This is a genomic window from Acidovorax benzenivorans (genome assembly GCF_028680575.1).
GTDB lineage: Bacteria > Pseudomonadota > Gammaproteobacteria > Burkholderiales > Burkholderiaceae_C > Acidovorax > Acidovorax benzenivorans.
In genome coordinates this window covers 57,206-100,697 of sequence record NZ_JAPCKI010000020.1, presented here as the reverse complement: position 1 = coordinate 100,697, position 43,492 = coordinate 57,206, and the positions used below count along the sequence as shown (strand labels likewise).

The following is a 43,492-nucleotide window of genomic DNA, read 5'->3' as shown; positions in this document are numbered from 1 at the left end:
CGAACGACGCGGCGATCGTGCGGACGATCCTGGCACTGGCCAAGAGCCTGGACCTGGAGGTGGTGGCGGAGGGGGTGGAGACGACGGGGCAGTTATCGTTCCTGAGGCTGCATGGGTGCGAGGGGTTCCAGGGGTATCTGTTTGGAAGGCCCGGACCGGCGGAGGCTATCGATGCATTGCTGTATCCCGCAGGCTGACGTTGCGTTCATGGGCTCCTGGGCCTGCGTGGCAAGGGCATAGGCATGTGGTTTGACAAGCTTCTGGACCGCAAGACACCCGGCGTCCGTGGCCTGCTGCTGGTTGCAGCATTGGCACTGCTTGGCGCCGTGCTGGCGGTGCAGGGCGTACAGCACTGGCGTGCCAGCGAGCGAGCGACCGAGCGCTCACGCTTGTTGCTCCAGACGGCAGACACCCTGCAGGCACAGATCACGGGCGGCACCATGCTGGGGGCGGTGTCGCTGATGGGCCTGAGCGAGCCACTGCTCAAAGACATGGCCCTGGGCCGGTTGCCCCCCGACCATCCAGAGGCGCTGTCCCGCTTGGCCGTGGCCCGTGGGCGCTTTCTGGTGCAAGGCGTGTATGTGATGTCCGCAGACGGCACCGTGGTGGCGCACGAGACCCCTGGCGAGCGGTCCACGGGACTGAACCTTGCCTTCCGCCCCTATTTTCAGCAGGCCATTCGGGGGGCCACCAGCGTGTACGCTGCCATCGGCAGCAACACCCAGGAGCGCGGGCTGTACTACGCGGCCCCGCTGTACGAAAGCGACACACCATCGAGCACCATCATTGGTGTGGTGATGTTCAAGGTGGGTTTTGAGCCGGTGGACCTGCTCCTCAAGCGTGTGGGCCTGCCCATGGTGCTGCTGTCCCCGCAGGGCGTGGCATTTGCCGCCACCCGGACCGATTGGCAGTTTGCGGTGGCGCCGCCGCTTACGCAGGCGCGCATCGATGCCATCCGCGCCACACGCCAATTCGGCCGCCACTTTGACAATGGTGTGGCTTCGGCATTGCCCTTTGCCGCCGATGCCGGCGAGGTCCAGATCAACGGTGTGACCCATGCGGTCGAACGCCGGACCGTTGACTGGCCCGACCCGGGCGGCCAGTGGCAGCTGGTGGCGCTGGACGACATCAGCGCCTTGATGCCGTCGGCGCAGCGCGTGCGCATCGGAGCCGTGACTTTTGTGCTGCTGTGTCTGCTGGGCCTGCTGCTGCTGGACTTGCTGCGCAGCCGGGCCCGAGTGGCCAGTGCGCTGGAGCGTTTTCGGGTGCTGGGCACGGCGTTGGAGAGCAGCCCCGTGGCGGTGGTGATCACCGACGGCGATGGCCGTATTGACTGGGTCAATCCCCAGTACGAGCGCAACACCGGGTATTCGCTGGACGAGGTGCGTGGCAAAAAGCCCTCGGTGGTGGCCAGCGGGCAGACGCCCGCGCAGACTTACCAGCTCATGTGGTCGGCCCTGCTGTCGGGCAAGTCCTGGCAAGGCCAGTTCATCAACCTGCGCAAGGACGGGAGCACTTACCACGACGAGGCCACGCTGTCGCCTGTGTTTGACGAGCGGGGCAAGCGCATCGGCATCGTGGGCCTGCACGAGGACGTTTCCGAGCGCATCCAGTCGCAAAAAGAGCTGGAGCGCCGCGAGCGCCTGCTCAACGAACTGCTGGAGCAGCAGACCGCCATTTTTGACAACGCGCCGCCTATCGTGCTGGTGTGCGACGGGCAGTTCCGCCAGTTCAACCCGGCGTTTGTAGACCTCATGGGCGGCACGGCCTCGCAGCTGCTGGGCCTGGGGGTGTCGGTGCTGTTCGGTGGGGCGGGCCGGGCCGACTTGTTCACCGCCCGCGTCACGCCCGCACTGGCCTCGGGCCAGGCCTTGCGCGAGACCGCTACCCTGTACCGGCTTGATGGCAGCCAGTTTGAGGCGCGCCTGGCGGGCCGCAGCGTCAAGATGGACGACTTTGGCTCCGCCTCGATCTGGGTCATTGAAGATGCCAGCGAGCAGCGGCGCGCCGAGCGTGTGATCCAGCAAGCCCAGGAGCGCCTGGAGCTGGCGCAGGAGGCGGGCAAGATCGGGGTGTTTGACTTGAGCCTGGTCACGGGCGAGATTCTCTGGTCGGACAAGCTGGCGCTGATGATGGGCCTGCCGTCCGGAACCCAGCCCGATGGCCGCGACTTCTGGCTCAACTGCTTGCATCCAGAAGATCGCGACCAGGCGAGCGCCTATTTCGACAGTTGCCTTGCAGGCCCCGAAGACTACTTGCGTGATTCCTGGCGCATCGTGCGTCCTGATGGCGAGGTGCGCTGGTTTCTGGAGGCGGCGCGCATTTTCCGTGATGCCCAAGGCCAGCCTGTGCGGGTGGTGGGCGTCAATGTGGATATCCACGACCAGAAGCTCCTGGAGGAGCAGGTGGCCGGGCAGCTCGATTTTCAGCAGGCGTTGATTGACGCCATTCCGGTACCCCTGTTCTACAAGGGCGCGGACGGGCGTTACATCGGCGTGAACCGCGCCTACGAGCAGGCCTTTGGCGTGTCGCGCGAAGCGCTGATCGGCAAGACGGTGATGGACCTGGACTATCTGCCGCAGGAGACCCGCACGCGCTTTGAGCAGGACGCGGTGCAAGCCATGGAGGGCGAGCGCAAGGTCCACCGCGAGGTCGATCTGCCCTATGCCGACGGCGAGCTGCACCACACGTTGTTCTGGTTGCACGGCTTTGCGCGCCCTGACGGCACGGCGGGTGGCTCCATCGGCACGTTTGTGGACATCACCGACCGCCAGCGCGCGGAGGAGGAACTGCGCCGCGCGAAGGAGCTGGCCGAGGAGTCCACCGCGCTCAAGTCCAACTTTCTGGCCAACATGAGCCACGAGATCCGCACGCCCATGAACGCGATCATCGGCATGTCTCACCTGGCGCTCAAGTCGGGCCTTTCTCCGCGCCAGCACGACTATGTGAGCAAGATCCAGCAGGCAGGCCAGCACCTGCTGGGGGTCATCAACGACATCCTGGACTTCTCCAAGATCGAGGCGGGCAAGCTGGTGGTGGAGCGCCAGCCATTCTTGCTGGACCGCATGCTGGAGAGCGTATCTGACGTGGTGGGCTATAAGGCCGGTGCCAAGGGCCTGGAGCTGGTCTGCGATGTGGCCAGCGACGTGCCCCCCAACCTCGTGGGCGATGCGCTGCGCCTGGGCCAGATTCTCATCAACTACGCCAACAACGCCATCAAGTTCACCGAATCCGGCGAGATCAGCATTGCCGTGCGGCTGCTGGAGGCTGCGGGGAGCCAGGTCCGGCTGCGTTTTGAGGTGCGTGACACCGGCATAGGGCTGACCGAGGAGCAAATGGGGCGCCTGTTCCAGAGCTTTCAGCAGGCGGACACCTCGACCACACGCCGCTACGGTGGTACGGGCCTGGGCCTGGCGATCTGCAAGAGCTTGGCGGAGCTGATGGGCGGAGAAGTGGGGGTGGAGAGCCGCTTTGGCCAAGGTTCCACCTTCTGGGTGTCGGTGCCGCTGGAGCGTGGCGCTCCGGCACGGGTTCTGCTGCCTCCACCCGATCTGCGGGGCACCAGAGTGCTGGTGGTGGACGACAACCATACTGCGGCCACCGTGCTGTCCGACATGCTGCTGGCGATGGGTTTTGTGGTGGAGCAGGCGCATTCTGGCCTGGAGGCGCTGGACCGGCTGCGCGAATCCATGGCCCAGCACCAGCCGTTTGGCCTGTTGCTGCTGGACTGGCATATGCCGGGCATGGACGGCGTGGAGCTGGCGGGCCATATCCGCAGCCTGGGCATGCCCAAGGTGCCGCAGATGCTCATGGTCACGGCCTATGGCCGCGAGGACGTGATGCGGGCTGCCCGTGCGCAGGGCATCGAAGCCGTGCTCATCAAGCCCGTCAATGCCTCGTTGCTGTTCGACACCCTGATGCAGCCGCTGGAGGCATCGGGCACGGAGGGGCACCGCACGGTCACTCCCGCGCCCGCAGCCGATGAGCTGCCCTTGGACATCCGTGGCGCCAGCGTGCTGCTGGTGGAGGACAACGAACTCAACCAGATGGTCGCCATGGAGCTGCTGCTGGATGCGGGCTTTGCCGTGGATGTGGCCGAGAACGGGCAGATCGCCATCGACCGCATTGAGCGCAAGCACTACGACGCCGTTCTCATGGACATGCAGATGCCCGTCATGGATGGCGAGACCGCCACCCGCCTGCTGCGCAGCAACCCGCGCCATGTGCAGCTGCCCATCATCGCCATGACGGCCAATGCCATGGAGGCTGATCGCCAGCGCTGCTTTGGGGCCGGCATGAACGACCACGTCGCCAAGCCCATTGAGCCTGCGGCCCTGTGGGCGGCGTTGTCCCGCTGGATCCGCCCGCGCCAGGGGGTGGGCGCTGCGGCAGTGCCCGCGCGCAGCAGCGCCTTCCCTGTGGAGGCATCTGTGGCACCCGCCAGCGCTCCTGCGGTTGGGGGGGCATCGGTGAGTGTCCCTGATCTGCCGGGGCTGGACACCCAACTGGGTCTTCAGCGTGCACTGGGCAAGCCGGGGTTGTACGCGGAGATGCTGCGCCGATTTGCGCAGGGGCAGGCCCCGGTGCTCGCAGAGCTGCAGCAGGCGCTGGCGGTGCACGATGTGGCGCTGGCCGAGCGCCTGGCCCACACGCTGCGTTCGGTGGCGGCCAACATTGGCGCGCAGGCCGTGTCGGACCACGCCCAGGCGCTGGAGCATGCCCTGCGCTTTCACCATGGCAACGAGGCCATCGTGCCGTTGTTGGCCGAACTGCGGGGGGCGCTGCAGCCCCTGTTGCTGGGCCTGCAGGATTGGGCGCTGCAGGCGGCGCAGGCGAGCGTGACACCTGTACCAGGGCCAGCGGCGGCTGCAGCGGCACCGGGGCCAGGCTCTACGCCGACCCAGGCGGAGCAGCATTTGCGCCACCTGCTGGAGCAGGACGACCCAGCAGCCACTGAATTTTTCCAACACAATGGGGTGGTGCTCAAGGCGGCGCTGGGCAGCGCCTTCCAGGCCGTTGAGAAGCACACCCTGAATTTTGATTTCGAGCAGGCGCTGGAGGCCATGGCTGCGGTGCCAGGCCCAGAATCCCCAGCCCTCGAAACCCCCTGAACGGCACTTACCAGGACATTGCATGGACAACGCGCCTTTTGCCTCCAGCCCCGCGACCCTGGTTGACAAGCCGATTGCCACGGTGCTCGTGGTGGACGACACGCCCGAGAACCTCACTCTCATGGGTAGCCTGTTGCGCGAGCACTACCTGGTCAAGGTGGCCAACCATGGCGAGAAGGCGCTCAAGATTGCGCAGTCAGCCGCGCCGCCCGACCTGATCCTTCTGGACATCATGATGCCCGAGGTGGATGGCTACGAGGTCTGTCGCCGCCTCAAGGATGTGCCGGCCACGCGCGACATCCCGGTGATTTTTCTCACGGCGCGTTCCGACACCGACGACGAGCGCATGGGCCTGGCTCTGGGGGCCGTGGACTACATCACCAAGCCCATCAGCCCGCCCATCCTGCTGGCGCGGGTGAATACGCACCTGGCGCTCAAGGCCACGGCCGACTTCCTGCGTGACAAAAGCGCCTACCTGGAGCGCGAGGTCGCCATGCGCACGCTGGAGGTGCAGGCCATCCAGGACGTGACCATCATGGCCATGACCTCATTGGCTGAAACGCGCGACAACGAAACCGGCAACCACATCCGCCGCACCCAGCTGTATGTGAAGACGCTGGCCGAGCGGCTGCGCCACAACCCGCGTTTTGAGCCTGTGCTGAATGACCGGATGATCGAGTTGCTGTACAAGTCGGCCCCGTTGCACGACATCGGCAAGATCGGCATCCCCGACCGCATCCTGCTCAAGCCCGGCAAGCTCACGGTGGAAGAGTTCGAGGTCATGAAGACCCACACCACGCTGGGCCGCAACGCCATTGACGAGGCCGAGCGACGGCTGGGCATGCGCGTGGCGTTTTTGAGCGTGTCCAAGGAGATCGCTTACAGCCACCAGGAAAAGTGGGACGGCTCGGGCTACCCGCAGGGTCTGGCGGGCGATGCCATTCCGGTGTCGGCGCGCCTGATGGCGGTGGCCGATGTGTACGACGCATTGATCAGCAAACGCGTGTACAAGCCCGCGTTTTCGCACGACCAGGCCTGCAGCACCATCGTGCGGGGCAAGGGCACGCACTTTGACCCCGACATGGTGGATGCGTTTGTAGACATTGCGGAAGACTTCCGCCGCATCGCCCAGAAGTACCCCGACCCGGCCTGAATGCCTCGCCCCATGGGGCGAGGTCATGGAAAATTAGAACGGCGCGTCTTCGCCCTTGGCGGCGTCGGCCTGCGGGTTGGTTGGTTCCGCTGCGTCCGTGCCTTCGTCAGTGTCGTCCTGGCTGCCGGTGGCAGGTGCGTCTGTCGCAGCCGCCTGGCGCACTGCCGCCTTGTCGCCAGCGCTCGCAAACTTGCTGTATTTGCTCAGGATCGGCACCAGCTGGCCATAGATGCGGGGGCTGCCGGCAAGGCACTCGCGCTGCTCCAGAAAGTCGGCCTCGCCCGTGAAGTTGCCCACCAGGCCACCGGCCTCGGTCACCAGCAGCGAGCCAGCGGCCACGTCCCAGATCGACAGACCGGTTTCGAAGAAACCATCGGTAAAGCCCGCAGCCACATAGGCCAGGTCCAGCGCGGCAGCGCCGGGGCGGCGCAGGCCGGCGGTGCGCTGCATCACGTCGGCCATCATGTTCAGGTAGCTCTTGAAGTTGTCGCCTGGGCGGAAGGGGAAGCCCGTGGAGATCAGGCAGTCCTTGAGCTGGGTGCGCTTGCTCACGCGGATGCGGCGCTCGTTCAGGTAGGCGCCGCGGCCCTTGGTGGCGGTGAACAGGTCGTTGCGCGAGGGGTCATAGATGACGGCCTGCTCGACCTTGCCGCGCACGGCCAGCGCAATGCTGACGCAATAAACGGGAAATCCGTGGATGAAGTTGGTGGTGCCGTCCAGCGGGTCAATGATCCAGACGAACTCCGAATCCTTGGCGCCGTATTCGCTGCCCGACTCTTCGGCCAGGATGCCGTGGCCGGGGTAGGCCGTCAGCAGCGTCTCGATGATGATCTTCTCGGACGCGTGGTCCACTTCGGTCACAAAGTCGTTGATCTGCTTTTGCGAGATCCGCACCGATTCCACGTCCAGGGCCGCGCGGTTGATGATGGCGCCGGCGGCGCGTGCGGCCTTGATGGCCACGTTGAGCATGGGGTGCAGATTGGACGACATAAATTGTGGTGGTTGGCAGGGCGCGGCCATGGTGGCACGGGCGTCTGCGTATCAGGATGAGCGAGGAGGTCGGGCCCGTCCCGGCGATGCGGGCGGCGACAATAGAGGGCGGGATTTTACCCGCAGTGCCCCTTTTTCGCCTAACCGGCCGTTTTTCCCCTCCCGTTCATCCCGTCCATGAAGACCCGTTTTGTCCTGATCAACACCAGCCACGCCGGTAACGTGGGCGCCGCCGCCCGCGCCATGAAAACCATGGGGTTTGACGACCTGGTGCTGGTTGCCCCGCGCTGGGCCAATGTGCTGCGGCGCGAGGAAACCATCCAGCGCTCCAGCGGTGCCCTCGATGTGCTGAACAACGCGCGCATCGTCGCCACGCTGGACGAAGCACTGGACGGCATGAGCCACCTGTGCGCCACTGCCATGACGCCGCGCGACTTTGGGCCCCCCACGGCCGCGCCGCGTGCACACTTTGAAGCGCTATTAAAAAGTGAGCTACTCACGCATGATTCACTGGCGCTAGAGGCCAAAAATGCTCAAAACCCAGGTGAAGCCCCCCTCGCAGACCCTGGCGCAGCACCGCAGGCCGGTGTGGCCTTTCTCTTCGGCTCCGAGCGGTTTGGCATGACCAACGAGGACGTGTACCGCTGCCACGTGGCGCTGTCGATTCCCACCAATCCAGGCTTTGGCTCGCTCAACCTGGGTGCGGCCATCCAGGTGGTCGCCTACGAATGGCGCATGGCGCTGGGTGGCTTTGCGGTGCAGGATGCCACCCCGGCGCGCGCGGTGGCCGATGCGGCCCAGGTGGCGGGCATGCTGGGCCACTGGGAGCAGGCGCTCACGTCCATCGGCTTTCTGGACCCCGCCGCGCCCAAAAAGCTCATGCCCCGCCTTAACCAGCTTTTCAACCGCGCGCAGCTCAGCCCTGAAGAAATCCACATCCTTCGAGGTGTCGCCAAAGCCATGATCGAGGCGAGCCAGTCAAAACGATAGACTGTGCAGCCCATAAACACATAACCATAACAACGATGTTCGCCCGCCTGCGCTCCGATATCCAGTGCATCCTCGACCGCGATCCTGCCGCGCGCAGCACGTGGGAGGTGATCACCTGTTATCCGGGCCTGCACGCGATCTGGCTGCACCGGCCCGCGCATTGGTGCTGGCACCACGGCCTGAAGTGGCTCGGGCGCTTCATCTCGCACTTCGCGCGCTGGTTCACGGGCATCGAGATCCACCCTGGCGCCAAGATTGGCGAGCGCGTGTTCTTCGACCATGCCATGGGCGTGGTGGTGGGCGAGACGGCTGAGATCGGCGACGGCTGCACCATCTACCAGGGCGTGACCCTGGGCGGCACCTCGCTCTACAAGGGCACCAAGCGCCACCCCACGCTGGGCAAAGATGTGGTCGTGAGCGCGGGCGCCAAGGTGCTGGGTGGTTTTGAAGTGGGCGATGGTGCCAAGATTGGCTCCAACGCGGTGGTCATCAAACCCGTGCCCGCTGGCGCCACGGCCGTGGGCATTCCGGCGCGCATCATCCCGTCCAAAGAAGGCCAGAGCGCCGACGTGACCGAGCCCCAGCCGTCGCGCAAGTTCACGGCCTATGGCATCACGCAGGAGGATGATCCGCTCTCCCAGGCCATGCGGGGGTTGATCGACAACGCCTCGTCGCAAGAGCACCAGATTGCACTGCTGTGGCAGGCGATCGAAAAGCTCTCGGCCGCCAACCAGCAGGCCAAGGACTGCGTGCCGTGTGATGCGGCACTCAAGGAGCAGTTCGAGGCGGGCAAGTTCAACGAACTGGTGGGCAAGTAGGCTTCCCAGCCGTTGCTCCCGGGCACTGCGGGCTCAGCGTTTGGGCTCAGCGCTTTCCGGGCTTGCCGCTGTTCTTTTCGTAGAACGCCACGATGGGTGGGTCAAACTTTGCGTGGTCCAGTTGCCACAACCCCAGCGGCCCGTGCATCAACGGAATGCGGTGTTCGCTGCCATCGGGCCATTGCTGCCAATAGTCCTGCATGCGCGGAAACTTCAGTGGCGGCAGGCCCCGCGTGGTGTCGATGGGTTCAAAGCGGTAGGTGCCCGACAGGCGGTACGCGTGGTCTTCTGACACCGAGCCTGCCAGCATTTGGTCCACGCGCTTGAGCACGGGCAGGGCAGCCGCTGCCGACATCGCACTCAGCATCAGGGCCAGCGCCAGCGATTCCCGCGCGGGGATGCGCCCGGCGGCGAAGAACCGGTAACACAGTGCCACCAAAGCCGCGAGGCCCACCGATGCTCCCAGCCAGGTCAGCGGCGAGCGCAGGATGCTGAAGATCTGCGCATCCGTCAGCTCGTAGCTAGAGAACACAAAACTGTCGAGCAGCGCAAACAGCATCAGGCCCAGAAACACCGCTGTCGCGCCCAGGCTGCGGGGGTTCTTCTCCAGCGCGAAATCGTGGGTGTTCTCCTCGTCCAGCGGGTAGTCAGGGAACGCCGAGCGGAAGATGTCGCACAGGGCCTCGCGCGATGGCCCTGCGCTCCAGCCGGTATCGGCGGTGAACAGCACCTGGCCCTTGGGCGTGTCCAGCCGAGCCCAGTGGATGTTGCCTGTCCTGATGGATGGGTTGCCCAGCCACTCGACCTTCAGCCCTTGTTTGGGCACCACCGACTCGAATGCCTTACCGGTTTTGGCCCAGTGCCCCCGGATGCGGAACACCTCTCCGTCGTCGATGAGCACACCCTTGGCTTCGAAGGCCATGAGCCGTATCCACCGGCCAAAAAAAGCAGGGCGGGCCAGGTTGATGCGCCAGTAGTGCCGGCCCTTGAGGTCTTTCACCAGCGCATCCTGGCGCTGCTTCATGGCGCGGATGCGTACATACATCCACAGCGCCAGGGCGACCAACAGCAGATGGGGGAGGGCGAAGGCAAGGTTCTTCATCGTCGGTGTACTGGGCGATGGTGGGAAGCTTCAGCCTGTGGGCCAGCGCTGGCCCGCAGACGGTACGGGAGGTTCAGACGGTCGTGGTCTTGGCCCGCACCGCGTTCTTGGGCCGGAACGCCTTGCAGACCTCGTCGCGTGTTTCCATGTACGGCCCGCCGATCAGGTCCACGCAGTACGGCACGGCGGCAAAGATGCCCGGCACCATCTGCTTGCCGTCGGCGTCTTTCAGGCCCTCCAGCGTCTCGGCAATCGCCTTGGGTTGGCCGGGCAGGTTGATGATCAGGCTCTGGTCGCGCACCACGGCCACTTGGCGCGACAGGATGGCGGTGGGCACAAATTTCAGGCTGATCTGGCGCATCTGCTCGCCAAAGCCCGGCATCTCCTTGTGCGCCACGGCCAGCGTGGCCTCGGGCGTCACGTCGCGCAAGGCAGGGCCGGTACCGCCGGTGGTCAGCACCAGGCAACAGCCTGCGTTGACCAGCTCAATCAGCGTGGCGCTGATGCCGTCCTGCTCGTCGGGGATCAGGCGCGACTCGAAGGTGATGGGGTTGTGCAGCGCACGCGTCAGCCAGTCCTGCAGGGCGGGCAGGCCCTTGTCTTCATAGACACCGCTGCTGGCGCGGTCGCTGATGGAGACGATGCCGATCTTGACGGCGTCGTGCAGGGCTTCACTCATCATCGTTTGCCTCGTCCGCATTGCTCGCTTCTGCCGTGCCGGTGCCACCCAGGTGCTCGCGCACCAACTGGAACAGCTCGCGGTAGGCGCGGCCCTTGCGGGGCGCCAGGCCTTGCGAGACCTGGACATTGGCCTCCTTGCCCGCAGGCTGTGCATCCTTGCGGGCCTGGCGGATCAGCGCGCGCAGCTGCTGCGTGTCGGTGGTGGGGTGGTCGGCCATCCAGGCGGCCAGTGTGTCGTCATCGGCAATCAGGCGGTCGCGCCATTGCTCGGCCAGGTGCAGCTGCAGCTTTTCGGTGGCCGAGCCCTTGTGCTGCTCCTCCAGGGCCTGGCGGGCGGCCTGCACCAGCTCGGGTTCGAGCTTGCGCATGAGCTTGCCCACGTACTGCATCTGGCGGCGCTTGCCTTCAAAGTTGGTGATGCGTTTGGCCTCGGCCAGCGCATCCACCAGTTTGTCGGGCAGGCCCACGGCGTCGAACAGGTCGGCGCGCAGATTCAAAAGCTCCTTGCCCAGGTCCTGCAGTTCGTCGCTCTCGCGTTTGAGATCGGTGCGGCTGGCATCGGGCGTGCCTTTGAGTTCGGCCTTGAGCTGAATGTCCAGTTCGCTGCCTTCGGCAACGAACTGGCCTCGCACAAAGTAGCCTTTTTTGGGTTTGCGTGACATGGGTGGTGGGGGCAAAAAACAAGTGGCGCAGAGCGCGCCACAGCGGCAAGTATCATAGCTGCCGCTATGAATAAACCCTCCACCCGCGCCGCACGCGCCCAAAGCGCGGCTGCCGCTGCGCCCGCGTCTGCCACCTCCCGCACCCCTGACAGCGGCTTCAGCTACAGCCGCCCGTTTTTTGAAGACCTGGTGGACCGCGCCCTGGCCCATGCCAAAAAGCTCGGTGCCACCGATGCGGGCGCCGAGGCGTCCGAGGGTTGTGGCCTGTCGGTCAGCGTGCGCAAGGGCGAGCTGGAGAACGTGGAGCGCAACCGCGACAAGTCGCTGGGCGTGACGGTCTATATCGGCCACCGCCGGGGCAATGCCAGTACCTCGGACTTCTCCAACAAGGCCATCGAGCAGACCGTGCAGGCGGCCTACGACATCGCCCGCTTCACGGCCGAAGACCCCGTGGCCGGTCTGCCTGACGCCGACGATATCGCCTCTGCAGACACGCACCGTGACCTGGACCTGTTCCACCCCTGGGCCATCACGAGCGAAGAGGCCGCTGAAATCGCCAAGGCCTGCGAGGCCGCCGCGCTCAAGACCCACCGCCGCATCACCAACAGCGAAGGCGCGGGCGTGTCGGCCCAGCAAAGCCATTTCTTCAGCGCCCATACGCGGGGCTTTCGCGGTGGCTATGCCAGCTCGCGCCACAGCTTCTCGGTCGCGCCCATCGCCTCGCTGCCCGGCAAGAACGCCGAGATGCAGCGCGATGCCTGGTATAGCTCCATGCGCAACGCGGCCGACCTGGCCTCGCCCGAGGCCGTGGGCCGCTACGCCGCACAGCGCGCCTTAAGCCGTCTGGGCAGCCGCAAGATCCCCACCACCCAATGCCCCGTGCTGTTTGAATCGACCCTGGCCGCAGGCCTGCTGGGTGGTTTTGTGCAGGCCATCAGCGGCGGCTCGCTGTACCGCAAGAGCAGCTTTTTGCTCGATTCGTTGGGCAAGATGGTCTTCCCCAAGCACATCGACATCCTGGAAGACCCCTTCATCCTGGGCGGCAAAGGCAGCTCGCCGTTTGACGAAGAAGGCGTGCGCGTGGCGCCGCGCAAGGTGGTCAAGGGCGGGCGGGTGGAGGGGTACTTCCTCTCCAGTTACTCGGCCCGCAAGCTGGGCATGAAGACCACAGGCAATGCCGGTGGCTCGCACAACCTGCTGATGACCTCGCGCCTCACGCAAGCCAGCGACAACCTCGACGCCATGCTGCAAAAGCTGGGCACGGGCCTGTTTGTGGTCGAGCTGATGGGGCAGGGCGTCAACTACGTGACGGGCGACTACTCGCGTGGTGCGAGCGGCTTCTGGGTCGAGAACGGCAAGATCGCTTACCCCGTGCACGAGATCACCATTGCGGGCAACCTGAAAGACATGCTCAAGGGCATCGAGGCCGTGGGCGCCGATGCCTACAACTACGGGGCCAAGACGGTGGGCTCGATTCTGGTCAACCGGATGAAGGTGGCTGGGAGCTGACACCAAGGCCGTGGCGCAATCCAAGCGAACCGCCGCGCAGCCGAAAAAGAAAAGGCCCTCGTTCACTGCGAGGGCCTTTTTGTTTCTGAAGGGGACGTTGTTCCCGTTGCTCTGCTAGGCCCTGTCAGCCTGGGCACCTGCCAGCAAGGCCTGTACCGCTGCCTGCAGCACGGGCGTCGCTTCGTCGCCGCTGAGCAGGCCCGAACTCACGAACGCCCCATTGATGAGCACGGCCAGCTGGGCGGCCAGCTGCTCGGGCTGGGGCACGCCCAGCCGCTGGGCAATGCCGTACAGGCGGCTGCGCAGCGTCACCATGTGCTGCTGCGCCACTTGGCGGGCCGGGTGGTCCTGCTCGGCAAATTCGGCCGCCACGTTGATCTGAGGACAGCCTCGGTAGTTGGAGCGCCCCAGCCGTTCGCCAATCCACTGCATGTGGGCCTGCAATTCGCCTGCGGGGTCCTCGGCATGCTGCGCCGCCACCGCATCCCACAGGCCCCAGAAGTCCACGTCTTCACGCTCCAGAAACGCCACGATGAGGTCGTCCTTGGTGGGGAAGTAGCGGTACAGGCTGGTCTTGGCCACGGCCGCTTCGGCCACCACCAGGTCCACCCCCACGGCGCGCACGCCGCGTTGGTAGAACAGGCTCGATGCCGTGTCGAGGATGCGCTCGCGCACATCCTGCACGGGCTCCGTGGGGGCCTTGGCCGCGCGCCGTGACGCGGGCGTGGGGCGGGCGCCCGGTGAGGTTTTCAGGGCGATGCCGGGAAAAGAATGTGCAGTCATACTTGACATGCTACAGACCTGTCTGTAATCTTAAAAGAACAGACAGGTCTGTATCGTTAATTTTCATCCCTTATTTCATCCTCGAAAGGCTGCCCATGACATCCTCCGTTTCTTCCATTGCTGTGTACGGCGCCACCGGCCACACTGGCCAGTTCGTGGTGCAAGAGGCCCTGCGGCGCGGCCTGCGCGTGGTGGCGGTTGGGCGTAACGCCGCCCGGCTGGTTGCGCTGTTTCCATCGGGCGTGGAGTGCCGCGCGGCGGAGTTGGACGACCCGGCTGCACTCGTTCAGGCCTTTGCCGGTTGTGGCGTGGTCATCCATTGCGCGGGGCCGTTCATGGACACTGCGCCCCCGGTGGCGCAGGCCGCACTGCGCGCCGGTTGCCACTACATCGACGTCACTGCAGAGCAGCCCAGCGCCCAGGCCACCTTTGCCGATATGCAGCAGCCTGCCGTCGCTGCCGGGCGCGTGGTGATTCCCGCCGCAGGTTTCTACGGCGGCCTGGCCGATCTGCTGGCCAGTGCGCTCGCCGCTCCCGGCCCCATTGACGAGATCACCGTGGCCATGGGGTTGGACCGCTGGTGGCCCACCGAAGGCACGCGCCTAACGGGCGAGCGCAACAAGGCACCGCGCCAGGTCGTGCAGGGCGGGCGCCTGGTGCCGCTGGTGCCCTCGGCCGATGTGCCGGACTGGACCTTTGCCGCGCCCCTGGCGACCTATGCGATGGTGGAACTGCCGTTCAGCGAAACCATCACCCTGGCGCACCACCTGCAGGCCGACACCATCCGCTCGCTCATCAACCGCTCGGCCCTGGCCGACATCCGCGATGCCAGCACCCCGCCGCCCACGGCGGTGGATGGCAGCGGCCGGTCGGCCCAGCGTTTTGAGCTGGTGGTGCGGCTGGTGCAAAACGGCGTGGTGCGGACGGCCGGTGTGCGCGGCCAGGACATCTATGCCGTGACGGCGCCTCTGGTGCTGGAGGCCGCGCAGCGCCTGATGGCCCCGGCGTACCAGCGCAGCGGTGCACTGGCCTTGGGCGAGGCGGTGGACCCTGCCGATACGCTGCGGGCGCTGAACGGCCAGGCGCTCGAAGTCTTTGGCGATGTGCGGGTAGCCTGAAAAGCGACCCCGAGTGCGGGTGTCAGCCGCGATCCATGCCCGGGAAAATAGGGCGGGTCGCCAGACCCAAGGCGATATGCTTCGCGCATGCCCTCTGAGCGCCCGCACCCATTGCCCTCCAGCGCGCCCGCCGCGCCGTCCAAACAGACGTCGGGTGCGGCTATTGCGCCGCAGGACCCGGCCCTGTTGCGCCGTTTGCTGCGCGCCAAGGACCGCATGGACGCTGCGTCGCACGAGGCCTGGCCGGTGCAGCGGCTGGCCGAGGTCAGTGGGGTGTCGGAAGCGCACTTCGCCCGCTCGTTCCGGCAGGCGTTTGGCATTCCGCCCCACCGCTACCTGCTGACCCGCCGCATCGAGCAGGCCGTTACGCTGCTGCGCGATACAGATCTGCCCATCACCGAGATTGCGTTTGCCACTGGCTGGGAGAGCCTGGGCACCTTCGGGCGCATCTTTCGCGACATCACGGGGCAGAGCCCCAGTGCGGTGCGGCGGGACGCCCAGGCTACCGCCACGCCCCTGGACCAAGTGCCCGCCTGTGTATTGAAAGCCGCACAGCGCCCCGACCTCACCACAGCAGTTTTGGAGAAGCGCCGCCGCCAGGCCGAAGGTACAAATCCGTCCTAGAGCCTGTTCAAGGTCTTTTTGGAGTCGCACAAGTACCTTGCCGGGATGGGGTGAAAGGCGCGGGGTGCAGTTGATAGCTTGGCTATCAACAAGCGCCGCAACGCCGCAGACCGCCCGGCAAGGCACTTGCCCGAAGGGTTGGAGTGAAATCGGGCGATTGGACGCCCCGGCTGCTTGCATGGGCATGAGCCCATGCGGCGCATCCGAAGCATCCACTCATCCCGATTGCACTCCAATGCGATTTCCAAAAAGACCTTGAACAGGCTCTTAGCAACCAAGGAGATCTGATGACGAGGAACCAGGGCATTGGTGTGGTGGGTGTGTATGTGGACGACCAGGACGAAGCGTTCGCGTTCTATGTGGGCAAACTCGGGTTTCAGGTGCACACGGACGTGCGCAATGGCCCCTACCGCTGGCTGACGGTGCAGCACCCTGAGCAGCCGGGCTTTCAGTTGGGGCTGTTCAAGCCCGGCCCGCCCATCCACGACGAGGCCACGGCGCAGACGCTGCGCGCCATGGTCGCCAAGGGCGCCATGGCGCCACTGGTGCTGCACGTGGCTGATTGCCGCGCCGCGTATGCCCGGCTGCGCGACCTGGGCGTGGAGTTCACGCAGGAGCCCGTGGACCGGTATGGCAACGTGGATGCGGGTTTTCGGGACCCGGCGGGCAACGGCTGGAAGATGATTCAGCTCGCCGGAGATGCGAAATGAGTGCCGGTGTGGGCATCCGGCGCTTTCATCGCTGGGTGTCGATGGCATTCACGCTGACCGTCATCGCCAATTTTGTAGTCCGCGCGCAGGTCCTGGGAAACCCGCCGGATTGGGTCACGTATGCACCTCTGCCACCGCTGGCGCTGCTGCTGTTGACGGGGCTGTATTTGTTCGTGCAGCCCTACCTGCGGCGGTTCGCGGCGCGGCGTGCCCCAGGCACTTCGGGCTTACCGCCCGTGTGATGGCGAGCGGCGGCGCACAGCCATCACTCCGCGAAGTCCGCAAATTCGGCCAGCAGCTGCAGCACGCCCTCCACCGCAGGCGAGGGCGGTGGCATGTGGCGGTGCGCCACGGCCATGGGGCGCATCAGCGGTGGCTGCAGGGGGCGGATCTGTACGTTGGGCGTGCCCTGCAGGTCCTCCACCTCCTCCATCGGTAGCAGCGCGGCGCACTGACTGGCCACCGCCAGGCTTTTGAGCGCGCCGGGGTAGCTCAGCGCCAGAAAAGGGCGCGGGTGGTGGCCCGCCTGACCAAACCAGTTGGCAATCAGCCCGTGCATCTGCGTGGCGGGCGCAAACGATGCCCAGCGGCGGCTGGCCAGCCAGTCGGGGCCGACCTGGCCGGGAGCGTCCCAGGTGGCGGGCAGCAGCGCCACCATGGGGTCGTTGCGCCAGGGCGTTTGTTTCACTTCGGCCAGTGGCGGTTGGGGGCTGGCGATGATGGCGATGTCCAGCGTGCCGGCCTTGAGCCGCTGCATCGACTCGGCCGAGCCCACGGCCTCCAGGCGTATTTCCACACCGGGGCTGCGCGCTGCCAGCGCCTCCAGCATGCGCGGCAGCAGCCGGGTGCTGACGCCCGCAGAGACGCCTACCCGCACGATGCCCTCGCGCCCCGAGGCGTGGCGGCGCACACGTTCCACCAGGTCGTCGCTGGCCAGCAGTAGCTGGCGGCCCTCGCGCACCAACACCTCGCCCGCAGGCGTCAGGTCGGCCTGGCGGCGGCCGCGCACCAACAGCGCAGCGTCCAGGCGCGACTCCAGTTCCTTGATGTGCATGCTGACCGTGGGTGGCGCCAGGTGCAGCGCCTGTGCGGCGGCGGCAAAGGTGCCCAGGTCGGCGATGGCGATCAGGGTCTGCAGCTGGTCGAGGTTGAGGTTACGCATCAGGTTTTGTGAAGTGAATCATCATTGAATTCAACTTTACAGATGGTAAGCCGTTGGCGAGCATCCGTCGCCATGAACTCGCACACCGCGCAACACAAGCCCCCTGAACAACTCGTCACCGCAAAGCCGCCGTCGGCCGCGCACTCCGCAGGGCGCGTGCGCCTTGGATCATGGCTGCGGCGCTGGGTCGAGCGTGCTGTCGCAGCGTCGGAGCGCGCGCAGGCGCACATCACAGCCCAGTTCAGGGTGCCACCCGGTGGTGGCTGAGGGTTGGATGGCGTCTGTTTATTTGATGAAATCAGCCGCTAGCGCTTATCCATCAAGCGCAAGCAGCTATGGTTTCAGGAGTAACCGGCGCTTCAGCCCTGCGCGACCCGCGCCGCAATCGCCTCGCCCACCTGTGTGGTGCTGGCCGTGCCGCCCAGGTCCGGCGTGCGTGGCCCGCTCTTGATCGTCTCTTCGATGGCGCCCACGATGGCATCGTGCGCCAACCTGCCCGCGCCCTGGCCCTGGGTGAGGAAGTCCAGCATCAGTGCGCCCGACCAGATCATGGCAATCGGGTTGGCAATGTTCTTGCCGTAAATGTCCGGGGCCGAGCCGTGCACAGGCTCGAACAGACTGGGGAAGGTTCGTTCGGGGTTGAGGTTGGCCGACGGGGCCAGGCCAATCGTGCCGGTGGTGGCGGGACCCAGGTCGCTCAAGATGTCGCCAAACAGGTTGGTGGCGGCCACCACGTCAAAGCGGCCGGGCTGCAGCACAAAGCGGGCGGTGAGGATGTCGATGTGCTGCTTGTCCAGCGTGACCTCGGGGTAGCCTTTGGCGACATCGTCGGCACGCTGATCCCACCAGGGCATGCTGATGGCGATGCCATTGCTCTTGGTGGCCAGGGTCACGTGTTTCTTGGCGCGGCTTTGGGCCAGGTCGAAGGCGAACTTCAAGAGACGGTGGGCGCCGTGGCGCGAGTAGACCGATTCCTGGATCACGATCTCGCGGTCGGTACCCTCGTACATGATGCCGCCGAGCGACGTGTATTCGCCCTCGGTGTTTTCGCGCACCACGTAGTAGTCGATGTCGCCGGGCTTGCGGCCCGCCAGCGGGCAGGGCACGCCCTCGAACAGGCGCACGGGGCGCAGGTTGATGTACTGGTCGAACTCGCGGCGGAACTTGAGCAGCGAACCCCACAGCGAGACATGGTCGGGCACGGTGGCGGGCCAGCCGACGGCGCCGAAGAAGATGGCGTCCATGCCCGCAAGCTGTGCCTTCCAGTCGTCGGGCATCATTTTTCCGTGGGCGGCGTAGTAGTCGCAGCTGGCCCAGTCGATGGTGGTGGTCTCCAGCGCGATGCCAAAGCGCGCCGCAGCGGCCAGCACCACGCGCAGGCCTTCGGGCATCACCTCCTTGCCGATGCCGTCTCCGGCGATGAGGGCGATGCGGTAGGTTTTGGGGGCGATAGAGGCTGTGGAGGCAGTCATGAAGCAGTCCTTGGGATGGGGGCGAGAGGCTGCTGTGGAGGGGCAGCCAGCCTTGTAGGGTGCATTGTTTACAGCGCCACCAAAAACTACAATCCGCCAACTGTGGCTTCATATTTCACACATCGTGCATAAAAATCCTGCGGCTGAAGACCTGCGCGTGTTCACTGCGGTGGTGCGCAAGGCGAGCTTTGGCGGGGCCGCCACCGAGCTGGGCACATCGCCGGCCTACGTGAGTAAGCGCATTCGCCTGCTGGAGCAGGACCTGCAAGTCAAGCTGCTGCACCGCACCACCCGCCGTGTGGCGGTGACGGAAGAGGGCGAGCGCGTCTTCCACTGGGCGCAGCGCATCCTCGATGACATGGAGCAGCTGATGCAGGAGGTGGCCGTGACGCGCAGCGAGCCGCGCGGGCTGCTGCGGGTGAGCAGCAGCTTCGGCTTTGGCCGCCAGATCGTGGCGCCAGCGTTGTCGCGGCTGGTGGAGCAACACCCGGGGCTGCAGGTGCGGCTCGAAGTGTTCGACCGGCTGGTGGACGTGGCGGGCGAAGGGTTTGATCTGGATGTGCGCGTGGGCGACGAGATTGCGCCGCACCTCATCGCCCGCCGCCTGGCCGACAACCACCGTGTGTTGTGCGCAGCGCCCGCTTATCTGCAGCGCAAGGGCACGCCGCGCAGCGTGGCCGACCTGGCCGCGCACGACTGCCTGGTGATCAAGGAGCGCGACCACCCGTTTGGCGTGTGGCGCTTGCGCAGCGGTGCGCAGGAAGAGTCGGTGAAAGTGCGCGGCCCGCTGTCAGCCAACAACGGCGAAATGGCCGTGCAGTGGGCGGTGGACGGGCGCGGTGTGGTGTTGCGCTCGCTGTGGGATGTGGGCGCGCACCTGCAGGCGGGGCGCCTGGTGCAGGTGCTGCCGCAGTGGCAGCAGGAGGCCAATGTGTGGGCCGTGTACCCCACGCGGCTGGAGCGGTCGGCCAAGGTGCGGGTGTGTGTGGAGTTTCTGCAGGCGCACTTTCGCACTGGGTGGGGTGCGCAGCGGGCAGGCGCCCATGGCGAAGGCTCGGCCTGAAGCAAAAATAGCTGCTAGCGCTTATGGAATAAGCGCTAGCAGCTATCAAAATGATACCGGTCCATGGCCGGTCGCCGTGATCGGCGGTAGCCCTTGCGGTGCAAGGGCAGAGGGCGTGGGGCTCAGCCTGCCAGCGCGGCCTTCACCGCAGCCGACACCTGGCCCATGTCGGCCTTGCCTGCCAGGCGGGTCTTGACCACGCCCATCACCTTGCCCATGTCGCCGGGGCCTGCTGCGCCCAGCTCGGCCACGATGGCCTTCACGGCGGCCAGCGTTTCTTCGGCGGACATGCGCTCGGGCAGGTAGGCCTGCAGCACGGCCATCTCGGCCTTTTCCTTGTCGGCCAGGTCTTGGCGGCCCGCGCCTTCAAACGCGGTGATGGAGTCCTTGCGCTGCTTGATGAGCTTGTCCACGATGGCGACCACGGCTACGTCGTCCAGCTCGATGCGCTCGTCCACTTCCTTTTGTTTCATCGCGGCCTGCAGCAGGCGGATGGTGCCCAGGCGCTCGCTGTCCTTGGCGCGCATGGCGGTTTTCATGTCTTCGGTGATCTGGTCCTTGAGGCTCATGGCGGCTTCCTTGGTTGGTTTTAGACAAGAACAGGGGTTTGCCAAAACGCTTTCTGGCTAGGCGTCAACGCCGCAGGCAGTAGTGTGGCTACGACAAGGCGTTGCAACGACGCTAGAAAGCCTTTTGGCAAACCCGAAAAAACAAAAACCCGCGCTTGGCGTCCCTAGCGCGGGTTTGGCGGCTGTCGTCCGTATGGGACTGACTGGGCCGAAGCGGTACTTAGTACAGCTTCTTGGGCAGTTGCATGCTGCGAACGCGCTTGTAGTGACGCTTCACGGCAGCAGCCTTCTTGCGCTTGCGCTCGGCGGTGGGCTTTTCGTAGAACTCACGGGCGCGCAGGTCGGTCAGCAGGCCGAGCTTTTCAATGGTGCGCTTGAAGCGGCGCAGTGCAACGTCAAAGGGTTCGTTTTCTTTTACGCGGATCGTAGTCATTAGCTAATGTTTTCCAAATGGTGCCTGCAGAGGGGCTTGGGGAGATCGGGCCTCAAGTCCGTACAAAGCGGTTTCCCCGTCTGTAACTAGTATTTGGCCGACGGGGCATTGCCAGCAAAGCCGGAGATTATAGCCTTTATCCACGCCCGTAGCGCAAGGGTTGCCCGTCTGCCCCCAGACAGGGCACCCGGTTGGCTTTTCACGGGCGGGCCGCACCGCAATGGCGCGGAAGTTGCTTCATGTTGTAACACTCCTATTCACCGGTGGGGAGCCCTGGCCATCCGCCTGGGCGGCCCTGCCGCAGACACCATGGCATTCATGCACCGCGTATCGGGTTGGCTGGGCCGGCTCAGTGTGGGCCGCAAGCTCATGCTCATCTATCTGCTGGACCTGACGGCGGTGATCTACGTCTCCAGCATCCTGATCCACGAAAAATACCTGGCCATCGACTTCACGCGCAAGGAAGTGGTGGGCACCACCTATGCCGCCGTGGTGCGCGACGGGCTGATGGGCCAGTTTCTGGACGCGTCGCAGCAGCCACCGCTGGTGGCCGATGTGCTGACCAGGCTGGACGCTGTGCGTGCGGCGCACGACGAGCAACTGCGCACGGCCGATGTGGGCCAGCGGTTTGGCGCGGCGCTGCAGCAGCTGGCGGGCCAGCCTCAAGGGGGTGCTCCAGCCGCCGATCTGCAGTCGCTCACCCAGCTGCGCAGCCTGTTGCTGCGCGAGGGGCGCGAGCTGCTCACCTCGGTGGGCAACCAGTCCAACCTGATCCTGGACCCGGACCTGGACAGCTACTACGTCATGTCGCTGGTGGTGCTGCGGTTTCCCGAGCTGCTGCAGGCGGTGCATGACACCGTGAGTTTCTTGAACGCCACGCCGTCGCGGCGCGGGCCGCAGTGGTCGTCCGAGCTGCTGACGCTGGTGGGGCGGCTGGATGCGGTGATGCTGGGCATCGAGTCGGACTACAACCAGGCCTTCATTGCGGGATCGCCCGAGATGCGTGCCGCGCTGGTGCGCCAGCGCGAGGCGCTCAAGGCGGCACAGGAGGGCTTTCAGGCCTTGCTGCAAGGCATTGCGGCGGGCGAGTCGCGTGTGACGGTGGCGCAGGTGGGCGTGCAGGAGGCGCAGGTGCTGGGCGCGCTGCGCGATGCGTGGTCGGTGGGCATTGTGGACCTGGAACGCTTGCTGAACCAGCGCGCAGACAGCCTGTTTGCCCGCATGTGGCTGCACCTGGGCACGGCCCTGGTGCTGCTGGGTTGCATCCTGAGCCTGGTGACGCTGGTGGCACGGCAAATCGCCAAGCCGCTGCAGCAGCTGGCCCGCGTGGCCGACGAGGTGCGCAAGAGCGGCGACCACACGCTGCGCGCGCATTGGAGCAGCCGCGACGAGATCGGCCGACTGGTCACGGCCTTCAACGAGATGCTGTCCCAGCTCGACCGCGACCGCCTGCTGCAGCAGGAGCTGGCCGCCAGCGCCCGCGCGGCCGAGGCCCAGCGCGAGCTGGTGGAGGCCTTCCCCATCCCCATGGTCGTCACGTCGATTCCCGAGCACGAGGTGCTGCACTCCAACGCGCCCGCCGCCCACTGGCTGGGTGGCCGCAAGACCGACCCCTGGGCCGTGGGGCTGGAGCCTGGCGTGCGCGCGCGCTTCTTCCAGCGCCTGGCGGACCAGGGCTCGGTCGATGAATTTGAAGTGCGTTGGAAGGGCAGCCCCGAGCCCTCGTGGGCCGTGCTGTCGGCGCGGCGCCTGCAGTTCCAGGGGCGCGACTCGGTGCTCACGGCGTTCACACCCATCAACGTGCTCAAGGTGATGGAGCAGCGCCTGGAGCTGTGGGCCAAGGTGTTCGAGGCCTCGTCCGAGGGCATCATCATCATGAACGCCGAGCAGCAGATCATCAGTGTGAACAAGGCGTTCTGCCGCAGCACGCACTACGACTTCTACGAGGTCATCGGCGAGGACCTGGGCTTTTTGCTGGAAGAGGCGGGCGCCGAGCCGCTGTCGGCGCAGATCCAGCGCACCATGCTCGACAAGGAGTCCTGGCAGGGCGAGGTGCGGTTTCGCCGCCGCTCGGGTGAGACCTACCCGGCCTGGCTTATGGTGTCGGCCGTGCGCGAGGGCAAGGGCCATGACAACAATGGAGGCGTGGCCAACCACATCGGCATTGCCATCGACATCACGGACCGCAAGCTCAACGAGGAGCGCATCCAGTTCCTGGCGCACCACGATGTGCTCACCGAGCTGCCCAACCGCTCACTGTGCGTGCAGCGCCTGCAGATGGCGCTGGCGCAGGCGCCCATCACGGGCGAAAAGGTCGCGGTGCTGTTCATCGACCTGGACCGCTTCAAGGCCATCAACGACACGCTGGGTCACCACATTGGCGACGGCCTGCTGCGCTCGGTGGCCGCGCGCCTCACGCAGGCCGTGCGCAGCCGCGACACCGTGAGCCGCCTGGGCGGCGACGAGTTTGTGGTGGTGATGCGCGACGTGGCCGGGCGTGAGGATGTGCAGCAGTTGGTGGAGCGGCGGCTGATCCCGCTCATCCGCCAGAGCCATCCGGTGGAAGGGCACGAGCTGAATGTGTCCTGCAGCGTGGGCATTGCCGTGTACCCCGAGGACGGCAGCGACATCGACGAGCTGATGCGCCGCGCCGACGCTGCCATGTACGAGGCCAAGACCACCGGCCGTGACATGGCGCTGTTCTATTCGATGGAGACCGACCAGCGCGCCGTGGCGCGCCAGGCCATGGAGCAACAACTGCGCCGCGCACTGGAGCGCAACGAACTGAGCCTGTACTACCAGCCCCGCCTGAGCGCCCAGGGCGCCCAACTGCTGGGCGTGGAGGCGCTGCTGCGCTGGACCAGCCCGGTGCTGGGCTCCATACCGCCCAGCGAATTCATCCCCATCGCCGAAGAGACCGGCATGATCCGCGCCATTGGCAGCTGGGTGTTGCAGCAGGCCTGCGAGCAGTGGGTGCGCTGGCAACAGTTGGCGCTGGACACGGGGCCGGGCGACACCGTGGTGCCACACCCCCTGGCCCAGGTGTCGATCTCGGTCAACCTCTCGGCCGCGCAGATGTCTGACCCATCGCTGGTGACCGACATCGAGGCGCTGCTCGCCCGCACCGGCATGCCCGCCCATCGGCTGGAGCTGGAGATCACCGAGTCCCAGTTGATGGACAACGCCCATGCGTCCGAGCTGCAGCTGGCGGCGCTCAAGCTGCTGGGCGTGCAGCTGTCCATCGACGACTTCGGCACGGGGTATTCCAGCCTGGCTTACCTCAAGCGGTTTGACATCGACCGGCTCAAGGTGGACAAGTCCTTTGTGCACGACATGCTGAGCAACCCCGCCGACATGGCCATCACCCGCGCCATCATCGCCCTGGGCCACACGCTGGGCCTCAAGATCGTGGCCGAGGGGGTGGAAGACCTGGCCACGGCGCAGGTGCTGAGCGCGCTGGACTGCGAGGAGCTGCAGGGCTACCACTTCAGCCGACCGCTGCCTGCGCTAGAGCTGGAGGCCTGGGCCTGCCAGCACCAGCCGCCGGGAGTATCGGTGCGGGACGTTCTGGCGGCCGCTTGACGGACTGTTGAAGTGTCAGTGCACGGTGCCCGCTGGCTCTGCCATCGGCAATGCCTGCGCGCACGCATGGGCACTGGCCCAGGCCCACTGGAAGTTGTAGCCGCCCAGCCAGCCCGTCACATCCACCACTTCGCCAATGAAGTACAGGCCCGGCTGCGTCTTGCATTCCATGGTCTGCTGCGACAACACCCGCGTGTCCACGCCGCCCAGTGTGACCTCGGCCTTTTTGTAGCCCTCGGTGCCGGTGGGCGTCAGCTCCCAGCGCGCCAGCTGCTCGGCCAGGCGCGCCAGGGCCTTGTCAGATGCCTCGTTGATGGGGCGTTGCCAGTCCGCCTCGCGGCTGGCCCAGGCGTCGGCCAGCCGGCTTGGGACCAGGGTGGCCAGCTCGTTGGCAACCAGCTTGCGCGAGCGGGCCTTGCCCTGTGCCAGCGCGGCGGGCAGGTCCACCGTGGGCGCGAGGTTGATGGCCAGCGGGGTGCCCTCTTGCCAGTAGCTGGAGATCTGCAGCACTGCCGGGCCCGACAGGCCCCGGTGGGTGAACAGCAGGTCTTCATCAAACGCCATGCGAGCTTTCTTGGCTCCGGTGCTGATCTGCACCGGCAGCGCCAAGCCTGCGAGTTGCGCATAAGGCGCCCAACCCGCACCGTCAAAGGTCAGCGGCACCAGGCCCGGCTTGCGCTCGATGAGCGGGATGCTGAACTGCTGTGCGAGCCGGTAGCCAAAGTCAGTGGCGCCGATCTTTGGGATGGACAAGCCGCCGGTGGCAATGACCAGCGCACCCGCCGACACCGGCCCACGATCAGTATCAATTTGATAGCTGCCCCGGCATGATTCACTAGCGCTTGATGCCAAAAAGTCTATTTTTTTGACGCTACAGGGCTGCCAGCGGGTCACACCACCCGCCTCGCACTCGGCCAGCAGCATGGCAATGATGTCCTCGGCCGAGCGGTCGGCAAACAGCTGGCCCTTGTGCTTTTCGTGAAACGGGATGCCGTGCTTTTGCACCAGCGCGATGAAGTCGGCGGGTGTGTAGCGCGACAGCGCCGAGCGGCAGAACTGCGGGTTCTGCCCCACAAAGTGTTTGTGCGGCGCGGCCGGGTCCAGGTCGCGGTTGGTAAAGTTGCAGCGCCCGCCGCCCGAGATGCGGATCTTCTCGGCCACCTTGTCGGAGTGGTCGATGAGCAAGACCTTCAGCCTCCGCTGGCCTGCCTGGCCCGCGCAGAACAGGCCGGCGGCGCCGGCGCCGATGATGACAACGTCGAAGGAGTGAGGAGCAGTGGGGGACGACACGGTAGGGCGGGAGGGGGCTGGCGGTGGCAGGGCCGCCATTGTCGCCGCTGCGTGGGGGGCTACGTATCGTGCGCGTCCATGGCACGGCTACTGCCGGTACACCCCGCCCGAGCCCACCACCGCAATGTCCACGTAGTTGGATCCATGGTGGTTCTGCGCGCTGAACTGGTAGCTGAAGCCGCCCAGGTCCAGGTTGCCCAGTCCTTCCATGGCCTGGACCAGGCTGGCGCGCGTGACGCCGGGCCCTGCGGCGCGCAGGCCTTCGATGAGCACGCGTGCGTCCATGTAACCCGTGTAGCGGTCGTAGTCCACCGGCTTGTCGTGGCGCTTCATGGACGCCTGAAAGTCCCGCGTGAGTGCCATGGTGGGCTTGGTGGGCGAGGGGCCTGTGCGCGCCACGGCCAGGCCACGCGCATCGTCGCCCAGCGCCTTGAGCACGGCGGTGCCTGCGCCCAGCGACAGGGTGTAGATCGGCACGCCCAGGTGCGCGCGGTTGGCCCGCACATAGGCCACCACCGACGGGCCTGCCGCCACCAGCAGCACGGCCTGGGGCTTCTGTGCGGCCAGCGCCTTGGCTGCATCGTTGGCGTCTTCGCCCGACGAGGCCAGTGCGTGCGACCCGGCCAGCGTCGCGCCTTCGGCGGCAATGGTCTTTTCGACCAGAGGCAGCAGCAGCTTGCCGAAGTCGTTGTTTTCGTAGGCCACGGCAATGCGCGAGGTCTGCACGGCCACCAGGTTGCGCACGATCTTCACCAGCTCGTCGGCATAGCTGGCGCGGGTGGTGAAGAGGTAGGGGTGCTGTTGCGCGCGGACGGCGGGGCTGCCCGTGTACACGGAGATCAGTGGCAGCTTGGCCTGCGCCAGGTAGGGCAGCAGCGTCATGACCTGCGATGTACCGGCCACGCCAAACAGCGCCAGCACGCCGTCCTTTTCGTTCAGCTGCTTGGCGTTGTCCAGCGCACGGCGTGCGTCAAAACCATCGTCCAGCGAGACCAGCCGGATCTTGCGGCCGCCGACGCCGCCCTTGGCGTTGACGTCCTCTACGGCGGCCTCTTGCCCCTCGTGGATGGGCGAGAGGAACGGCGCCATGCCGCCTGACAACGCCGTAGAGCGGCCGATCAGGATGTCTCCCTTGCTGCCTGCGGCGGGTTGTGCGCGGGCGGGCAGACTGGCCAGGGCCGCTCCGCCGGCCAGCGCGAGCACCAGGCTGCGGCGGCGCGCCAGGGGCGGCCGCTGGTCGTTGGGCCATGCATTCGCATTCGGGGTCTTCATCAAACAGCGTCTCCAGCAAAGAACCGATTCAAAGAGCGGCGATGGTAGGAGGGCGCTGAGCGCTGCGCTTACCGGGTTTGTACCGGGGGCGTGTGATGTTAGGGGCGTGCATCTATCTCGGGGGGCGCAGTCTGCGCGTCCCCCAAAGCGGTGTGGGCCAGCCCGCTCTATGCGGCGCGGTAGCATGTGGCATGGACCTGCCGAGGACAACATCATGACTTTGATCCGCTACGCCTTCTGTGCCCTGGCGCTGGGCTGTCTGGCCCCGGCCTGGGCCATCAACAAATGCACGGACGCCAACGGCAAGGTGTCGTTTCAGGACGCGCCTTGTGTGGGTGAGGGCGAGAAGATTGACGTGCGCCCCACCACGCGTGGCGCGACCCCTGTGCAGCCCTCTGCGGCACCGTTGGCCGAGGGCGCGTTTGGCGCCGCCTGGCAGCGCAAGAACTACCTGCAAACCAAGGGCATCCCCCAGGCGCGTGCGGCCATCGAGCGCAACCAGCGCGAATGCACGGCCCCGCCCAGTGCCGTGGCCAAGGCAGGCCCGCTGCGGCGCGGCAACCTGCCGTCGGGCAACCAGTTTGTGCAGGAGGGTGCGGAAAAGGCCGCTGATGCCAAAGCCGCGTGTGAGGAACGGACCGAGGCTTTGCGGGAGCAACTGCGGGTGCTGGAGAGAGAGCTGGCCGCTATGCCCTAACCCTGCGACCGCCGTGCTCTAGGTGGTGCTCACCCCTTCCAGGTGAACGGAAACTTGAACTGCTTCACAAAGCCGTTGGGCACGTAGTCGCCCAGCACGCCGTAGTGCTCGGGCCAGAGCTTGGTGCTTTTGACGGCGGTGCCAAACAGGTAGTCCAGAAACGCGAAGTGCGCGGCGTAGTTCTTGTCCAGCGCCTCCTGGTCCTGGCTGTGGTGCCAGTGGTGGAAGTTGGGCGTGACCAGCACATAGCGCAGTGGCCCCAGGCGCACGCTCACATTGGCGTGGTTGAACACGGCTTGGAAGCCCACGACGACGATGTACGCGTCGATCACTTCCTTGCTGAAGCCGAAGACGTAGATGGGGGCCAGCACCAGCGTGCGGGTGATCAGCAGCTCCAGGATGTGCTGGCGCGAACCCGCCATCCAGTCCATGCTTTTGACGCTGTGGTGCACCGCGTGCAGGCGCCACAGCAGGGGCACCTCGTGGTAGGCGCGGTGCGTCCAATACTGCACCAGGTCGGCCACCAGAACGATGAGGAAAAGTGCCACCCAGAAGTTCAGGCCCTGCACCCAGCCGCGAATACCGTCGCTGGCTGCCCAGCCAAAGAACTTGTGCACGATGAGGTTGGTGGCCAGCAGCACAAAGCCCACCACCATGTGGTTGACGATGAAGTGGTGAAAGTCCGTCTGCCATTCGGCGCGGAAGATGGGCTGGTCCTTGCGCAGCGCAAACAGCTTCTCGATGAAGATGAAGATCAGCGAGCTGCCCAGCAGGTCCAGGATGAACCAGTCCAGGCCAATGTAGGGTGTGTTGTCGGGGAAGTTCGGGTCCACCTCCACCTTGTGGCCGCCCAGCAGCGCGGCCATCGCCACGATGGCAAACGCAAAGGTGGCCAGCCAGCGTGCGCGGTTGAACAGTATGTTGACCAGCGAGATGCCGCCTGCGATGGCCATGGCCACCAGCAAAATGTTGCGGATCACCGCCACGTCGTAGCTCTTGCGCAGCTGCGGTGTGGTCAGGTACTCAGGGAAGTGAAAGGCCAGCACGCCCAGCAAGCAAAGGATGGCCAGCGTGAGTGCAATCACACCCGACACCAGCCCCTTGCCCGTGCGCAACGCGCCGTGGCTTTCGGTGAATTCGTTGAGTTTTTCTAGTTCGATCATCGGTTCCTCCTCGCACCCGGTCAGCAGGTGCTGCGCGAGTGTAGCGAAGCCGCCACCTGCAGTGCATTGGGTCCAATTTGCGTGCGACGCAGCACACGGGGCTTTCTAAAATCGCTGCATGAACATCCCTTCACACCAACTGAGCATGACCGTGCTCATGTCGCCCGACATGGCCAACTTTTCGGGCAACGTGCACGGCGGCGCCATCCTCAAGCTGCTGGACCAGGTGGCGTACTCGTGCGCCAGCCGCTATTCGGGCTGCTACACCGTGACGCTGAGCGTAGACCAGGTGATGTTCCTGCAGCCCATCCATGTGGGCGAGCTGGTGACCTTTCTGGCCAGCGTGAACTACACGGGCAGCTCGTCGATGGAAGTGGGCATCAAGGTGGTGGCCGAAGAGATCCGTTCGCAGGTGGTGCGGCATGTCAACAGCTGCTTCTTCACCATGGTTGCGGTGGACGAGGCCCGCAAGCCCGTGCATGTGCCGCCGCTGTCGCCTTCCACCCCCGACGAGCGCCGCCGCTGGGACGCTGCGGTGATCCGCAAGACGCTGCGCAAAGAGCTGGCCCAGCGGTTTCAGCAGGTGCGCGAAACCGCCGGGCAATAACCAGCCAGACAACCCGAGGCCCGAGGCATCTTGTCTGGGGCTTGCCTGATCCTTCAGGCCGCGCTGCGGTTGCGCCCGGCCAGCGACACGGCCTGCAGCGACAGGCCATCGATCTCATTGGTGATGCCCGACAGCACATTGGCCACCACGGCAAATTCGCGCCCGTGCTGCCCGGCACGCGCGGCCATCACCTGGGCGTTGAAGCTGACCACCTTGGCCTCGCGCGCCACGGTCTGGATCGACGCCACGATGCCCGCCAGCTCTTTCATCAAGGTTTCGGACTGCGCCTTGCTCACCTGGTCGAATGCGGTGGTGGCGTAGTTGAGGGCTTCGAGCACGCCGTCGGTGGTCTCGACCAAGCGGGCCAGGGCGTCTTCCACACGTGGGCTCTGGCGCTCGGCCAGGTCCAGTGCCGTGCCCACCTGCTGCGCAAACGCATCGATGGTGGCGCCTACGCCCTGGGGGCCACGGTAGGCCTTGCGGATGATCTCGCCGCTGTTCGCATCAAGGTGGCGGGGCGTGTCCACCAGCCGGGCCTGGCTGTCGGTGAACAGGGTGAGTGAGCTGCGGGCGGCCTTCAGGTGCAGGTCGCTGCCGCGTGCGGCCAGCACGGTTTGCAGCACCATGCGTTGCGACAGCATGCGTTGGCGTGCCGCCAGGTTGACGAGCGACATGCCCGCGTCGCGCGACGCGGTGGGTGCGGGGGACGACAGCGTGGGCATGCTGGAAGTGCGTGCGGAGAGGGGGTAGGCTGCCATGGTGTTCCTTGTGCGTGTTGCATTCAGATGCATGTCTTCAAGCAATACCTGGGCCAATGTGTGTGTTGCGGCGTGACCCAATGCGGTGCTGTGCGATGGTGTGCAGTGCTTTTGGAGATACGTGATAGCGCAGCGACTGGGCGCGCTGGGGCGTGTGTGGTGTTGTGTCGTGTTTCGGCTGCGCGCAGCACCACACCGCCTTGCGCAGCGCGCAGGCGTTGCGGTCAATAAGGTTGGGGCTCGGGGTGTGCTCAGCCCGCGCGGCGGGCCTGCAATGGTGCAACGCTGGCGTCTTGCACGGCCAGTGCAACACCGCGCACCACATCGCCCACCACGATCACCGAGGGGCTGGCCAGCCCCTCGCGCGTGATGGTGGCGTGCAGTGCGCCCAGGGTGGTGACGGCATGCCGCTGGTGCGGCAGGCTGGCGTGCTGGATGACAGCGACCGGCGTGTCTGCAGGCAGGCCGGTGAGCAGCTCTTGCTCAATGGTGGCAGCGCCGCTCACGCCCATGTAGATGACCAGTGTGAGCTTGGCGTCGCGCGCCGTGGCGGCCAGCTGGCGCCAGTCGGTGCCAGCATCACCGGGTTTGGCGTGGCCGGTGACAAACACCACGCCATGTGCGTGTTCGCGGTGAGTGAGCGGTGCGCCCAGCGATGTCAGACCTGCAAGGCCCGCCGTGATGCCGTTGACGACGGTGACCTGCACGCCCGCTGCACGCAGGTGTTCCACCTCTTCGCCACCCCGGCCAAAGATGAACGGGTCGCCGCCCTTGAGGCGCACCACGTTCTCGCCTTCGTTCACGGCCATCAGCATCAGCTTTTCGATGAAGGCCTGTGGCGTGCTTTTGCAGCCGCCGCGTTTGCCCACGTACACGATGCGCGCTGTGGGCGATGCGTGCGCCACGATGGCATCGCTCACCAGGTCATCCACCAGCAGCACGGTGGCCGCCTGGATGGCCTTGAGCGCCTTGAGGGTCAGCAGTTCCGGGTCGCCCGGGCCCGCGCCCACCAGCGTGCAGCTGCCGCCGGTACCCAGGTGGGGTGTTGCCGTTGTGGCTGTGGACGGTGTGGTGGAAGGCGTGGGGCGGCTCATGGGGATGTCTCCGAAACGGTTTGATCTGCAAGTCGCAAGATATGTTCCACCTGCCGTTCGATGGCGAGTGGAATGGGCAACTCGCCAGCCAGAACGCGGCGCGTGTAGGCGGCCGTGGTGGCCACATCGATCTCGGCAGGCAGGCCAGGCACCTCGCTGGCGGTGCCAGGTTGTTGCGCCTCCAGCACGGTATGCACGCCGTGCACAAAGCCGTCGTAGCGGGGCGTGCGGCGGGGGTCGGTGGCGACCTCGCCCTCCAGGCCGCGCGAGAGCAGCGCGCTCATGCCCAGCGTGTGGAAGGTGGTTTGCAGCATCTCGAAGTATTCAGGATGGGTGTAGGCAGTGACCACCACCGAGGGTCCAGCGCACGGGCTCATCAGCTTGACCACGCTGTGCCCCGGGTTGCGCAGGCCCACCACCTCGCGCACGGCCAGCAGGCGTGCCAGGCCCGCATGCAGGTGCTGGGTGTGGATGTGGCGTACTGCGCCATTTGCTATCTTTTCAGGAGCTATCAGCGCAGTTACATCAAGCGCTAGCAGCACATCTGATGCCAAAACACGCCGCGCCTCGGTGCGCATGCCGTGCAGCAGCACAGGCAAGCCCTCGCGCGCCAGCAGCAGCGCCAGCAACGGCGTCAGAACGGGCAGTTTGCGTGCGCCGTTGTAGCTGGGCAGCACGATGAGCGGGCGGTCGGTGGCGGGCAGCAGCGCCAGGCGCTGGTGGGTGGCATCCAGAAAGCCGCACATCTCCTCGGATGTCTCACCCTTGATGCGCATGGCCAGGCAAAAGGCGCCGATCTCCAGGTCGGTCACAGTGCCGTCCAGCACCTGGCCGAACAGATCCGCGGCCTGCTCGCGCGCGAGTGGCTTGGCGCCGCGCGCGCCGCGCCCGATCTCTTTGATGTACTGGCTAATGCCCATTGGGGGTGTGGCTCGGTGGCTTCGTGGGTGGGACGCTATTTTCCTGCAACCCAGACAACTTTTGGTTATATGACGGCCTGCGCCAGCGGTTTGGCAGCTAGCGGCCCTGTGCTGCGCACCATGCGCTTGAGTTCGGGCACGCACGAGCCGCAGTTGGTGCCGCAGCGTAGCTTGCCCTGCAGTTGCGCCAGGCGGTCGTCGTCGGTGCCGTGGCAGTGCGTCAGCTCGGCGGTGATGGCGGCGTCCGTCACGTTGAAGCAGGTGCACACCGGTTTGCCGCGCGACTGCACGGCCACGGGGGCCTTGGCACCGGGCACCAGCAGCAGGCGGCCGTAGGTTTGTGCGGGCAGTTCTTCCTGCAGCAGGGTCTTGAGCCAGCCTTCGGCGCTGGTGTCGCCTGCGAGCACGATGCCTTCCAGCGTAGTGTTGTCGCCCTGGCGCGCCAGGCGTGCGGCCCGGCGCTGGCCGCGCTTTTTGTCGGCATAACGCAGTGTGTCGGCACCTGCCATGCCCAGCAGGGCTTCGATCTGGGCGATCAAGGTGTCGGGCGGCGCCTCGTGGGCGGCGGCGCGCAGCAGCACGCCGGTGCGCTCGCGGCCCGGCTCATTCAGCGGGGTGTTGTTGCTGAAGGGCACGCAACTGGCAAACGGAAACTGCGCCATCAGTGCGGACAAAGCCTCGCGCGCAGCCAATGCCCCCTCAGCGGGCAACCAGGCCATGGCCAGCAGCGTCCAGGGCAGTTCGGCCTTGAGCACCTTCACGGCCGCGTGTTTCAGCTCGGGCTGTTTGGAGGTGGGGCAGAACGCGGAGGTGGTGAGCGCATTCACGCCCGCCAGCCGCTCGCCGGTGGACGAGATGCCGCTCAGGTACTCGCTGCCCCAGTGCATGGCCATGAACACCTGCGACAGGCCCAGTGTGGTGTCGGCCTGCACAGGCACCACGATGGAGCCGCGCTTGCTGGTCACATGCACCAGGTCGCCGCTGGCCAGCTTGCGCCGTTCCATGTCCTGCGGGTGCATCTGCAGGCTGGGCTCGGCCACATGGCCAAACAGGCGGCCCAGCGTGCCGGTGCGGGTCATGCCGTGCCACTGGTCGCGCAGGCGGCCCGTGGTCAGGCTGAAGGGGTAGCGCGATTCGCGGGGCTCGGCGGTGGGTTGCCAGGCATGTGTTGCAAAACGCGCACGGCCATCAGCGGTGGGGAAGATGCCGTCTTCGTACAAACGGGCCTTGCCCGTGGTGGCGTCCGCAGCGAACGGCCACTGCTGCGGGCCTTGGGATTCGAGCAGCTCCCACGACAGGCCGGTGATGTCCAGGTCGCGTCCGCGCGTGCTTTCGCGGTGCTCGTTCCACACGGCCTCTGCCCCCACGTCGGCAGCGTCTGTGGCGTAAGGAAACAGCGTCGGCGTGCCGGGCCGCAGGCGTGCCTCCAGTTGGTGCGCAAACTGCACCGCAATGGCCCAGTCGTGGCGCGCCAGGCCGGGCGCGGGCACGGCAGTGCGCACGCGCGAGATACGGCGCTCGCTGTTGGTCACGGTGCCGGTCTTCTCGCCCCAGGTGGTGGCGGGCAGCAGCAGGTCGGCGTAGTCGCACGTGGCGGCGGTGGCAAAGGCCTCTTGCACCACCACAAACTCGGCGCGCTGCAGCGCGCGGCGCACCGTGGCCTGGTCGGGCATGCTTTGCGCGGGGTTGGTGCAGGCAATCCACAGGGCCTTGATCTCGCCGTCGGCGGCGGCCTGGAACATCTCCACGGCGGTCTTGCCAGGCTTGCTGGGCACATCGGCCACGCCCCACAGCGCGGCCACTTCGGCGCGGTGCTGAGGGTTTGCCAGGTCGCGGTGGGCACTGAGCAGATTGGCCAGGCCGCCCACTTCGCGCCCGCCCATGGCGTTGGGCTGGCCGGTCAGGCTGAAGGGGCCCGCGCCGGGCTTACCGATCTGTGCCGTGGCCAGGTGCAGGTTGATGAGCGCGGCGTTCTTTGCCGTGCCGCTGCTGCTTTGGTTCAGGCCCTGGCAGTACAGGCTCAAAGTAGCCTTGGACGTGGCAAACCACTTGGCGGCCGTGGTCAGGTCGGCCACCGAAATGCCACACACCTGGGCCACGCGCTCGGGCGTGGCGTCGCGCACCAGGGCCTTGAGTTCGTCGAAGCCCGTGGTGTGTGCGCCGATGTAGGCGGCGTCGATCCAGCCCTCCCACAGCATGATGTGCAGCATGCCGTTGAACAGCATCACGTCGCTGCCGGGCTGGATGGGCAGGAACAGGTCGGCCATGCCGGCGGTGTCGGTGCGGCGCGGGTCGGCCACGATGACCTTCACGCCCGGGTTGGCTGCGCGTGCGTCTTCGATGCGGCGGAACAGGATGGGGTGCGCCCAGGCCGCGTTGCTGCCCACGATGAACAGGCATTGCGCGTGCTTCACGTCGTCGTAGCAGGCAGGCGGTGCGTCGGCGCCCAGCGTCTGCTTGTAGCCCGCCACGGCGCTGCTCATGCACAGGCGCGAGTTGGTGTCGATGTTGTTGGTGCCGATCAGGCCTTTGGCCAGTTTGTTGAAGACGTAGTAGTCCTCGGTCAGCAACTGGCCGCTCACGTAGAAGCCCACGGCGTCAGGGCCATGCTGCGCGATCGTGTGGGCGAATCGGTCTGCGGCCAGGGTCAATGCGGCGTCCCAGGTCACGGGCAGTGCGGCCTCGCCGCGTTGCGCACGGCGCAGGGGGTGCAGCAGGCGGGTTTGCAGGGTGACGGGGCTGGTGGCGGTGAGGTGCAGGGTCGAGCCCTTGGTGCACAGGCGGCCGAAGTTGGCGGGGTGGGTGGGGTCGCCGCGCACGCCAGTGATCTGGGCGCCTGTGCTTTCGATGATCACGCCGCAGCCTACGCCGCAGTAGGGGCAGGTGGATTGGGTTTCTTGCATGGCGTGGGTTGGGTTGTTTTAGGCCTCAGGCGCCGGTAAATAAAGCGCTATTAGCTATTATTTTTATAGTGTGATTGTGTTCCTGTCGGCTGGGCGTGTGATCTCAAAGACGCAACGCGCTCTAGTGTCTTAGACCCCCACCGACCTGCGCGCAGGCCCCGCAATCGGCCGCGTCAAGTCCGTCGCCACCGTTGCCAGCTCTCCTGCATCCAGGTACACCGCACCGCCCTCCACCTTCACCGCAAACTTCGGCGTGCACCCTTCGTCAGGCGCCGAGGCCTGCCCGTCGCACAGCCCGATGGTCCAGTTGTGCAGGGGGCACGCCACATGCGTGCCAAACACAATGCCCTGGCTCAGCGGGCCGCCCTTGTGGGGGCAGCGGTCCAGCAGCGCAAACACGCCACCGGCGTCGTTGCGGAAGATGGCCACGTCCAGGCCCTGGGGGCGCGCCACGCGGCGCGAGCCCAGCACGGGGATGTCGTCCACCCGGCAGATGAGCTTCCATTCGGGGGTTGGGTTGTGGGTGGTCATGGGAAGGGTCCTTGGTTTTGTTCGGTGGGGTGTCGGTGTGCGGGTAGGGGCCGTCGTCAGGCAGGTCTCAGCTGCTGCCCAGCGCCGCGTACAGGCCTGTCACGCGGTCCATGCTGGCCAGCAGGTTTTCGCTGCTCACAAACACTTCAGACACCTGGCGGAAAGTGTTGCTACCGTTGCCCAGGCGTTGCAAAGCAGCGTCAAAAAACACCCACTGGCCGTCGGCCAGCAACAGCTCTTGGCGGATCCGGGTGCTGGCCTCCGGGGCGTTGCGCAGCAGCTCGGTGGCGCTGATGAACTCGTCGCGTGCCTTGGCGATTTCGGTGGTGGCGGTGGAGGTGTCCACCCCCAGCATGGCCGACAGGCAGAACTTGGCCATGCGCTGGCTCAGCATGCGCTGGCGGCCTGCCACGTTGACCAGTTTGCCCACGGGCTTGCCCGAGGCGGCCTCGTACTGCACCGTGCCCTGGTGGGCCAGGGCCAGCACTTTGGCGTCGGCCTGCAGCAGCGCTGCGGTGCCGTCGCGCGACGGGGTGGTGCCCAGCAAGGCAGCCCGGTGGTCAGCCCAGGCAGCTTCGAGCTTGGTGTAGGTGTCGCGGATGGTGGGCGAGGGCGCGTAGGCCTTGAGTTCGCCCAACTGGCGCTCGAACAGCGCCAGCGATTGGTCCAGCACGGCGCGCGCGGCGGGCGTGTCGGGCTTGTGGGCCAAGGCCAGCCAGGCCTTGCCCATGCGCTGGCTCAGCATGCGCTGACGGCCTGCCTTGTTGATGGCGTCGTTCAGGTCCGTGACCTGGGCGTGGGCGGCGCTCAGCGACATGATGCCCAGAGTGCTCCAGGCCGTGGTGTAGCCGGCGGCGGTCAGCAAGGTGCGGCGTTGCATGGTGTGGGGCTCCGGGCGCTTCAGGCAGCGGTCAGCGGGGCAAACTGGCGCGTGTCCACGGCGGCCTTGTCGAAATCGAACCAGGGATCGGGCTCGCCATCCAGCGCAAACTGCAGTTGCTCCCACAGCGCCTTGCGACCGGCTTCGTCTTCCAGAATGCGCTTCTTCACATAGTCCAGGCCTACGCGGCTCACGTAGTGCACAGTGCGCTCCAGGTACCAGCCTTCCTGGCGGTACAGCTCGCAGAACGCGCCGGTGTACTCCAGCACCTCTTCGGCGGTCTTGAGCTTGGTGAAGAAGTGCGCCACCTCGGTCTTGATGCCGCCGTTGCCAGCCACGTACATCTCCCAGCCGCTGTCCACGCCGATGATGCCCACGTCCTTGATGCCTGCTTCGGCGCAATTGCGCGGGCAGCCGCTCACGGCAAATTTGACCTTGTGCGGGGCGTACATGCGCCACATTGCGCGCTCCAGGTCCTTGCCCATCTGGGTGCTGTCTTGGGTGCCCATGCGGCACCACTCGCTGCCCACGCAAGTTTTGACGGTGCGCAGCGCCTTGGCGTAGGCATGGCCGCTGGGCATGCCGATGTCCTTCCACACATTGACCAGGTCTTCCTTCTTCACGCCCAGCAAATCGATACGCTGGCCGCCCGTGACCTTGATGGTGGGGATGTTGTACTTGTCGGCCGCATCGGCAATGCGGCGCAGCTCGTCGGCCGTGGTCTCGCCGCCCCACATGCGGGGGATAACGCTGTAGGTGCCATCCTTTTGGATGTTGGCGTGGCTGCGCTCGTTGATGGCGCGGCTTTGCGGGTCGTCCTTGGCGTCCTTGGGCCAGGTGCTGATCAGGTAGTAGTTGACGGCGGGGCGGCAGCTGGCGCAGCCGTTGGGCGTCTTCCATTCCATGAATTGGAAGACATCGGCAATGGACAGCAGCTTGTGGGTGCGAATGGCTTCGCGCACGGCCTGGTGGCCGTGGTCGGTGCAGCCGCACATGGCCTTGGTCTTGGGCGTGGCGCTGTAGTCACCGCCCGCCGTGAACATGATGATCTGCTCGACCAGGCCCGTGCACGAGCCGCACGATGCGCTGGCCTTGGTGTGCTTACGCACTTCATCCAGCGTGAACAGGCCCTTGTCCTTGATGGCCTTGCAGATGGCGCCCTTGGTCACGCCGTTGCAGCCGCAGACTTCGTCGGTGTCAGCCATGGCGGCGGCCTTGTTGTGGCCCTGGTGGCCCACGTCGCCGATGTTGCTCTCGCCAAACATCAGCTTGTCGCGGATGTCGGTCACGCTGCGGCCGTCGCGCAGTAGCTTGAAGTACCAGCTGCCGTCCACGGTGTCGCCATACAGGCAGGCGCCCACCAGCTTGTCGTCCTTGATGACCAGCTTCTTGTACACGCCGCCAAAGGGGTCGCTCATCACGATTTCTTCGGTGTTGTCGCCGCCCTGGAAGTCGCCCGCTGAAAAAAGGTCGATGCCCGTGACCTTGAGCTTGGTGGACGTGAGCGAGCCCTGGTAGCGGCCAATGCCGAACTCGGCCAAATGGTTGGCCAGCACCTTGCCTTGCTCAAACAACGGAGCCACCAGGCCATAGGCGATGCCCCGATGCGCAGCGCATTCACCCACGGCGTAGATGCGCGCGTCGGTGGTGGTTTGCAGCGTGTCGCTCACCACAATGCCCCGGTTCACGTGCAGGCGCATTTTTTCGGCCAAGGCGGTGTTGGGGCGGATGCCCACAGCCATCACCACCAGGTCGGCGGGCACTTCGGTGCCGTCTTTGAACTTGACGCTGGCCACGCGGCCCTCGGCGTTGCCCACCAGCTCTTGGGTTTGCGCTTTCATCAAGAACTGCATGCCGCGCTCTTGCAGCGACTTTTGCAGCATCTTGCCGGCCACATCGTCCAGTTGGCGCTCCATCAGCCAGTCGCCCACATGCACCACGCTCACTTGCATGCCGCGCTTCATCAGGCCATTGGCGGCCTCCAGGCCCAGCAGGCCGCCGCCGATGACCACCGCGTGCTTGTACGTGGCGGCTGCGTCGATCATGGCCTGGGTGTCGGCAATGTCGCGGTAGGCCAGCACGCCTTGCAGATCTTTGCCGGGGATGGGCAAGATGAAGGGGTTGGAGCCCGTGGCGATGATGAGGCGGTCGTACTCGGCGGTGATCACATCGCCGTCTTTGCTGGTGGCGCTCACCACGCGGCGCACGCGGTCCACATCATTGACCGTGAAGCCGGTGTGCAGCGTGATGTGGTTGTCTGCGTACCACGACCAGTCGTTGAGGATGATTTCGTCGATGGTCTGCTCGCCAGCCAGCACGGGCGACAGCAGAATGCGGTTGTAGTTGGGGTGCGGCTCGGCCCCGAAGACCGTGATGTCATACAGATCGGGGGCAATCTTGAGCAGCTCTTCCAGCGTGCGCACACCGGCCATGCCGTTCCCCACCATCACCAGTTTGAGCTTTTTCATCGTGACTCCGTCGGTTCCATCGCCTGAGCGATGCAAAAAACAAAAAAGGCGTCCACACGATGCAGCTCCGACATTCCATCGAAACCGCATGTGGGGACGCCTTCGTCCATACAACCCCTTGGTGCGCCGTTGCACCGCTGAATTGCGTGGCCCTGCTGGGCCGTTGTTTTGGTTAAGCAATGCCCGTGCCAGAGTTTGTGCACTGATGTGGGGTGACCTTGCACTGTCCGCACGGCATGGCGCGTGGCTGGGTGGGGTGACCGGGGTCGGGACCGTGCGGGGCGGTGCGTGCGTGCACCACCTTGGGCATGGAACCTGCATGGAGCTGGTGCATGAGCTTTGAACTGGACATCGGCCACACCTCGCAGGCCGGGCGCAACGAAGTCAATGAAGACTTTGCCGCCCTGGTGCTGGGGCAGGGGCGCGACCGCGAACGCGGCGCCATCGCAGCCATTGCCGATGGCGTGAGCACCGGTGGCAACGGCCGCGAAGCCGCACAGACCACGGTGAACACGCTGGTGAACGACTACTTCGCCACGCCCGACACCTGGGACACCACCGTGGCGCTGGACCGCATTCTGAGTGCCCACAACGGCTGGCTCGCGTCGATGAACCGGCGCCGCCAGCCCGCCGTGGGCCTGACCACGCTCACTGCCGTCGTGTTGCGCGGCCAGTCGTACACGCTGGCCCATGTGGGCGACACCCGCGCCTATTTGCTGCGCAGCGGCCGACTGCAGCTGCTGACGACCGACCACGTTATGGCGCAGCGCGACTTTGCGCACCAGCTCACCCGCGCCATGGGCCTGGACGACCATGTGGTGGTGGACTACAGCCAGGGCGAACTGCACAGCGGCGACCTGCTGGTGCTGCTGTCCGACGGCGTGCACGGCAGCCTGCCCGAACGCGAGCTGCGCCAGCTTCTACAGGTTGGCGCGAGTGCCCAGACTCTGAGCGAGGAGATCACGAGGGCTGCGCTGCGCAGGGGCAGCACCGACAACGTGACCGCGCTGGTGGTGCGGGTGCAAGGGGCGCTGGAAGGCACCTTGCAGGACGAGTCCCGCCGGGCGCAGCACTTGCCGGTGTTGCCGCTGCTCAAGGTGGGCGAGCCGGTGGATGGCCTGGTGGTGACCGCGCTGGTGGCCGACAGCGGTGTGCACCGCATCTACCAGGTGCGCGACCCGGCCACGCAGCGGCTGTATGCCCTCAAGACGCTGGTGCCCGCCCGCGCGCACGACGCACAAGAGCGCGCCACATTGGCGCACGAGGCCTGGGTGGCCCGGCGCATGCAGTCGGGCCACGCGGCCGTGCACCTGGCGCGCCTGAGCATCTGGCCCCCGGAGCAGGGCGGCGCAAGCCCGGGTGCCAGCGCGTTTTATCTGTTGTATGACTGGCATGCGGGCCAGACCCTGGGCCAGCGCTTGCGCGGCCGCCAGCACCTGGGCGTGCCGCAGGCCGTGTCGGTGGTGATGCAGGCGGCGCAGGTGCTGGGCTGGCTGCACCGGCAAGGGGTGGTGCACCGCGACATCAAACCCGACAACCTGCACCTGGGCGATGACGGCGTGCTGCGGGTGCTGGACCTGGGCGTGGCGCTGTCAGGCCGCGAGCCCGAGGCCACGCGCCGCCTGCACGCAGGCACCCCCAGCTATATGAACCCCGAGCAGTGGCCGGGCTATGAAAAGAACGGTGACTCGGAGGGCCAACTGCCCGATGCGCGCAGCGATCTGTTTGCCCTGGGCGTCACGCTGTACCAGCTGTTGAGCCATGGCCGCCTGCCTTATGGCGACGTGATTCAGTACCAGTTGGGTCGTTACCACCGCGACCCGGTAGCCCCCAGCCGCCACAACCCCAGCGTGCCCATCTGGCTCGACCAGATTGCATTGAAGGCCGTGGCTCGCCAGCGCACGCAGCGTTTTGAAACCGCTGAAGAACTGCTGCTGGCGCTGGAGCGGGGGGCTTCACGCCCCCTGTCAGCTCCCGGCCCACAGCCGCTGATGCAACGCGATGCCACGGCGTTGTGGAAGATCGCGCTGGCAGTGAGCGTGCTGGTGAACCTGCTGCTGGTGTACTGGCTGCTGTTTCTGCCTCGGTGAGGCGAATGCGTTTGCTATTTAAAAGATAGCTGTCTATGCATATGGGTAGGGCGCTTGATGGTGGTTTTGCTTGAAATCAAGGCGCGCAGCGCATTGGCTGGCTATCGCCAGCTCAGGCACTGCGTGCCCGACCACCCTTCTCCGCCCAGGTGCGGGTCCAGCGGATCTGCATTACGCGCAACAACACCAGCATGGCTGCGGCGCACACCGCGATGCCCACGAAGCCCCAGAGGTAGGTGCCGGTGTATTGGCGAGAAAAACCCATGCCGTTGGGGATGAGGCCACCGCCCAGTGCGCCGATCTCGCCAATCATCGAGCCAGCCACCGCAGTAGACAGCGGCCAGCGCAGTGGCACCAGTTGGAACAGCGCGCCGTTGCCTGCTCCCAAGGCGGCAAAACACACCAGAAACAACAGCATCGTCACCGGCAAGGAGTTTTCGGCCAGGCCACACAGCACCATGCTCACGGCCGTCACAGCCAGCACGCCCGTGAGCGTGTTGACGCCACCCCAGTGGTCCGACAGCCAGCCGCCCATCACCCGCAGCGCTGCACCCAAAAAGGCCGCCAGCATGGTCAGTTGCCCCGCCTGCACCTTGCTCACGCCAAACTGGTCGTAGAAGTAGCTGGGCAAGAAGGCCGTCAGGCCGATGAAGCCCCCAAAGGTCACGGCGTAGATCAGGCTGAAGGCCCAGCCGTCTTTTTCAAACAGGCAGGCGATGTGCTCGCGGAACGTGGCGTGGGGCGCGAGGTCGGGTGGCTCCTTGGCGTACACCGCCATCACCACGGCGGGCACGGCCACGCTCACAGCGGCGAAGCCATACACCGCCTGCCAGCCAAACTTCTGGGCCAGTGTTGGCGCCAGCAGCGCGGCCACGGCGGTGCCCACATTGCCCGCGCCGACGATGCCCATGGCCAGGCCCTTGTAGCGCGGTGGAAACGAGCCAGAGCCCAGCGACAGCGCCACACCAAAGCTCGCCCCCGCCACGCCCAGCAGGATGCCCAGCGCGAGCAAGTCGTTGAAGGTGTGCACGAACAGGTAGCCATAGCCCATGGCCAAAAAGATGCCCGCCATCTCGACCAGCGTGGCGCGCTTGCGCCCGATGTACTGCGCCAGGATGCCCAGCGGAAACCGCAGCAGCGCCCCCGCAAAAATGGGGATGGACAGCATCATGCCCATCTGGGTGGGCGAGAGTTGAAAGCTCTCGCGGATGAACGGCGCCATCGCGCCGTTGATGACCCACACCGCGCACGAAAAGCCGAAGTACAGAAACGACGCCCACAGCGTGGGTGCGTGGCCGGATTGGAGGAACTGCCGAAATGGAAGCATGGGATGTCGCACAAAAAAGGTAGCGGTGTTCATGACCCTCGTCGGCCACAAAACAAAAAAGGCGCCCTACCGGGCTGCGTCGGTATGCCGAAGCAGCAGGTGGGGACGCCTTCGTCCTTGCCGCCCTTGTGTGCGCCGTTGCACAGGGCATGCGCAGCCCCTGCAAGGGCCGCAGTGGAACGGCTTGCAATGCTTGTGCCAGATGGATTGCACCAGCTTGGTGCCTCTTGCCCGCCTTGGTTCTTCTAGCCCTGAATGTCTTGCGTGTGCGCGCCCAAATCTGCGCGACGGTGGTGCCTTTTTCTGTAGCGCCTTTTATTGGTGCATGGCGCGACCGAGAGGCATCGCGGAGGATGGCATCGCTCTTACCGATAAAAATGTTTGAGCAAATATTGCATAAATGATATTAATGATTTATAATTGTTCATAAATATCATTTATTCGCAATTCTATTGACCAAAGGGGCTTGTGCAGTTGCGCAATAAATGTTTGCTTTTGTCACAGCTGCTTCTATAAGATGGCTTCAGGTGGAGCCCGCAGCAGTGCAGAAGTAAGACTTTTTCTAGGAGTTTCCGATGAGAATGAATCTTCCGGTCAGCCAGCATGAGTATCCTTTTCCCCAGGGCCAGACCCTGGTTTCCACCACCGACCTGAAGGGTCGGATCCTGTACTGCAACCCGATGTTCATCGAGGTGAGCGGGTACGAAAAGGAAGAGCTGCTTGGCCAGCCCCACAACATCGTGAGGCACCCCGACATGCCCGAGGAGGCCTACCGGGACATGTGGGACACCATCGCCAAAGGCGTCCCTTGGTCGGCCCCGGTCAAGAACCGGCGCAAGGACGGCACGTTCTATTGGGTGATGGCCAACGTCACCCCGCTCATGCAGGGCGACCAGCCCACGGGCTACATGTCGGTGCGTACCGAAGCCACACGCGAGCAGATTCAGGGGGCCGACGCGC

General features: G+C 65.7%; 37 protein-coding genes (1 of these 37 only partly in view). 17 read left to right on the top strand and 20 right to left on the bottom strand.

The features are described 5' to 3' along the window. The 3 genes from OIN59_RS22810 to OIN59_RS22800 all read left to right on the top strand — a co-directional run. On the top strand, window positions 1-197 hold a 197-nt coding region (locus OIN59_RS22810; RefSeq protein WP_274114182.1), incomplete at its 5' end, for an EAL domain-containing protein. A 45-nt stretch (window positions 198-242) separates the two neighbouring features. Continuing rightward, window positions 243-5,111 carry a PAS domain S-box protein gene (locus OIN59_RS22805; RefSeq protein ID WP_274114180.1) on the top strand — a complete coding sequence of 1,623 codons (4,869 nt, stop codon included), beginning with the start codon at window positions 243-245 and terminating at the stop codon, window positions 5,109-5,111. A 22-nt stretch (window positions 5,112-5,133) separates the two neighbouring features. Beyond that, entirely contained in the window at window positions 5,134-6,264 is a 1,131-nt protein-coding gene (locus OIN59_RS22800) for a response regulator (protein ID WP_274114178.1), read from the top strand. Window positions 6,265-6,297: 33 nt separating this feature from the next. Here the strand turns inward: OIN59_RS22800 and OIN59_RS22795 are convergent, their stop codons facing one another. Then, entirely contained in the window at window positions 6,298-7,254 is a 957-nt protein-coding gene (locus OIN59_RS22795; protein WP_274114176.1) for an inositol monophosphatase family protein, read from the bottom strand. Between the two features lie 177 nt (window positions 7,255-7,431). Between OIN59_RS22795 and OIN59_RS22790 the strand changes: the two genes are divergently transcribed. Both OIN59_RS22790 and cysE read left to right on the top strand, forming a co-directional pair. After that, window positions 7,432-8,244, top strand: a complete 813-nt coding sequence (locus OIN59_RS22790) for an RNA methyltransferase (RefSeq protein WP_274114174.1) — start codon at window positions 7,432-7,434, stop codon at window positions 8,242-8,244. A gap of 35 nt (window positions 8,245-8,279) precedes the next feature. Continuing rightward, a complete protein-coding gene (cysE, locus tag OIN59_RS22785) occupies window positions 8,280-9,062 on the top strand; it encodes a serine O-acetyltransferase (RefSeq protein WP_274114172.1) in 783 nt (260 codons plus the stop codon). 46 nt (window positions 9,063-9,108) lie between these two features. On the opposite strand, the gene OIN59_RS22780 is transcribed toward cysE, so the two are convergent. The 3 genes from OIN59_RS22780 to yjgA all read right to left on the bottom strand — a co-directional run bounded on the left by OIN59_RS22780 (window position 9,109) and on the right by yjgA (window position 11,507). Beyond that, window positions 9,109-10,164 (bottom strand): hypothetical protein, encoded by a 1,056-nt coding sequence (locus tag OIN59_RS22780; protein WP_274114170.1) that lies wholly within the window; start codon window positions 10,162-10,164, stop codon window positions 9,109-9,111. Between the two features lie 73 nt (window positions 10,165-10,237). Continuing rightward, on the bottom strand, window positions 10,238-10,843 hold the full coding sequence (gene mog / locus OIN59_RS22775; protein WP_274114168.1) for a molybdopterin adenylyltransferase: 606 nt from the start codon (window positions 10,841-10,843) through the stop codon (window positions 10,238-10,240). Further along, window positions 10,836-11,507: a ribosome biogenesis factor YjgA gene (yjgA, locus tag OIN59_RS22770; protein WP_274114166.1), complete on the bottom strand. Its 672-nt coding sequence runs from the start codon at window positions 11,505-11,507 to the stop codon at window positions 10,836-10,838. The genes mog and yjgA overlap by 8 nt, the downstream gene beginning before the upstream one ends. A 66-nt stretch (window positions 11,508-11,573) precedes the next feature. Here yjgA and pmbA point away from each other — a divergent pair, with 66 nt between their 5' ends. Further along, window positions 11,574-13,016 (top strand): metalloprotease PmbA, encoded by a 1,443-nt coding sequence (pmbA, locus tag OIN59_RS22765; protein WP_274114164.1) that lies wholly within the window; start codon window positions 11,574-11,576, stop codon window positions 13,014-13,016. A 114-nt stretch (window positions 13,017-13,130) separates the two neighbouring features. Here the strand turns inward: pmbA and OIN59_RS22760 are convergent, their stop codons facing one another. Continuing rightward, a complete protein-coding gene (locus OIN59_RS22760) occupies window positions 13,131-13,799 on the bottom strand; it encodes a TetR/AcrR family transcriptional regulator (RefSeq protein ID WP_274114162.1) in 669 nt (222 codons plus the stop codon). A gap of 95 nt (window positions 13,800-13,894) precedes the next feature. On the opposite strand from OIN59_RS22760, the gene OIN59_RS22755 reads away from it, so the two are divergent. The 4 genes from OIN59_RS22755 (at window position 13,895) to OIN59_RS22740 (ending at window position 16,493) form a co-directional block, all read left to right on the top strand. Then, window positions 13,895-14,917 carry a saccharopine dehydrogenase NADP-binding domain-containing protein gene (locus OIN59_RS22755; protein ID WP_274114160.1) on the top strand — a complete coding sequence of 341 codons (1,023 nt, stop codon included), beginning with the start codon at window positions 13,895-13,897 and terminating at the stop codon, window positions 14,915-14,917. An 87-nt stretch (window positions 14,918-15,004) separates the two neighbouring features. Continuing rightward, complete coding sequence (locus tag OIN59_RS22750; RefSeq protein WP_274114158.1) at window positions 15,005-15,541, top strand: helix-turn-helix domain-containing protein; 537 nt, start codon at window positions 15,005-15,007, stop codon at window positions 15,539-15,541. A 287-nt stretch (window positions 15,542-15,828) separates the two neighbouring features. Next, complete coding sequence (locus OIN59_RS22745; protein WP_274114156.1) at window positions 15,829-16,251, top strand: VOC family protein; 423 nt, start codon at window positions 15,829-15,831, stop codon at window positions 16,249-16,251. Beyond that, window positions 16,248-16,493, top strand: coding sequence for a hypothetical protein (locus OIN59_RS22740; protein WP_274114154.1), 246 nt, complete (start codon window positions 16,248-16,250; stop codon window positions 16,491-16,493). The genes OIN59_RS22745 and OIN59_RS22740 overlap by 4 nt, the downstream gene beginning before the upstream one ends. A 23-nt stretch (window positions 16,494-16,516) precedes the next feature. On the opposite strand, the gene OIN59_RS22735 is transcribed toward OIN59_RS22740, so the two are convergent. Next, window positions 16,517-17,413 (bottom strand): LysR family transcriptional regulator, encoded by an 897-nt coding sequence (locus OIN59_RS22735; protein WP_274114152.1) that lies wholly within the window; start codon window positions 17,411-17,413, stop codon window positions 16,517-16,519. Between the two features lie 72 nt (window positions 17,414-17,485). On the opposite strand from OIN59_RS22735, the gene OIN59_RS22730 reads away from it, so the two are divergent. Beyond that, window positions 17,486-17,680 carry a hypothetical protein gene (locus OIN59_RS22730; RefSeq protein WP_274114151.1) on the top strand — a complete coding sequence of 65 codons (195 nt, stop codon included), beginning with the start codon at window positions 17,486-17,488 and terminating at the stop codon, window positions 17,678-17,680. Window positions 17,681-17,772: 92 nt separating this feature from the next. Here OIN59_RS22730 and OIN59_RS22725 read toward each other — a convergent pair whose 3' ends face one another. Then, window positions 17,773-18,885 carry a tartrate dehydrogenase gene (locus OIN59_RS22725; RefSeq protein WP_274114150.1) on the bottom strand — a complete coding sequence of 371 codons (1,113 nt, stop codon included), beginning with the start codon at window positions 18,883-18,885 and terminating at the stop codon, window positions 17,773-17,775. Between the two features lie 124 nt (window positions 18,886-19,009). Between OIN59_RS22725 and OIN59_RS22720 the strand changes: the two genes are divergently transcribed. After that, on the top strand, window positions 19,010-19,948 hold the full coding sequence (locus OIN59_RS22720) for a LysR substrate-binding domain-containing protein (protein ID WP_274114148.1): 939 nt from the start codon (window positions 19,010-19,012) through the stop codon (window positions 19,946-19,948). A 122-nt stretch (window positions 19,949-20,070) separates the two neighbouring features. Here the strand turns inward: OIN59_RS22720 and OIN59_RS22715 are convergent, their stop codons facing one another. Both OIN59_RS22715 and rpsU read right to left on the bottom strand, forming a co-directional pair. Continuing rightward, window positions 20,071-20,517 (bottom strand): GatB/YqeY domain-containing protein, encoded by a 447-nt coding sequence (locus OIN59_RS22715; protein ID WP_274114146.1) that lies wholly within the window; start codon window positions 20,515-20,517, stop codon window positions 20,071-20,073. A gap of 220 nt (window positions 20,518-20,737) precedes the next feature. Next, a complete protein-coding gene (rpsU, locus tag OIN59_RS22710; RefSeq protein WP_007833691.1) occupies window positions 20,738-20,950 on the bottom strand; it encodes a 30S ribosomal protein S21 in 213 nt (70 codons plus the stop codon). A gap of 309 nt (window positions 20,951-21,259) precedes the next feature. On the opposite strand from rpsU, the gene OIN59_RS22705 reads away from it, so the two are divergent. Then, window positions 21,260-24,532 carry an EAL domain-containing protein gene (locus OIN59_RS22705; protein ID WP_274114143.1) on the top strand — a complete coding sequence of 1,091 codons (3,273 nt, stop codon included), beginning with the start codon at window positions 21,260-21,262 and terminating at the stop codon, window positions 24,530-24,532. 15 nt (window positions 24,533-24,547) lie between these two features. Here the strand turns inward: OIN59_RS22705 and OIN59_RS22700 are convergent, their stop codons facing one another. Continuing rightward, complete coding sequence (locus tag OIN59_RS22700) at window positions 24,548-25,822, bottom strand: BaiN/RdsA family NAD(P)/FAD-dependent oxidoreductase (RefSeq protein WP_274114141.1); 1,275 nt, start codon at window positions 25,820-25,822, stop codon at window positions 24,548-24,550. 87 nt (window positions 25,823-25,909) lie between these two features. Further along, entirely contained in the window at window positions 25,910-27,094 is a 1,185-nt protein-coding gene (locus OIN59_RS22695; RefSeq protein ID WP_274114139.1) for an ABC transporter substrate-binding protein, read from the bottom strand. Window positions 27,095-27,308: 214 nt separating this feature from the next. Here OIN59_RS22695 and OIN59_RS22690 point away from each other — a divergent pair, with 214 nt between their 5' ends. Beyond that, on the top strand, window positions 27,309-27,791 hold the full coding sequence (locus tag OIN59_RS22690; RefSeq protein WP_274114137.1) for a DUF4124 domain-containing protein: 483 nt from the start codon (window positions 27,309-27,311) through the stop codon (window positions 27,789-27,791). Window positions 27,792-27,820: 29 nt separating this feature from the next. Here OIN59_RS22690 and OIN59_RS22685 read toward each other — a convergent pair whose 3' ends face one another. Continuing rightward, window positions 27,821-28,954, bottom strand: a complete 1,134-nt coding sequence (locus tag OIN59_RS22685) for a sterol desaturase family protein (protein ID WP_274114135.1) — start codon at window positions 28,952-28,954, stop codon at window positions 27,821-27,823. Between the two features lie 118 nt (window positions 28,955-29,072). Between OIN59_RS22685 and OIN59_RS22680 the strand changes: the two genes are divergently transcribed. Beyond that, the gene (locus OIN59_RS22680; protein WP_274114133.1) at window positions 29,073-29,561 is read left to right on the top strand and encodes an acyl-CoA thioesterase; all 489 of its coding nucleotides are present in this window, start codon (window positions 29,073-29,075) and stop codon (window positions 29,559-29,561) included. Between the two features lie 53 nt (window positions 29,562-29,614). Here the strand turns inward: OIN59_RS22680 and OIN59_RS22675 are convergent, their stop codons facing one another. The 7 genes from OIN59_RS22675 to nirB form a co-directional block, all read right to left on the bottom strand. After that, on the bottom strand, window positions 29,615-30,319 hold the full coding sequence (locus tag OIN59_RS22675) for a methyl-accepting chemotaxis domain-containing protein (RefSeq protein ID WP_274114131.1): 705 nt from the start codon (window positions 30,317-30,319) through the stop codon (window positions 29,615-29,617). A 251-nt stretch (window positions 30,320-30,570) separates the two neighbouring features. After that, a complete protein-coding gene (gene cobA, locus OIN59_RS22670) occupies window positions 30,571-31,413 on the bottom strand; it encodes a uroporphyrinogen-III C-methyltransferase (protein ID WP_274114128.1) in 843 nt (280 codons plus the stop codon). After that, window positions 31,410-32,333 carry a DNA-binding protein YbiB gene (ybiB, locus tag OIN59_RS22665; RefSeq protein WP_274114126.1) on the bottom strand — a complete coding sequence of 308 codons (924 nt, stop codon included), beginning with the start codon at window positions 32,331-32,333 and terminating at the stop codon, window positions 31,410-31,412. Before ybiB ends, cobA begins: the two co-directional genes overlap by 4 nt. A gap of 65 nt (window positions 32,334-32,398) precedes the next feature. After that, window positions 32,399-35,236, bottom strand: coding sequence for a nitrate reductase (locus tag OIN59_RS22660; protein WP_274114124.1), 2,838 nt, complete (start codon window positions 35,234-35,236; stop codon window positions 32,399-32,401). A 129-nt stretch (window positions 35,237-35,365) separates the two neighbouring features. Continuing rightward, window positions 35,366-35,767: a nitrite reductase small subunit NirD gene (gene nirD / locus OIN59_RS22655; protein ID WP_274114122.1), complete on the bottom strand. Its 402-nt coding sequence runs from the start codon at window positions 35,765-35,767 to the stop codon at window positions 35,366-35,368. A 67-nt stretch (window positions 35,768-35,834) separates the two neighbouring features. Next, on the bottom strand, window positions 35,835-36,647 hold the full coding sequence (locus tag OIN59_RS22650) for a type IV pili methyl-accepting chemotaxis transducer N-terminal domain-containing protein (RefSeq protein WP_274114120.1): 813 nt from the start codon (window positions 36,645-36,647) through the stop codon (window positions 35,835-35,837). Between the two features lie 20 nt (window positions 36,648-36,667). Next, window positions 36,668-39,115 carry a nitrite reductase large subunit NirB gene (gene nirB, locus OIN59_RS22645; RefSeq protein WP_274114118.1) on the bottom strand — a complete coding sequence of 816 codons (2,448 nt, stop codon included), beginning with the start codon at window positions 39,113-39,115 and terminating at the stop codon, window positions 36,668-36,670. A 332-nt stretch (window positions 39,116-39,447) separates the two neighbouring features. Here nirB and OIN59_RS22640 point away from each other — a divergent pair, with 332 nt between their 5' ends. Then, window positions 39,448-41,205, top strand: a complete 1,758-nt coding sequence (locus OIN59_RS22640) for a bifunctional protein-serine/threonine kinase/phosphatase (RefSeq protein WP_274114115.1) — start codon at window positions 39,448-39,450, stop codon at window positions 41,203-41,205. Window positions 41,206-41,317: 112 nt separating this feature from the next. On the opposite strand, the gene OIN59_RS22635 is transcribed toward OIN59_RS22640, so the two are convergent. Then, the gene (locus OIN59_RS22635) at window positions 41,318-42,532 is read right to left on the bottom strand and encodes an MFS transporter (RefSeq protein ID WP_274114192.1); all 1,215 of its coding nucleotides are present in this window, start codon (window positions 42,530-42,532) and stop codon (window positions 41,318-41,320) included. Between the two features lie 575 nt (window positions 42,533-43,107). On the opposite strand from OIN59_RS22635, the gene OIN59_RS22630 reads away from it, so the two are divergent. Beyond that, window positions 43,108-43,492, top strand: the start of a protein-coding gene (locus tag OIN59_RS22630) for a methyl-accepting chemotaxis protein (RefSeq protein WP_274114113.1). It continues 1,277 nt past the right edge of the window; only the first 385 of its 1,662 coding nucleotides appear in the window; the start codon lies at window positions 43,108-43,110; its stop codon lies beyond the right edge, outside the window.

Bases quoted from the DNA above. Each gene is read 5' to 3' on its own strand.
- yjgA (WP_274114166.1), bottom strand. From the start codon at position 11,507: ATGTCACGCAAACCCAAAAAAGGCTACTTTGTGCGAGGCCAGTTCGTT.
- OIN59_RS22795 (WP_274114176.1), bottom strand. From the start codon at position 7,254: ATGTCGTCCAATCTGCACCCCATGCTCAACGTGGCCATCAAGGCCGCA.
- nirD (WP_274114122.1), bottom strand. From the start codon at position 35,767: ATGACCACCCACAACCCAACCCCCGAATGGAAGCTCATCTGCCGGGTG.
- OIN59_RS22725 (WP_274114150.1), bottom strand. From the start codon at position 18,885: ATGACTGCCTCCACAGCCTCTATCGCCCCCAAAACCTACCGCATCGCC.
- OIN59_RS22780 (WP_274114170.1), bottom strand. From the start codon at position 10,164: ATGAAGAACCTTGCCTTCGCCCTCCCCCATCTGCTGTTGGTCGCCCTG.
- cysE (WP_274114172.1), top strand. From the start codon at position 8,280: ATGTTCGCCCGCCTGCGCTCCGATATCCAGTGCATCCTCGACCGCGAT.
- OIN59_RS22805 (WP_274114180.1), top strand. From the start codon at position 243: ATGTGGTTTGACAAGCTTCTGGACCGCAAGACACCCGGCGTCCGTGGC.
- OIN59_RS22705 (WP_274114143.1), top strand. From the start codon at position 21,260: ATGGCATTCATGCACCGCGTATCGGGTTGGCTGGGCCGGCTCAGTGTG.
- OIN59_RS22800 (WP_274114178.1), top strand. From the start codon at position 5,134: ATGGACAACGCGCCTTTTGCCTCCAGCCCCGCGACCCTGGTTGACAAG.
- OIN59_RS22735 (WP_274114152.1), bottom strand. From the start codon at position 17,413: ATGCGTAACCTCAACCTCGACCAGCTGCAGACCCTGATCGCCATCGCC.
- ybiB (WP_274114126.1), bottom strand. From the start codon at position 32,333: ATGGGCATTAGCCAGTACATCAAAGAGATCGGGCGCGGCGCGCGCGGC.
- OIN59_RS22730 (WP_274114151.1), top strand. From the start codon at position 17,486: ATGAACTCGCACACCGCGCAACACAAGCCCCCTGAACAACTCGTCACC.
- OIN59_RS22635 (WP_274114192.1), bottom strand. From the start codon at position 42,532: ATGCTTCCATTTCGGCAGTTCCTCCAATCCGGCCACGCACCCACGCTG.
- OIN59_RS22755 (WP_274114160.1), top strand. From the start codon at position 13,895: ATGACATCCTCCGTTTCTTCCATTGCTGTGTACGGCGCCACCGGCCAC.
- OIN59_RS22660 (WP_274114124.1), bottom strand. From the start codon at position 35,236: ATGCAAGAAACCCAATCCACCTGCCCCTACTGCGGCGTAGGCTGCGGC.
- OIN59_RS22745 (WP_274114156.1), top strand. From the start codon at position 15,829: ATGACGAGGAACCAGGGCATTGGTGTGGTGGGTGTGTATGTGGACGAC.
- rpsU (WP_007833691.1), bottom strand. From the start codon at position 20,950: ATGACTACGATCCGCGTAAAAGAAAACGAACCCTTTGACGTTGCACTG.
- OIN59_RS22675 (WP_274114131.1), bottom strand. From the start codon at position 30,319: ATGGCAGCCTACCCCCTCTCCGCACGCACTTCCAGCATGCCCACGCTG.
- OIN59_RS22680 (WP_274114133.1), top strand. From the start codon at position 29,073: ATGAACATCCCTTCACACCAACTGAGCATGACCGTGCTCATGTCGCCC.
- OIN59_RS22715 (WP_274114146.1), bottom strand. From the start codon at position 20,517: ATGAGCCTCAAGGACCAGATCACCGAAGACATGAAAACCGCCATGCGC.
- cobA (WP_274114128.1), bottom strand. From the start codon at position 31,413: ATGAGCCGCCCCACGCCTTCCACCACACCGTCCACAGCCACAACGGCA.
- OIN59_RS22640 (WP_274114115.1), top strand. From the start codon at position 39,448: ATGAGCTTTGAACTGGACATCGGCCACACCTCGCAGGCCGGGCGCAAC.
- OIN59_RS22740 (WP_274114154.1), top strand. From the start codon at position 16,248: ATGAGTGCCGGTGTGGGCATCCGGCGCTTTCATCGCTGGGTGTCGATG.
- OIN59_RS22790 (WP_274114174.1), top strand. From the start codon at position 7,432: ATGAAGACCCGTTTTGTCCTGATCAACACCAGCCACGCCGGTAACGTG.
- OIN59_RS22685 (WP_274114135.1), bottom strand. From the start codon at position 28,954: ATGATCGAACTAGAAAAACTCAACGAATTCACCGAAAGCCACGGCGCG.
- nirB (WP_274114118.1), bottom strand. From the start codon at position 39,115: ATGAAAAAGCTCAAACTGGTGATGGTGGGGAACGGCATGGCCGGTGTG.
- OIN59_RS22750 (WP_274114158.1), top strand. From the start codon at position 15,005: ATGCCCTCTGAGCGCCCGCACCCATTGCCCTCCAGCGCGCCCGCCGCG.
- OIN59_RS22695 (WP_274114139.1), bottom strand. From the start codon at position 27,094: ATGAAGACCCCGAATGCGAATGCATGGCCCAACGACCAGCGGCCGCCC.
- OIN59_RS22650 (WP_274114120.1), bottom strand. From the start codon at position 36,647: ATGCAACGCCGCACCTTGCTGACCGCCGCCGGCTACACCACGGCCTGG.
- mog (WP_274114168.1), bottom strand. From the start codon at position 10,843: ATGAGTGAAGCCCTGCACGACGCCGTCAAGATCGGCATCGTCTCCATC.
- OIN59_RS22760 (WP_274114162.1), bottom strand. From the start codon at position 13,799: ATGACTGCACATTCTTTTCCCGGCATCGCCCTGAAAACCTCACCGGGC.
- OIN59_RS22690 (WP_274114137.1), top strand. From the start codon at position 27,309: ATGACTTTGATCCGCTACGCCTTCTGTGCCCTGGCGCTGGGCTGTCTG.
- pmbA (WP_274114164.1), top strand. From the start codon at position 11,574: ATGAATAAACCCTCCACCCGCGCCGCACGCGCCCAAAGCGCGGCTGCC.